58 protein-coding genes and 1 pseudogene (1 of these 59 only partly in view) are annotated in these 55,792 nt (G+C 68.0%); 28 read left to right on the top strand and 31 right to left on the bottom strand.

The features are described from left to right. Positions 1 to 32 precede the first annotated feature (32 nt). Positions 33 to 1,550: a precorrin-2 C(20)-methyltransferase gene (locus tag ABDC78_RS06110; RefSeq protein ID WP_178358840.1), complete on the top strand. Its 1,518-nt coding sequence runs from the start codon at positions 33 to 35 to the stop codon at positions 1,548 to 1,550. Here the strand turns inward: ABDC78_RS06110 and ABDC78_RS06105 are convergent. The 6 genes from ABDC78_RS06105 to ABDC78_RS06080 are packed head-to-tail and all read right to left on the bottom strand — an operon-like array spanning position 1,521 to position 6,963. Further along, the gene (locus ABDC78_RS06105; protein ID WP_178358839.1) at positions 1,521 to 1,991 is read right to left on the bottom strand and encodes a hypothetical protein; all 471 of its coding nucleotides are present in this window, start codon (positions 1,989 to 1,991) and stop codon (positions 1,521 to 1,523) included. The genes ABDC78_RS06110 and ABDC78_RS06105 overlap by 30 nt on opposite strands. Then, the gene (locus ABDC78_RS06100) at positions 1,988 to 2,350 is read right to left on the bottom strand and encodes a glycerol dehydratase reactivase beta/small subunit family protein (protein WP_178358838.1); all 363 of its coding nucleotides are present in this window, start codon (positions 2,348 to 2,350) and stop codon (positions 1,988 to 1,990) included. The genes ABDC78_RS06105 and ABDC78_RS06100 overlap by 4 nt, the downstream gene beginning before the upstream one ends. Next, on the bottom strand, positions 2,343 to 4,214 hold the full coding sequence (locus tag ABDC78_RS06095; protein WP_178358837.1) for a diol dehydratase reactivase subunit alpha: 1,872 nt from the start codon (positions 4,212 to 4,214) through the stop codon (positions 2,343 to 2,345). The genes ABDC78_RS06100 and ABDC78_RS06095 overlap by 8 nt, the downstream gene beginning before the upstream one ends. Further along, positions 4,214 to 4,813, bottom strand: coding sequence for a propanediol/glycerol family dehydratase medium subunit (locus tag ABDC78_RS06090; protein ID WP_178358836.1), 600 nt, complete (start codon positions 4,811 to 4,813; stop codon positions 4,214 to 4,216). The genes ABDC78_RS06095 and ABDC78_RS06090 overlap by 1 nt, the downstream gene beginning before the upstream one ends. Next, positions 4,810 to 6,525, bottom strand: a complete 1,716-nt coding sequence (locus tag ABDC78_RS06085; RefSeq protein WP_178358835.1) for a propanediol/glycerol family dehydratase large subunit — start codon at positions 6,523 to 6,525, stop codon at positions 4,810 to 4,812. The genes ABDC78_RS06090 and ABDC78_RS06085 overlap by 4 nt, the downstream gene beginning before the upstream one ends. 9 nt (positions 6,526 to 6,534) lie before the next feature. Beyond that, a complete protein-coding gene (locus ABDC78_RS06080; RefSeq protein WP_178358834.1) occupies positions 6,535 to 6,963 on the bottom strand; it encodes a diol dehydratase small subunit in 429 nt (142 codons plus the stop codon). Between the two features lie 174 nt (positions 6,964 to 7,137). Here ABDC78_RS06080 and ABDC78_RS06075 point away from each other — a divergent pair, with 174 nt between their 5' ends. The 4 genes from ABDC78_RS06075 to cobA are packed head-to-tail and all read left to right on the top strand — an operon-like array spanning position 7,138 to position 10,484. Then, positions 7,138 to 7,893 carry a (2Fe-2S)-binding protein gene (locus ABDC78_RS06075; RefSeq protein WP_178358833.1) on the top strand — a complete coding sequence of 252 codons (756 nt, stop codon included), beginning with the start codon at positions 7,138 to 7,140 and terminating at the stop codon, positions 7,891 to 7,893. 34 nt (positions 7,894 to 7,927) lie between these two features. Beyond that, positions 7,928 to 8,716 (top strand): response regulator transcription factor, encoded by a 789-nt coding sequence (locus tag ABDC78_RS06070; RefSeq protein ID WP_256736062.1) that lies wholly within the window; start codon positions 7,928 to 7,930, stop codon positions 8,714 to 8,716. Further along, positions 8,713 to 9,351 (top strand): 5,6-dimethylbenzimidazole synthase, encoded by a 639-nt coding sequence (gene bluB / locus ABDC78_RS06065; RefSeq protein WP_178358832.1) that lies wholly within the window; start codon positions 8,713 to 8,715, stop codon positions 9,349 to 9,351. Before ABDC78_RS06070 ends, bluB begins: the two co-directional genes overlap by 4 nt. Continuing rightward, positions 9,348 to 10,484, top strand: a complete 1,137-nt coding sequence (gene cobA, locus ABDC78_RS06060; protein ID WP_178358831.1) for a uroporphyrinogen-III C-methyltransferase — start codon at positions 9,348 to 9,350, stop codon at positions 10,482 to 10,484. The genes bluB and cobA overlap by 4 nt, the downstream gene beginning before the upstream one ends. An 11-nt stretch (positions 10,485 to 10,495) precedes the next feature. Here cobA and ABDC78_RS06055 read toward each other — a convergent pair whose 3' ends face one another. Genes ABDC78_RS06055 through ABDC78_RS06045 form a run of 3 tightly spaced genes read right to left on the bottom strand, consistent with a single transcriptional unit; the run spans position 10,496 to position 12,254 of the window. Beyond that, complete coding sequence (locus ABDC78_RS06055) at positions 10,496 to 10,930, bottom strand: OsmC family peroxiredoxin (RefSeq protein WP_178358830.1); 435 nt, start codon at positions 10,928 to 10,930, stop codon at positions 10,496 to 10,498. Continuing rightward, positions 10,931 to 11,527, bottom strand: a complete 597-nt coding sequence (locus tag ABDC78_RS06050) for a cob(I)yrinic acid a,c-diamide adenosyltransferase (protein ID WP_178358829.1) — start codon at positions 11,525 to 11,527, stop codon at positions 10,931 to 10,933. 13 nt (positions 11,528 to 11,540) lie between these two features. Then, entirely contained in the window at positions 11,541 to 12,254 is a 714-nt protein-coding gene (locus tag ABDC78_RS06045) for an MIP/aquaporin family protein (protein WP_178358828.1), read from the bottom strand. 251 nt (positions 12,255 to 12,505) lie between these two features. Here ABDC78_RS06045 and ABDC78_RS06040 point away from each other — a divergent pair, with 251 nt between their 5' ends. Next, positions 12,506 to 12,904 (top strand): heme-binding protein, encoded by a 399-nt coding sequence (locus ABDC78_RS06040; protein ID WP_178358827.1) that lies wholly within the window; start codon positions 12,506 to 12,508, stop codon positions 12,902 to 12,904. Positions 12,905 to 12,910: 6 nt separating this feature from the next. On the opposite strand, the gene glpK is transcribed toward ABDC78_RS06040, so the two are convergent. Both glpK and adh read right to left on the bottom strand, forming a co-directional pair. Continuing rightward, a complete protein-coding gene (gene glpK / locus ABDC78_RS06035) occupies positions 12,911 to 14,377 on the bottom strand; it encodes a glycerol kinase GlpK (protein ID WP_347133479.1) in 1,467 nt (488 codons plus the stop codon). A gap of 98 nt (positions 14,378 to 14,475) precedes the next feature. Then, positions 14,476 to 15,999 carry an aldehyde dehydrogenase gene (gene adh / locus ABDC78_RS06030; protein WP_178358825.1) on the bottom strand — a complete coding sequence of 508 codons (1,524 nt, stop codon included), beginning with the start codon at positions 15,997 to 15,999 and terminating at the stop codon, positions 14,476 to 14,478. 167 nt (positions 16,000 to 16,166) lie between these two features. Between adh and ABDC78_RS06025 the strand changes: the two genes are divergently transcribed. After that, entirely contained in the window at positions 16,167 to 16,709 is a 543-nt protein-coding gene (locus tag ABDC78_RS06025; protein WP_178358986.1) for a TetR/AcrR family transcriptional regulator, read from the top strand. Here the strand turns inward: ABDC78_RS06025 and ABDC78_RS06020 are convergent. From ABDC78_RS06020 to eccCa, 5 genes and pseudogenes are all read right to left on the bottom strand, one after another. Next, positions 16,681 to 17,598 (bottom strand): annotated as a pseudogene (locus ABDC78_RS06020) (alpha/beta hydrolase). The gene ABDC78_RS06025 and the pseudogene ABDC78_RS06020 overlap by 29 nt on opposite strands. A gap of 175 nt (positions 17,599 to 17,773) precedes the next feature. Continuing rightward, a complete protein-coding gene (locus ABDC78_RS06015) occupies positions 17,774 to 18,070 on the bottom strand; it encodes a WXG100 family type VII secretion target (protein ID WP_178358824.1) in 297 nt (98 codons plus the stop codon). A gap of 12 nt (positions 18,071 to 18,082) precedes the next feature. Further along, positions 18,083 to 18,406 carry a WXG100 family type VII secretion target gene (locus tag ABDC78_RS06010; RefSeq protein ID WP_178358985.1) on the bottom strand — a complete coding sequence of 108 codons (324 nt, stop codon included), beginning with the start codon at positions 18,404 to 18,406 and terminating at the stop codon, positions 18,083 to 18,085. Between the two features lie 80 nt (positions 18,407 to 18,486). Further along, positions 18,487 to 19,626, bottom strand: a complete 1,140-nt coding sequence (locus ABDC78_RS06005) for a type VII secretion-associated protein (RefSeq protein ID WP_178358823.1) — start codon at positions 19,624 to 19,626, stop codon at positions 18,487 to 18,489. Continuing rightward, positions 19,623 to 23,207 (bottom strand): type VII secretion protein EccCa, encoded by a 3,585-nt coding sequence (gene eccCa, locus ABDC78_RS06000; protein WP_178358822.1) that lies wholly within the window; start codon positions 23,205 to 23,207, stop codon positions 19,623 to 19,625. Before eccCa ends, ABDC78_RS06005 begins: the two co-directional genes overlap by 4 nt. Positions 23,208 to 23,303: 96 nt before the next feature. Here eccCa and eccD point away from each other — a divergent pair, with 96 nt between their 5' ends. Further along, on the top strand, positions 23,304 to 24,614 hold the full coding sequence (gene eccD / locus ABDC78_RS05995) for a type VII secretion integral membrane protein EccD (RefSeq protein WP_178358821.1): 1,311 nt from the start codon (positions 23,304 to 23,306) through the stop codon (positions 24,612 to 24,614). After that, positions 24,611 to 25,951, top strand: a complete 1,341-nt coding sequence (gene mycP, locus ABDC78_RS05990) for a type VII secretion-associated serine protease mycosin (RefSeq protein WP_178358820.1) — start codon at positions 24,611 to 24,613, stop codon at positions 25,949 to 25,951. The genes eccD and mycP overlap by 4 nt, the downstream gene beginning before the upstream one ends. Here the strand turns inward: mycP and eccB are convergent. Together eccB and ABDC78_RS05980 are read right to left on the bottom strand one after the other, a co-directional pair. Continuing rightward, positions 25,916 to 27,316: a type VII secretion protein EccB gene (gene eccB, locus ABDC78_RS05985; RefSeq protein ID WP_178358819.1), complete on the bottom strand. Its 1,401-nt coding sequence runs from the start codon at positions 27,314 to 27,316 to the stop codon at positions 25,916 to 25,918. The genes mycP and eccB overlap by 36 nt on opposite strands. Positions 27,317 to 27,365: 49 nt before the next feature. Beyond that, the gene (locus ABDC78_RS05980; RefSeq protein ID WP_178358818.1) at positions 27,366 to 27,917 is read right to left on the bottom strand and encodes a CGNR zinc finger domain-containing protein; all 552 of its coding nucleotides are present in this window, start codon (positions 27,915 to 27,917) and stop codon (positions 27,366 to 27,368) included. A 109-nt stretch (positions 27,918 to 28,026) separates the two neighbouring features. Here ABDC78_RS05980 and ABDC78_RS05975 point away from each other — a divergent pair, with 109 nt between their 5' ends. The 4 genes from ABDC78_RS05975 to ABDC78_RS05960 all read left to right on the top strand — a co-directional run bounded on the left by ABDC78_RS05975 (position 28,027) and on the right by ABDC78_RS05960 (position 31,165). Beyond that, entirely contained in the window at positions 28,027 to 29,013 is a 987-nt protein-coding gene (locus ABDC78_RS05975; RefSeq protein ID WP_178358984.1) for an EamA family transporter, read from the top strand. Positions 29,014 to 29,054: 41 nt separating this feature from the next. Continuing rightward, positions 29,055 to 29,723 carry a cutinase family protein gene (locus ABDC78_RS05970; protein ID WP_178358817.1) on the top strand — a complete coding sequence of 223 codons (669 nt, stop codon included), beginning with the start codon at positions 29,055 to 29,057 and terminating at the stop codon, positions 29,721 to 29,723. 86 nt (positions 29,724 to 29,809) lie between these two features. Then, on the top strand, positions 29,810 to 30,418 hold the full coding sequence (locus tag ABDC78_RS05965) for a cutinase family protein (RefSeq protein WP_178358983.1): 609 nt from the start codon (positions 29,810 to 29,812) through the stop codon (positions 30,416 to 30,418). A 63-nt stretch (positions 30,419 to 30,481) separates the two neighbouring features. Further along, complete coding sequence (locus ABDC78_RS05960; RefSeq protein WP_178358816.1) at positions 30,482 to 31,165, top strand: cutinase family protein; 684 nt, start codon at positions 30,482 to 30,484, stop codon at positions 31,163 to 31,165. Between the two features lie 13 nt (positions 31,166 to 31,178). On the opposite strand, the gene truA is transcribed toward ABDC78_RS05960, so the two are convergent. The 8 genes from truA to infA form a co-directional block, all read right to left on the bottom strand. Further along, positions 31,179 to 32,057: a tRNA pseudouridine(38-40) synthase TruA gene (gene truA, locus ABDC78_RS05955; RefSeq protein WP_347133478.1), complete on the bottom strand. Its 879-nt coding sequence runs from the start codon at positions 32,055 to 32,057 to the stop codon at positions 31,179 to 31,181. Between the two features lie 10 nt (positions 32,058 to 32,067). Then, entirely contained in the window at positions 32,068 to 32,664 is a 597-nt protein-coding gene (gene rplQ / locus ABDC78_RS05950) for a 50S ribosomal protein L17 (RefSeq protein WP_178358814.1), read from the bottom strand. A 58-nt stretch (positions 32,665 to 32,722) separates the two neighbouring features. After that, positions 32,723 to 33,775: a DNA-directed RNA polymerase subunit alpha gene (locus ABDC78_RS05945; protein ID WP_159230638.1), complete on the bottom strand. Its 1,053-nt coding sequence runs from the start codon at positions 33,773 to 33,775 to the stop codon at positions 32,723 to 32,725. 80 nt (positions 33,776 to 33,855) lie between these two features. Next, positions 33,856 to 34,461: a 30S ribosomal protein S4 gene (gene rpsD, locus ABDC78_RS05940; RefSeq protein ID WP_159230637.1), complete on the bottom strand. Its 606-nt coding sequence runs from the start codon at positions 34,459 to 34,461 to the stop codon at positions 33,856 to 33,858. A 16-nt stretch (positions 34,462 to 34,477) separates the two neighbouring features. Then, complete coding sequence (gene rpsK / locus ABDC78_RS05935; RefSeq protein ID WP_005140014.1) at positions 34,478 to 34,894, bottom strand: 30S ribosomal protein S11; 417 nt, start codon at positions 34,892 to 34,894, stop codon at positions 34,478 to 34,480. A gap of 6 nt (positions 34,895 to 34,900) precedes the next feature. Then, positions 34,901 to 35,275, bottom strand: a complete 375-nt coding sequence (gene rpsM, locus ABDC78_RS05930) for a 30S ribosomal protein S13 (RefSeq protein WP_178358813.1) — start codon at positions 35,273 to 35,275, stop codon at positions 34,901 to 34,903. Positions 35,276 to 35,439: 164 nt separating this feature from the next. After that, positions 35,440 to 35,553 carry a 50S ribosomal protein L36 gene (gene rpmJ, locus ABDC78_RS05925; RefSeq protein WP_003879483.1) on the bottom strand — a complete coding sequence of 38 codons (114 nt, stop codon included), beginning with the start codon at positions 35,551 to 35,553 and terminating at the stop codon, positions 35,440 to 35,442. A 43-nt stretch (positions 35,554 to 35,596) separates the two neighbouring features. After that, complete coding sequence (gene infA / locus ABDC78_RS05920) at positions 35,597 to 35,818, bottom strand: translation initiation factor IF-1 (protein WP_005140011.1); 222 nt, start codon at positions 35,816 to 35,818, stop codon at positions 35,597 to 35,599. Positions 35,819 to 36,008: 190 nt separating this feature from the next. Between infA and ABDC78_RS05915 the strand changes: the two genes are divergently transcribed. Genes ABDC78_RS05915 through mmsB form a run of 13 tightly spaced genes read left to right on the top strand, consistent with a single transcriptional unit; the run spans position 36,009 to position 50,450 of the window. Continuing rightward, a complete protein-coding gene (locus ABDC78_RS05915; RefSeq protein WP_178358812.1) occupies positions 36,009 to 36,551 on the top strand; it encodes a hypothetical protein in 543 nt (180 codons plus the stop codon). Positions 36,552 to 36,553: 2 nt separating this feature from the next. Beyond that, a complete protein-coding gene (locus ABDC78_RS05910; RefSeq protein ID WP_178358811.1) occupies positions 36,554 to 38,014 on the top strand; it encodes a flotillin family protein in 1,461 nt (486 codons plus the stop codon). Further along, entirely contained in the window at positions 38,011 to 38,883 is an 873-nt protein-coding gene (locus ABDC78_RS05905) for a universal stress protein (protein WP_178358810.1), read from the top strand. Before ABDC78_RS05910 ends, ABDC78_RS05905 begins: the two co-directional genes overlap by 4 nt. A 50-nt stretch (positions 38,884 to 38,933) precedes the next feature. After that, a complete protein-coding gene (locus ABDC78_RS05900; RefSeq protein ID WP_178358809.1) occupies positions 38,934 to 40,598 on the top strand; it encodes an FAD-dependent oxidoreductase in 1,665 nt (554 codons plus the stop codon). Positions 40,599 to 40,602: 4 nt separating this feature from the next. Next, positions 40,603 to 42,021, top strand: a complete 1,419-nt coding sequence (locus ABDC78_RS05895; RefSeq protein WP_178358808.1) for an ATP-binding protein — start codon at positions 40,603 to 40,605, stop codon at positions 42,019 to 42,021. 16 nt (positions 42,022 to 42,037) lie between these two features. Then, on the top strand, positions 42,038 to 43,513 hold the full coding sequence (locus ABDC78_RS05890; protein ID WP_178358807.1) for an ATP-binding protein: 1,476 nt from the start codon (positions 42,038 to 42,040) through the stop codon (positions 43,511 to 43,513). Then, on the top strand, positions 43,506 to 44,360 hold the full coding sequence (locus ABDC78_RS05885; protein ID WP_178358806.1) for an LLM class F420-dependent oxidoreductase: 855 nt from the start codon (positions 43,506 to 43,508) through the stop codon (positions 44,358 to 44,360). Before ABDC78_RS05890 ends, ABDC78_RS05885 begins: the two co-directional genes overlap by 8 nt. Further along, the gene (locus ABDC78_RS05880; RefSeq protein ID WP_178358805.1) at positions 44,357 to 45,214 is read left to right on the top strand and encodes an LLM class F420-dependent oxidoreductase; all 858 of its coding nucleotides are present in this window, start codon (positions 44,357 to 44,359) and stop codon (positions 45,212 to 45,214) included. The genes ABDC78_RS05885 and ABDC78_RS05880 overlap by 4 nt, the downstream gene beginning before the upstream one ends. A 9-nt stretch (positions 45,215 to 45,223) precedes the next feature. Next, positions 45,224 to 46,231 carry a dTDP-glucose 4,6-dehydratase gene (gene rfbB, locus ABDC78_RS05875; protein ID WP_178358804.1) on the top strand — a complete coding sequence of 336 codons (1,008 nt, stop codon included), beginning with the start codon at positions 45,224 to 45,226 and terminating at the stop codon, positions 46,229 to 46,231. Further along, a complete protein-coding gene (gene rfbC, locus ABDC78_RS05870; RefSeq protein ID WP_178358803.1) occupies positions 46,228 to 46,812 on the top strand; it encodes a dTDP-4-dehydrorhamnose 3,5-epimerase in 585 nt (194 codons plus the stop codon). Before rfbB ends, rfbC begins: the two co-directional genes overlap by 4 nt. 50 nt (positions 46,813 to 46,862) lie before the next feature. Then, positions 46,863 to 48,395, top strand: coding sequence for a CoA-acylating methylmalonate-semialdehyde dehydrogenase (locus ABDC78_RS05865; protein WP_178358802.1), 1,533 nt, complete (start codon positions 46,863 to 46,865; stop codon positions 48,393 to 48,395). Between the two features lie 12 nt (positions 48,396 to 48,407). Continuing rightward, positions 48,408 to 49,565 (top strand): acyl-CoA dehydrogenase family protein, encoded by a 1,158-nt coding sequence (locus ABDC78_RS05860; RefSeq protein ID WP_178358982.1) that lies wholly within the window; start codon positions 48,408 to 48,410, stop codon positions 49,563 to 49,565. Positions 49,566 to 49,577: 12 nt separating this feature from the next. Then, positions 49,578 to 50,450, top strand: a complete 873-nt coding sequence (mmsB, locus tag ABDC78_RS05855) for a 3-hydroxyisobutyrate dehydrogenase (RefSeq protein WP_178358801.1) — start codon at positions 49,578 to 49,580, stop codon at positions 50,448 to 50,450. 73 nt (positions 50,451 to 50,523) lie between these two features. Here the strand turns inward: mmsB and ABDC78_RS05850 are convergent, their stop codons facing one another. Then, complete coding sequence (locus ABDC78_RS05850) at positions 50,524 to 51,294, bottom strand: HAD family hydrolase (RefSeq protein WP_178358800.1); 771 nt, start codon at positions 51,292 to 51,294, stop codon at positions 50,524 to 50,526. 104 nt (positions 51,295 to 51,398) lie between these two features. On the opposite strand from ABDC78_RS05850, the gene ABDC78_RS05845 reads away from it, so the two are divergent. Both ABDC78_RS05845 and ABDC78_RS05840 read left to right on the top strand, forming a co-directional pair. Further along, positions 51,399 to 52,055: a response regulator transcription factor gene (locus ABDC78_RS05845; protein WP_178358799.1), complete on the top strand. Its 657-nt coding sequence runs from the start codon at positions 51,399 to 51,401 to the stop codon at positions 52,053 to 52,055. Continuing rightward, positions 52,052 to 53,263, top strand: a complete 1,212-nt coding sequence (locus tag ABDC78_RS05840) for a GAF domain-containing sensor histidine kinase (protein ID WP_178358798.1) — start codon at positions 52,052 to 52,054, stop codon at positions 53,261 to 53,263. The genes ABDC78_RS05845 and ABDC78_RS05840 overlap by 4 nt, the downstream gene beginning before the upstream one ends. Here ABDC78_RS05840 and ABDC78_RS05835 read toward each other — a convergent pair. The 4 genes in view from ABDC78_RS05835 to secY are tightly spaced (at most 5 nt apart) and all read right to left on the bottom strand, a layout consistent with a single transcriptional unit that may run on beyond the window. Next, positions 53,260 to 53,769: a MarR family transcriptional regulator gene (locus tag ABDC78_RS05835; protein WP_178358797.1), complete on the bottom strand. Its 510-nt coding sequence runs from the start codon at positions 53,767 to 53,769 to the stop codon at positions 53,260 to 53,262. The genes ABDC78_RS05840 and ABDC78_RS05835 overlap by 4 nt on opposite strands. A 3-nt stretch (positions 53,770 to 53,772) precedes the next feature. Further along, positions 53,773 to 54,573, bottom strand: a complete 801-nt coding sequence (gene map, locus ABDC78_RS05830; RefSeq protein ID WP_178358796.1) for a type I methionyl aminopeptidase — start codon at positions 54,571 to 54,573, stop codon at positions 53,773 to 53,775. 5 nt (positions 54,574 to 54,578) lie between these two features. After that, complete coding sequence (locus ABDC78_RS05825; protein ID WP_178358795.1) at positions 54,579 to 55,124, bottom strand: adenylate kinase; 546 nt, start codon at positions 55,122 to 55,124, stop codon at positions 54,579 to 54,581. Next, positions 55,121 to 55,792 carry the 3' portion of a preprotein translocase subunit SecY gene (gene secY, locus ABDC78_RS05820; RefSeq protein WP_178358794.1) on the bottom strand. The gene runs 666 nt beyond the window's last position, so the window shows 672 of its 1,338 coding nt (coding positions 667-1,338); its start codon lies off the right edge, out of view — the gene reads right to left on this strand; it ends in the stop codon at positions 55,121 to 55,123. The genes ABDC78_RS05825 and secY overlap by 4 nt, the downstream gene beginning before the upstream one ends.

Here is a 55,792-nt window from a genome sequence, read left to right as displayed (position 1 = left end):
GAGACGCGCGTTGCCCCGTCTACGGTGACCCAGTGGACAGCCAGCACAACCCCGCCGGAAAGCTCTGGGCGGTCGGTCTCGGCCCCGGCGACAGTGAGCTGGTCACGTTCAAGGCGGCCAGGGTCATCGGCGCAGCAGACGTCATCGCCTTCCACTGCGCCGGGCACGGCCGCAGTGTCGCGCTCGCGGTGGCAGAACCCTTTCTGCGCGACGGCCAGATCCACGAACGACTGATGTACCCGGTCACCACCGGAACCACAGCGCACCCCGCCGGCTACCGAGGCGCCCTCGACGAGTTCTATGCGGACGCGAGCGAGCGGTTGGCCCGACACCTTCGCGCGGGCCGCGGCGTCGCTCTTCTGGCGGAGGGTGATCCGCTGTTCTACAGCTCCTACATGCACATGCACAAACGACTCTGCGCCGAATTCGACACCGAGATCATCCCCGGGGTGACCTCGGTGAGTGCGTCGGCGACGGCGACGGGCATCCCGCTGGTCGAGGGCGAGGAGACCTTGACCGTCCTGGCCGCGACGATGCCCTCCGACGAACTGGTCCGTCGACTGCGCGACAGCGACGCGGTCGCGATCATGAAACTCGGCCGGACGTTCCCGAAGGTGCTGGCCGCCTTGGACGCTGCCGGGCTCGCCGACCGGGCCTGGTATGTGGAGCGCGCATCAACGCCGCAGCAAGTGGTCATGCCGGTGCGCGACGTCGAACCCGACTCGGTGCCCTACTTCTCGATGGTCATCGTCCCGGGCCCGCTCAACAACCCGGCCCCTGCGTCTGCTGAACCCGCCGTGGGTGAGGTGGTCGTCGTCGGACTGGGCCCCGGCACCGGGCGATGGACGACCCCGGAGGTGCGCAGCGAGCTGTCCCGCGCCACCGATCTTGTCGGCTACAAGACCTACCTGGCCCGAGTCCTGCCACGCCCGGGCCAACGGCTGCACGCCAGCGACAACCAGGTCGAATCCGAACGTGCCTGCATGGCATTGGATTTGGCCAAAAGAGGTGCCAGGGTCGCTGTGGTCAGTTCGGGAGACCCCGGCGTCTTCGCGATGGCGGCGGCCGTGGTGGAGGTCGCCGCCGAACCCGCGTTCAGCGATGTGCCTGTTCGGGTGGTGCCCGGGGTCACCGCCGCCAACGCCGTCGCCGCGGCCGTCGGCGCGCCGCTGGGGCACGACTACGCGGTGATCTCGCTGTCGGACCGCCTGAAGAGTTGGGACGTGATCGAGCGCAGGCTGCACGCCGCCATCGACGCCGACCTGGTGATCGCGATCTACAACCCGGGCTCGAAGAGCCGGGACTGGCAGGTCACGACACTCAGAGACATTCTGCTGCAACGCCTTCCCGCTGATCGCCCGGTGATCGTCGGGCGCGACGTCGGCGGACCCGAACAGCGTGTCACCGTGACGACGGCCGCGGGATTCGATCCCGCCACAGTGGACATGCGGACCCTGCTCATCATCGGATCGTCGACGACGACGGTGGTTCAACGCGCTGCCGGGCAGGCGGTCTTCACCTCACGCCGGTACGTCAGTCCGGCCCTCTGATCCGTCGCTGCCGGCACACGGTTCCTCCGCCTCGGATGCCAGATCGAGGTTGAGTTCGGCGAGTTCGATCATGCTGCGCCAGAACTCCGTGCGGTCGATCCGGGCACGGTTGATCACCACCGCCCGCCACCGCGCGATGAACGGTTCGAAATGCCGATGTTCGTCCAGCAGTTCGGTGGTCTCCGTGACCAGCGCGCACGGCACCGGTTCCTCGGGGTTCAGCGACCGCCACAGCCGGGCGGTCACCCGGATGCGGCGCCGATGCTCGATCAGCGCGGACAGCAGCCACCTGATCGCCCGACGTTCTTCATCGGTGATCCAGGCGGCTTCCCCGCAGCTGTTGAGCAGAGCCTGCTGGGCCTTGGCCGAGTCGTTGAGTTCGCCGAAGACCCGGACCGCGTCACCGCGCATCCGGGCACCGGCCTCCTGCTGGTGGCTCACGACAACTGGTTCGTTCGCAGCGGGATGCCGACCACGATGCGGGCGGCGTTGTGGCCCAGGGTGCGGGCGGCCACCGGGTCTGCGGGTTCGTCGGTGGACAATCCCTCCGGCGGCCGGGCCAGTTTCTGATGCTGGACCGACACCCGACCGTCGTCGTCGATGCCGACCCCTACGTTGAGCGTCGAACGGCCCGCGGCAAGTCGGCCCAGCGCGTTCGCGTCCCCGCCGGCAGTCGGCCGCTCCACGACGAACGGCACGCCCTCCTCCTCGATCCCGGCGAGCACCTCGTTCTCGACGGGACCCGCCGAGCAGCTGAGCACCAGAATGGCCGGCTTTTCCGGCTGGCCTCCGTCACGCATGGGCACCGACGCCGGTCACCGAGCGGGTAGCCGAGACATGGGCCGCGACAAGGCCGGAGGCCACCGCATTGCGGGGACCTTCGGTGCCGCGGACGTTTCCGGTGCCGCAGACGATCCCGAACGGCGCCACCGCGTCGGCGATGAGCTCGGGAATCTCGAAATCCAGGGCGCTGCCGCCGAGCAACACCACAAAACCGATCTGCCGCAGGTCACCGCCCGGGGCGATGGCGCGCAGCGCCCGAAGCGTGTTGACGACGAAGACCCGCTCCTTGGCGGTGCGACGAACCGTCCTGATCCGCTCCAGCGAGTGGCGGGTGGGTATCGGGTTCATCCCGAACTCGCCCAGGGCGACCACCCGCGCGAAGGCCGTCGACGGCAACGGCGTGTCGAAGAACTGCACCGTGCCGTTCTCGAGCCGGATGTGAAAGAAGCTCTCCGCCTTGCCCAGTGGGCAGCGCTTGATCTCTTCTGCCAGCTCCAGGTTGTCCAGGCCCAACTCGGCGTCGATCAGCTTGGTCACCAGGTCGCCCGCGCCGGCGAGGTGGGTGGCGTCGATGCGGTCGTCGACGCCGATCACCGCGGCGTCGGTGGAGCCGCCGCCGAGATCGAGAACGACCAGGGGCTTGTCGGTGCCCGGGGTGGTGAGTGCACCGAGCACCGCCATCTCCGCCTCGACACCTCCGACGACGACGTCGACCCGCGTCGCCCCGGCGTGGCGCAGCTCGGCGGCCACCGCATCGGCGACGGCCTGCATCCCGCTCTCCTTGGTGCGGACCATGGCCGCCAGCGCGACCGCGTTCTCCAGCGCGACCTCGCCCGCGACTCCACCCCGCACTGCTTGCGGCACCACCGTGTCGATCGCCAGCAGGTCCTGGATGTGGACATCGGCCAGCGCGTGTTCGGTCAGGTCGGCCATGCTCTGGCGCACGGTGGAGATCATGCCACCGGTGTTGGTGCCCGATTCGCCGACGACGTCGGTCAGTGGGCTGACCCGCTGCACCTCGGCCATGATGTCGGCAGCGCCGCGGGAGACGTCCACCGTGGCGCGCTTCTTCACACCGATCAACTCCAGCGAGCCTGCGGGAATGGCGCGGTCCTCGACGTCCCCGGACGGGGTCCGCACGACGACGGCGGATCGGTTGCCCGTCAACGCCCGCGCGACGGGTGAGACGACCTTGGTCTGGTCGGGGTCCAGACCGAAGATGGTCGCCAGGCCGTAGGCGTTCGACAGCGTGCGGATGGACTGACCGGGTCCGGCCACCTCGACGGCGGCCACCATGCCCACCGGGACCAGATCGATCTTCGACACCTCGTCGATGATAGGGATCTTCGTCGTCAGCCGGTTCGCCACCAGCACGGCGTCGTCGTTGCCCAGGATCGCCCCGGTGACGTCGATGCCGCGATCGACGGAGGTGTTGATGGTCTGGGCGGTGACGTCGAAGTCGATCCCTTCGGGCACCAGCACGATCACCGGCACCCCGGGTGCGTGCTGCGACAACGACTCGAACTCGACGATGGTGCCGACGCCCAGGCCCCGGCCGCCGGGGGTGCGCGGATCGTGACCGATCATGGTCGACTCGGTGATGATCGTCTCGGTGATGGTCTCCATCGCCAACCCGCTGATCACCGGCGTGGCCTCATTGAGCAGGATCAGGTCCAGATCCGCCAACGGGATGCCCGCGCCCTCCAGCGCCCACGTCACCGATTTCGCGACGCCGTCGACGTTCTTGACGGTGCCCTTGATCCCCGTGGTGCGGGTCAATGCCGCACCGACGTACTCGACCGTGCCGTCCGGACCGATCGTCGCGAGACTCGCCTCGGTGGTGGAGTTGCCGATGTCGACCCCGACAACCGTTCGATTCACTACTGACCGATCATCTCCGTGGAGAACTCCGGTGTCACCTCGACCGGGCGCGCCCCCTTGCGGACCAGTTCGGTCTCCTTGAGGTGCAGCAGCGCCGCCTTTGCCTGCCAGCGCGGCCGTGCCATCTGGTCGTTGAGCGTCGGAACCGGTTCCGGTGATTCACCTTTGGCGTACTGGGCGGCGTTCGAGCCGATATTGCGGTACGTCTCGAGCGTCAGAAGCGGACACTGCGGGAACAGTTCCAGACTGGAAAGCCGCGGCAGGTCACGCTGATGGATCATCGAGGTGCCCCGGGCCAGGATCCCGATCCCGATGCCCGATCCCGAGAGCTTCGCCGCGGTGTGGGCCATCAGCGCGAGGTCGGAACTGCTCTGGATCCGGATGATCCGGGCACTCACCTCCTGCTCCTCGATGCCGGCAAGGATCTGGCGAATGACCTCGGCGAGCGGCAGACCGATGATCGTCTGGCTGAACAGGCTGCCGAAAGCCGGCGATATCGCTATCACCACCTCGTCGGGCCGCTGGCCACGCTCGGCCGGACCGACCTCGCTGAACGAGATCGTGCGCTCCCCTGCCTGCAGGTCGGTCGCCACGGTCATTCCACCTCCAGTTCGGGGTTCGATGCGCTCGTCACGTGGCGCAGCTTCTTCATTTCTTCCCAACGTGCGCCCGTCGGCCGGTACCCGGTTCCGGGGCCGGCGTAGTCGTTGGCGTCGTTGACCGCCGACAGTGGCACCAGCGACGGTGTCATGATCGCCGAGGTCTGCAGCAGGTCTCCCGAAACCCGCTGCTGCAGAACCGCCAACAGGTTCTCCGCCATGTCCGTGAACCCGGTCCCCTCCAGGGCCTTCACCAGATCCAGGCCGGTGATGTTGCGATCCATCACCTGCTGCGCGCCCTTGAGATCCTCGAGGACGTCGCGCGGGATGAGCTCGCGACTGCCGTTGGCGTACACCGCGGCGTCGATCTCGGCGTCGCTGATCGGCGGCAGGTCCAGGTACCGGAACACCGCCTGCAGGGCCTTGGCGGCGCGGGTGCGGACCGCGAGGATGTCGGACTCCTTCACATGACGGAGCCCGCCGTCGATCTGCAGATCCCGCTGAATGGTGTTGAAGTCGTCGAAGTCGTCGCTGTCGACATTGGATCCGGCGAACATGTTGTCGTAGTTGGGAACCGCAGAGTATCCGGAACACACGAAATCGGTCCCGGGCATCATCTGCGGCATCAGCCTCGCGGTCCGCCGCATCGCCGAATGCGAGAACGACTGGTCGTTGCCCGAGGCGCACTCGAGGTCCACCGCCGAGGCGATGAGGTTCTCGGCGGCGACCGCCCGGATGCCCGCAGGCACCGCTCCCGGCACACCGATACACGAGATCGAACCGTTCTGCAGGCCCTGCACGCCGGCACCCTTGGCGATCAGGATGCATCGAATCTCCAGGTACAGCATGGATTTACCCTGCGCGTTACCCATCTGGACCTCTGAACCGGTGCCGGAGGTGAAGCGCATCTTGATGCCGCGCGACGCGTACGCCGCGGCCAGGAACGCCTTCGACCAGGGTGTGTCGTCACCGTCGACGAAGACCGGCTCGGTGCCGTACACCGAGATGGTCTCCGCGTAGCCGGTGATGCCGCGCATCCCGAGATCCAGCTCGGTCGCTTCCTCCAGCGCGCACTGTGTCATCGGACCACCGGGGTTGACCTGGCTGCCGATCTGCTGCGCCATCGCGACCAGCGGTGCGTAGCGCACCACACCCAAAGTCGTTTCCACCTCTGAGAATCCGCGGATCGCGGCTTCTGCGGCCTCGCAGGCCACCTGCAGCGGGTTGTCCCGTGCGCTGGTGCAGTGAGCCTGATTGGCCGGGGTGCGCCGGGCACGCATCTTCTGCATGCCCATCATGATCTCGACGATGTTCAGGTTCTTCGCCACCGCCAACAGCTTCGCCGGTGTCAGACCGTTGGTCACGGCGATGACCTCCTGGCGCGTCACGCCAGGGTCGACCAGCATGCGGGCGATCTCCTGCGCCGGCAGGGCCATCGACTCCTCGGTGGTCGCGGCGTCGATCGCCTTGTCGGCGATGAACTGGTCGATGAAATCGAAGTCGGCGCGCGCGACACCGTCCATCTCGACGACCACACCGTTCTCCACCCGGACACTCGGCTCGGGGTCGAACTCGCTGTCCATCGCGACCATGCCGACCTCGGGCCACTCCTCGACGAAACCGTCGAGATTGACCGGGCGGTCCTCGAGGACGTCGGTGCGAGCGGAGTGGCGTACGTCGGCGCCGGCCTTCTGAATTGCCTCAGCAGTCATCGTCGTCCCCTATTCGCTCGTCGCCAGGATGTCGCGGCGCTCGTACACATCGGCCGCCTCGCGCACCAGATCCGCCAGGAAGGTCGCGTTGTACCGGGTCTGCAACTCGTCGGCGATGGCGTCGAGTTCCGCCTTGGTCGACGCGTTGGGCCGCAGCGCGTTGTAGATCTCCAGCACCCGTTCATCGCTGATGGCGGTCATCTCGGCGGCGCGGTGCAGGTTGGCACCCAACTGCTTCCTGCCGTCCTTCTCGGCGATCTGCGCCTGCAGTCGAAGCGTGTCCGGCGTGATCCGCAGATCGGTGGGCTGAATCTCGCCGGAGACGACGGCTTCCATGGTGATGTCGTCGATGGACTTGCCTGACGGGGTGAACAGCAGATCCCTCCGACGGATGCTCAGCGGGTAATCCACCGCGGGATCGAGGGTCGGTTGCGTCATGCACTTCTCCGTAGGGTGAGAGCGACGGGTGGTCGTGGACCAATTGTGGCTCGTGTCACGTTGCAGCAACGTTGCAGCGATCCCCGGGGCCCCTTGGCCCCCCGAGCCCCACCCTTCGGCGAGGAATTGCCCCAGATCAGCCCGCTCGAATCCGCCGCGGTTAGCGTGAGAGCCATGGACACGGCGGACCGCGACGCGCTTGCGGCGAAGACCGCCGAAATCGGTGAGTACTTCGCGCTTCCGGATGCGGTGGGTGATGACTGGCGTGCCCTGCCGCGGTTGTTCGATGACGCGACCGTCAACGATTTTGTCGTCCGGACGCGCGCGGCCATCGCCGCGTCGACACAGTGTGCCCCCGGCGAGATCCCACTGAGGCTGGCGGCCTCGTCCTTTCAGCTGGGCGTGACGGCGCGACTGCTCTCCCCGGCGGTCGGTGCCGCAGCCTGTTTCGGTGCGGTCCCGGCACTGGACCGTCGGTCACTGCGGTGGCGGCCCACCTCGACACACGTTCCGCAGTTCGCCGTTGCCGATGCCGACTGGTTCGAGGCGCCGACACCCCGGCGCGCAGCCGATCTGATCGCCGGATCCCTGCTCACCGAGGTGCTCGCCCCGCTGAACGACACGCTGCACACTCTGACTTCGCTGTCGCCGCAGGTGACTTGGGGCAACGTGATCTCCGCCGCCAACGGTGCGGTGACGGTCCTGTCGATGTCGCGACCGCACCATGAGGGCGCCGGTCGCGCCCTGGTGAGAGCGCTCGCGGACACCGGACCACTGATCGGAACCGCCACCTTCACCGACGGCAGATTCGTCCGGCGGAGCTGCTGCCTGTTCTATCAGGCGCCGGGGTCCGGTCTCTGCGGGGACTGCGTGCTCGTGAAGGAGGATTCCGGCCACGTTGCAACGTTGGTGCAACGAAACCCGCGATAACATTCGCCCCGCTGACGGCAGGACGGAGTCACTCATGGGTTGGCCACAGACGCGGCCACAGACGCGCTACGCGCCGAGTCGCATCGGTCTACGTGGGGCGGACGCCGCCCTGCCACGCGGAATCGCCGATGGCGGAGGCACTTTCACCGAGACCGCGCGACTGCGCACGGTGTTCGTGATGAACGACGAGCTACTGTGCCACGGGCTGATGCACGTGGTGTCGCAGGCCCGCGGCGTCGAATTCGTCGGCGACCTGCGGCACGGGCCGGGGCTCGTCGACCGTCTCCGCGCGTTGCGACCGGAACTTCTTGTACTCGGCGTCGACGCCGGGTCGCCGCTTTCGACTCTGCTGGCAGAGCTGCACCCGGTGCCCAAGGTCGTCGTGATCGTCGACGGTGATGACGCCTCGAGTCATCCGCTGGAGCTGATCAAGGCGGGTGCGGACGCCCTGGTCAATCGCAGGTCACCGTCGAACGAACTGCTCAACACCGTTCTGCGGGTGATCAACGGCCAATCGGCGCTCGATGCGCACAGCGTCAATGCGCTTGTCGCGCAGATCCGTTCGCAGCGCACCGAGGCTTCGACCGACTATTCGCGGATATTGACGCGGCGCGAGCGGGAAGTGCTGAGCCTGCTGACCGAGGGACTGGACAACAGGGCGATCGCGACCAAGTTGTTCATCTCGGAGGCGACGGTGAAGTTCCACCTGCACAACATCATGGACAAGTTCGGCGTGCGCAGGCGCGCCGCACTGGTGGCCGCGGCGCTGCGCGGTGACGGCGCGGGATCGACTGGATATCTGTCGGCTGTCCGGCAGCGATGACCTCAGCCGGGTTGTACGACGTCATCGGCCGTCGGCGCGATGTGCGGGCCGAGTTCACGGGCGCTCCGATAGACCCGGAGGCACTCGACCGAATTCTGGGGGCGGCGCATACCGCGCCCAGCGTTGGCATGAGCCAACCATGGGACTTCGTGCTCGTCCGGGATCAACGGACCAGGAAGGCTTTTCACACCCATGTCCTCGGCGAGCGCAGGGTTTTCCAGGACTCGTTGGACGGCGAGCGTGCGCAGACCTTCACCACGATCAAGATCGAGGGCATCCTCGAATCTACGGTCGGCATCGTCGTGACCTACGACCCCACCCGAGCGGGACCGGCGGTACTGGGCAGGCACACCAATCCCGAAGCCGGCCTGTACTCCGTGTGCCTGGCGATCGAGAACCTGTGGCTCGCGGCCACCGCCGAAGGACTCGGTGTCGGCTGGGTGTCGTTCTTCAGAGAGCCGTTTCTGCGGGAACTGCTCGGGATTCCGGCGACCATCAGGCCGATCGCGTGGCTGTGCGTCGGTCCGGTGACCTCGTTGCAGGTGACTCCCGACCTCGAACGGCACGGCTGGCGCAGTCCGGCACCGCTCTCGAGCGTCGTGCACTACGAGCAGTACGACAGCGCGCGCGCATGACGGCCGAATCGACGATATCGGTGGATCTGCCGGTCGCGGGTCGACGGGTCACCGTGGTGGGCTCCTCCGGCCGGGCGATGACCGCGACCGGGTCCTTGATCAGCGCGGGCGCGGTGGTGACGGTGGTGTCCCCGGAACCGGGGGCCTACCTGTCGGACCTGGCCGACCGGGGATTGATCACGATCTGCCGCCGGGTGTTCACCCCGGCCGATATCGGTTCGGCTGCACTGGTATTCGCGTGCACCGGAAGTCCCGGCGGGGATGCCGCGATCACCGTCGCGGCAGGCGAACGCGGTGTGCTGTGCATCAGCGACAACCCGCCGAATGCGGCGCCGCCGCCGACACGCTTCGGCCGCGCGCATACCGGCGTGGGACGCGTGACCCTGGTCGGAGGCGGCCCCGGCCATCCGGGGTTGTTGACCATCGCCGGCCGGGACGCCATCGCCGCCGCCGACGTCATCGTCACCGACAGGCTCGCGCCGGTGGCCGCACTCACCGAGATCGCGCCGCGGGCCCAGATCATCGACGTCTCGAAGATCCCCGGGGGTCGTCGCACCGAGCAGTTCCAGATCAACGCCATGCTGATCGACCATGCGCTGGCGGGCGCAACGGTCGTGCGCCTCAAAGGCGGTGACGGGTTCGTCTTCGGCCGCGGCGGCGAGGAGGTCGACGAGTGTGTGCGTGCGGGTGTCCCCGTGGAGGTGATTCCCGGCGTGAGCTCGGCGATCGCGGCACCGGCCTCGGCGATGATCCCTGCCACCCACCGGGGCCTCACCCAGGGTTTCACGGTGATCTCCGGACACGTGCCGCCAGACCACCCGCAGTCGGCGGTGAACTACGAGGCGCTCGCGCAGGCCAACACGACGATCATCCTGATGATGGCCGTGGCCAACCTCGACGCGATCACCCGGGCGCTGATCAGCGGCGGAATGGATGCCGACACACCGGCTGCGGTGATCGCCGACGGCAGCCTACCCAGCCAGCGCGAAGTCCGGGGCAGGCTCGACACGATCGCCGGCGCCGCCCACAGGGCCGGCATCGGACCCCCGGCGACGACGGTGATCGGTGCGGTGGCGGGCTTCGTCCCCGGTTACGCCGCCCACCACGAAGCCACCCAGGTGAAGGTCGGCTGATCGAGCGTCGGTCAGATGCTCAGCGCCGCGTCGACGCTGACCGGCACGGTCGACAGCGCGCGGCCGATCGGGCACACCGACGATGCGGTGCGGGCGGTCTCGACGAACTCCTCGTCTGACCGACGTAGGCCGCGGGCGCGCACCAGCAGGTTGATCTCGGTGATCCCGAAATCCACCTCGGGTCCGCCCTGGGTGACGACCGCCTCCACATGGAGTGCGAGGTTCTCCTCCGGACCCGGGTCGAGCAGCGCCGAAAGTTGCATCGCGTAACACGATGCGTACGACGCCGCCAGCAGTTCCTCCGGTGATGTCGTGGTGGCCTGGTCGGCAGCACGGGTGGCCAGCGAATAGTCGAAGGTCCCCTGACCGGACGACGCCAGCACGATCGTGCCGGTGCCGGCCACCAGAGGGCCCTGCCAGTCAACGGTTGATACTCGGGTGCTCATTCACTGTCCCGTCTCTTCGTCCGCGGAGGTCCGCCGATCCCCGCCGGGCCGCCAGAGCACATCGCCGTCGGTGTTCTCGTGGCGCGCAAGGATGAACAGCAGATCCGACAGCCGGTTCAAGTATCGCAGTGCGCAGTCGTTCACAGCAGCCGTTTGCGCCAGACACCACGCGCTGCGTTCGGCCCGCCGCGCCACCGTGCGGGCGTGATGTAGATGAGCGGCGGCGGGGGTGCCGCCGGGCAGGATGAAGCTGGTGAGCTTGGGCAGCGTGGCATTGAACTCGTCACACCACGATTCGAGTTGCGCGACTTGCTTTTCCGTCACGCGCAGGGGTTCGTACTCGTTGACCTCGGCAACAGGCGTGCACAGATCGGCTCCCACGTCGAACAGGTCGTTCTGGATGATGCCGAGGACCTCGGCCACCCGACGGCGGAGGCCACCGGAGGAGATGGCGACACCGATCACGGCGTTGGTCTCGTCGCAGTCCGCGTAGGCGCCCACCCGGACGTCGGTTTTGGCCACCCGCGACATGTCGCCCAGGGCGGTGGTGCCCGCGTCCCCGGTACGGGTGTAGATCCGCGTCAGATGAACGGCCATGTGTCACCACCTCTCACAGCGGAAGCACCAGCGCCAACCCTGCGGCCAGGGCCGCACCGATCAGTGGACCGACGATCGGCACCCAGGAGTATCCCCAGTTCGGTCCCGCTTTGCCCCTGATCGGCAGCAGCGCATAGGCGATCCTCGGCCCGAGGTCGCGAGCCGGGTTGATGGCGTATCCGGTTGGCCCGCCGAGCGCGAAGCCGATCGTGATCACCACGAAGGCCACCGCGGCGAAGCCGAGTGCCGAGTTCTCCTCGGGGTTCGTCAGCACCCAGATCACCAGGACGAAGGTGGCGATCGCCTCGGTCACCAGATTCCACGGGGTGTTCGGGATCGCCGGGGAGGTGCAGAAGATCCCGCGGGTGCCCGAATTGTCGTCCATCTTGTCGAACTGCAGTTTGAACGCGGCCCAGGCCAGTGAGGCACCGACGAAGGCTCCGAGCAGCTGAGCTCCCCAGTACACCGGCACCGATGACCACGGAACGCCGTCGGAGATGGCCACCGCCAGCGTCACCGCCGGATTGATGTGCCCTCCGGACGGGGCGGCGATGCTCGCGCCGGCGAACACGCCGAAGCCCCACCCCAGCACGATGACCACCCAGTCGCCCCCGCCGCCGTGGGAGAACGAGTTCTTCAGGACAACCGAGGCCACCGAGCCGCTGCCGAGAAGGCACAGAACGGCCGTACCCAAGAACTCCCACACGAAGATGTCGACATTCGACACTGACCACAACCTCTCTTGATCCGGGCAGGACTCCACCTGATCTGCCCTACAAGTGTTTTCGCTTGTGAACCGGCCGTGGGCCGTTATCTGTACGTTCCGGCCGGTTACTGTCCAGAAGGCGAGCTTTTGGTTAGGGTCTGCGTGCCCCTGGCCCACAGCGGGCACTATCATCGTCCCCGGCAGAGCATCGCCGTCGAATCCGGCTCACGCAGCCAAACACACTGTCGGAAAACCTATTCGGAGGTTCTACCATGAGCGCCATCAGCCTGTCAGCCGCCTCGGCGGTCATCGACGCCGCGACCGCGAAGGCGGACGCGATCGGCCAACCGATGAACATCGCGGTGGTCGACGACGGTGGGCACCTGGTGGCATTCGTCCGCATGGATGGTGCGATCAAGGCCAGCATCGACATCTCGATTCGCAAGGCGCGCACGTCGATTCTGATGAACGCCCCGACCAGCGCACTCATGCCCCTCGTTCAACCCGGGGCCGAGCTGTACGGCCTGGAACAGACCTCGGGCGGAATGGTGATCTTCGGCGGCGGCATCCCGTTGACCGTGGACGGCGTCGTGATCGGCGCCATCGGGGTCAGCGCGGGCAGCGTCGAGCAAGATGTGTCGGTTGCCGAGGCCGGGGTCGCGGCGCTCTAGATCCGGCTACGAAACGTCGACCCAGTCCAGGGTGCGCTGCACTGCCTTCTGCCAGCCCGCATAGCCTTCGGCCCGCTGCTCTTCGGACCAGTTGGGCGTCCAGCGCTTGTCTTCCTGCCAGTTCGCCCGCAACTCGTCGGGGTCCGACCAGAAGCCGACGGCCAGCCCGGCCGCATAGGCCGCGCCGAGCGCGGTCGTCTCCGCCACAACGGGTTTGACCACGTCGACACCGACGACGTCAGCCTGGATCTGCATGCACAGATCATTGGCGGTGATGCCGCCGTCGACCTTGAGCACCTCCAAGTGCACGCCGGAGTCGGCTTCCATCGCGTCGACGACATCGCGACTCTGGTAGCAGATCGCCTCCAGCGTCGCCCGGGCCACGTGCGCGTTGGTGTTGAACCGGGACAACCCGACGATCGCGCCGCGGGCATCGGAGCGCCAGTACGGCGCGAACAGGCCGGAGAACGCCGGGACGAAGTACACCCCGCCGTTGTCCTCGACCTGCCGGGCCAGCGCCTCGCTCTGCGCAGCCCCGCTGATGATGCCCAGTTGATCGCGGAGCCACTGCACCGCCGATCCGGTGACGGCAATCGAACCCTCAAGGGCGTACACGGGTTTCGCGTCACCGAACTGGTAACAGACCGTGGTCAGCAGCCCGTTCTCCGACCGGACGATCTTCTCGCCGGTGTTCAGCAGCAGGAAGTTGCCGGTGCCGTAGGTGTTCTTGGCCTCGCCGGGCGACAGACAGACCTGCCCGACCATGGCCGCCTGCTGGTCACCGAGGATGCCCGTCACCGCGACCTCGCCGCCGAGCGGTCCGGTCGCCAACGTCATTCCATAAGGTTCAGGCGAGGACGACGGCGCGATGCGCGGCAGCATCTGGCGGGGAATGTTGAAGAACGACAACAGTTCATCGTCCCAGTCCAGCGTCTCGAGATCCATCAGCATGGTGCGGCTGGCGTTGGTGACATCGGTGACGTGCACACCACCGCGCGGGCCGCCGGTCAGATTCCACACCACCCACGAGTCACTGTTGCCGAAGATCGCGTCGCCCTTCTCGGCAGCCTCCCGGACACCGTCGACGTTCTCCAGGATCCACTGCACCTTGCCGCCGGAGAAGTAGGTGGCCGGCGGCAGGCCGGCTTTCCGACGGATGACATCGCCTCTGCCGTCACGGTCCAGCGCCGAGGCGATCCGGTCGGTGCGGGTGTCCTGCCAAACGATGGCGTTGTAGTACGGCCGTCCGGTGCGCTTGTTCCACACCAGTGCCGTCTCGCGCTGGTTGGTGATGCCCAGTGCCGCAAGGTCACTCGGCTGCAGATTGGTGCTGTTGAGCACTGAGGTCAGCACCGAGGAGGTGCGCTCCCAGATCTCGACCGGACTGTGCTCGACCCACCCCGCCTGGGGAAGGATCTGTTCGTGCTCGAGTTGATGTCGGCCGACCTCCGCACCCGCGTGGTCGAAGACCATCGCGCGAGTGCTGGTGGTGCCCTGATCGATGGAAACGACAAAATCAGCCACGCTGCTCCTTCATCTGAGTTCCTGGGTGCCCGGGGTTGGAGCGCTCGTCAGAAGAACCCCTGGGCCTTGTCGCTGTAGCTCACCAGCAGGTTCTTCGTCTGCTGGTAGTGGTCGAGCATCATCTTGTGGTTCTCCCTACCGATACCGGACTGCTTGTATCCACCGAACGCGGCGTGCGCGGGGTACTGGTGGTAGCAGTTCGTCCACACCCGACCGGCCTTGATGTCGCGGCCCGCCCGGTAGGCGGTGTTGCCGTCGCGGCTCCACACGCCGGCACCCAGTCCGTAGAGGGTGTCGTTGGCGATATCCATTGCGTTGTCGTAATCGGTGAACGACGTGACGGCGACGACCGGGCCGAAGATCTCCTCCTGGAAGACCCGCATCTTGTTGTTGCCCGTGAAAATCGTTGGGGCGACGTAGTATCCGCCGTTGAGGTCCCCACCGAGTTGGGCACGCTCACCGCCGGTCACCACTTTGGCGCCCTCGCTCTTGCCGATCTCGATGTAGGACAGGATCTTCTCGAGCTGATCGTTGGACGCCTGCGCACCGATCATGGTCTCGGTGTCCAGCGGATCACCCTGGCGAACCGCCTTCGTGCGGATCGCGGCCAGGGCCAGGAACTCGTCGTAGATATCGGCCTGGATCAGTGAGCGCGACGGGCAGGTGCACACCTCGCCCTGGTTGAGGGCGAACATCGTGAAGCCCTCGAGCGCCTTGTCCTGATAGTTGTCGGCCGCGGCCATCACGTCGTTGAAGAAGATGTTCGGGCTCTTGCCACCCAGTTCCAGTGTCACCGGGATCAGGTTCTGCGACGCGTACTGCATGATCAGCCGGCCGGTGGTGGTCTCGCCGGTGAACGCGATCTTGGCGATGCGGTTGCTCGATGCCAGCGGCTTACCGGCCTCGACGCCGAACCCGTTCACCACGTTGAGCACACCCTCGGGCAGCAGGTCGCCGATGACCTCGAGCAGATACAGGATGGAGGCGGGGGTCTGCTCGGCGGGCTTGAGCACGATCGCGTTGCCTGCGGCCAGCGCCGGGGCCAGCTTCCAGACGGCCATCAGAATCGGGAAGTTCCACGGGATGATCTGGCCGACCACACCGAGCGGCTCGTGGAAGTGGTAGGCCACGGTGTCGTCGTCGATCTCCGACAACGACCCCTCCTGCGCGCGGATCGCCCCGGCGAAGTAGCGGAAGTGGTCGACGGCCAGCGGGATGTCGGCGTTGAGGGTTTCGCGGATCGGCTTGCCGTTGTCCCACGACTCGGCCAGCGCGATCGACTCGAGGTTCTCCGCGATGCGGTCGGCGATCTTGTTGAGCACCAACGCGCGCTCGGCCACCGAAGTCTTGCCCCATGCGGGAGCCGCGGCGTGGGCGGCATCGAGCGCCTTCTCGACGTCGGACTCGTCGGACCGGGGGATCTCGCAGAACGTCTGGCCGGTGATCGGAGTCGGGTTCTCGAAGTAGCGACCGGCCGTCGGCGGCACCCACTGGCCACCGATGAAGTTCTCGTAGCGGGGCTTGAACGACATCAACGAGCCGTCGGCGCCGGGGCGTGCGTACACAGTCATGGTCAGTCTCCTGGTCTTCGTCAGCGTCTCTGCTCGGCACACACCTGTGTGTCGTGTGTCACCGAACCTACGCGGGCAACCGTTGCACCACGGTTGCATTGTTGGGCAGACTTGACCGGATCGAACCGAATCGGCGAAAACCCCGCCAGCAGCGGTCCCGGGAGACCGTGAACACGCTGGTGGAAGCCGCCGCGCAGATCTTCTCGCGCGAGGGTCTCACCGCCACCACCAACCGCATCGCCGAGCGCGCCGGATTGTCGATCGGCACGCTCTACCAGTACTTCCCCGACAAGGCCGCGCTGCTGCACGCGGTGGCCGAGCGACACCTGCGTGAGGCGGAGCGCCGGCTGACAGCGGTCTTCGCCCAGCTGCGCCACGACGCCGCCCCGTTCGAGCCGACGATGCGCATGATGCTCGAGGCGATCGTCGGGCTGCACAGCGACCGGCCCACGCTGCACGCCCTGCTGCACCGGGTCGTGCCGCTGGACTCCGCCGAACTCGACGAGATGCGCGCCTTCGAGGCCCGGATCTGCGACGAGGTCGCGTTCCATCTGAAGCGGTGTGACCGCGGTGGCGACGACGTCGAGTTGACGGCCCAGATGCTGGTTCACACGATCGATGCGCAACTGCACCGCGTCATGACCCGCCACGGGTTCGACGTCGAAGCGCTGATGGTCACCGTCAACCGGCTTGCGCCGCCACCCGGGTGAGCAGCGTCCGCATCGCGTCACGGCACTGCGCCAGACCGGGCTCCTCGATCGGGAAATGACCGCAGTTCTCCAGCATGACGAGGTCGGTCGGTGCTGAAATACGCTGCAGGAAGCGGATGCTGAGCTCCGGCGGGGTCCATTTGTCGGCCGCGGGGGCGACGAGCGTGACCGGCGCGGCGTCGAACGACTCCGGCGCGGTGTGGCGGTAGTCCATCCAGCTGGACAGGAAGCCCAGTGGAACGCTGACACCGCCGCCGCGTGGGTCCGAGGCACACAGCGTGGACAGCCGCGGGTCGGAGCTCATGTTCATCATGTCGGCCATCCAGCGGATCGGCAGTCGTAACCCACCGAGGACGGGACCGGTCACCCGGAGCAGTGCAGGCGCGGGCCTGCCCATCCACGCGTACCGGGTGGCGGCGGCGCGGGCTTGCGGATCGGACAGGTCGAGCAGACACGTCGCCACCACCGCGGCGATCTGCCCGGTACGGGCCGCGACCTCATAGGCGAGCATGCCGCCCAGGCTGGCACCGAACAGGATCAGCGGCCGCGGATCGGTGGCACGTTCGGTGCGCACCAGGTCGCACAGCAGGTCCACCCAGTCGTCGTAGCGGACGCGGGACGGGTGGTGTTCGACCGTGTCACCGTAGAGCGGCATGTCAGGCGCGAGCACCTCCACACCCTCGCCTGCCACGACGGCCGCCGCGGGCCAGAGCGCGCCGCTGTAGCCACCGCCGCCGTGGATCACCATGACACGAACGGCGGCATCCGGGACGACAGCACGGGCGATGTGCACGTTCCGGCCCCGCCAGGGTCACCACGTGCTGGTCGGCGGGATCATGTCCGTGGTGTAGGTGGCGGGCAGGAACGCCGCATAGGTCCGGAAGTCCATCGCTACATCCTCAAACCGCGGCCAAGCCTTGACAACTCGCATTTCGGCGCGCGTCTGCGCAGTTCAGCCCGGTCGGATCGGGTCCTGCTCAGGTTTTCGTTCCGGGTTGCACTGTGCGGCCCCCGATCGGCTCTCCTCCTTTCGGGGGCCGCACAGAACTCGGGCCGGGGCGTCCTCAGACGCCCCAGGCGTTGGCGGCACTGCGGTCGGTGGCGGCCACATCCTCGGCGCCGTCACGGACTGCGTTGCCCAGGCTGAACAGGATGTCGTTGAGCGCCGCGGCCGCCTGTTCCCAGCGGGCCTGCTCGAGGCGGTACGCCTCGGACGCCTCCCGGGTCCAGGTCGCCTGCAGCGGGGCGATCTGGGCGCGGAGGTCGTCGAGGGCCGCGTTGAGCCGGGTCGACGTCGAGTGGATCTCCTGCCGGACGGTGTACTCGATCTCGCCGAAGTCATAGGAAAGCGTCGGGTTCATCGCTGGTTCTCCTCAGAGGCTGCCGGCGACGGAGCCGATGCGCTGCGAGTGGCTGTCGGTCGCCTCCCGCAGCAGGCGTTCGTTGGCCCGGATGGTCTCGGCGATGCGTTGCAGCGCCGCGTGCAGTCTGAGCGATTCACCGTTCCAGCGTTCCACGACGTCGCGGAAGCGCGCCGCGGCCGCGCCACCCCACACCGAGGGCGGCACGCTGCTCATCCGGCCGATGAACGACTGCAGCATCGCCCGGATCTCCTCGTTGCGGGCGTCGGTCTTTCCGGCCACCGCGACCATCAGGTCGAAGTCGGTGGTGAGCGCGGAACCCGAGGGTCCAGGCATCGTCATCGCGATCCTTTCGTGTCGTGGAAAAGCATGTACAGAGTTGGACGCGGCGGGAAGCCGTTCGGTTCCATCGGGTTTCAGCGCACCACATGTGCCGACCGGACGGCGTGCGCACAGGCGTCGTCGATGGTTTCGACGCGTGACGGGCGTTGACAACCGACGGCGATGCGGACCGCACCGTCGATCACCACGGCCCAGGTGGTCTCGCTGCCCGCGCGCAGTTCGCGATAGCTCACCGCGGGTCTGCCTCCGATGCGGGCAGCGGGGTCGAAGTCGGTGAACACCCCCGCCGGTTCGGCTTCGAGGGCGCGTCGCAGTGATTCGGCGACCTCGACGAGCGTCTCCGGCGACGCACCGGTGGACTGAGTGACGTGAATCGCGGTCGCGTCGCCGGTGGGCGCCGACACCCGAAGACGCGCCGACCCCGGACCCGACGTGATGCGCTCGACCGCCCAGTCCGCGGGCACCCGGACCCCGACCCGACCTTCCACCAGCAGCGCGCTCGACGGATCCGCGGCAGGCTGACCGGACAGCACCTGCGCCGCCCAGCCACCGACAACCGCCGCGACCGACACCGCGGCGCCGGCGAGCACGGCGGTCACGCGGCGACGGGTGCGGGATCGGGGACCGCCCGGCCGCGGCGCCGGTGGACCCGGCAGCGCGGCACCCGCGGCGCGCAGCAGGCGGCGTCGGTCACTGAAGGTCACCGCAGCGCCCCCGGCCTGCAGTCGCGCACCAAAAGTCGGTGCCGGCGGCCGCACGCCGGCGGGGACGTCGATGACGATCTCGGTCGCCCCGGCAAGGCAGGCCGTGATGTCGCGCTCGCCTCGGGGCAGCACCACGACCTCAGCGGACGGTGACACGATCACCACGAACTCGTCGCCGAACTCGACCACTGTGGCTGCGCTGTCCGCGCTCAAGACCGGGCCTCTGCGCAGCACGACGACGTCGGCCGCGGTGTTGGGGGCGGCGCCGCTGAGGAGTTCGACGCGCGCTGCCGACCACCAGGTCGGGACGAGCAGCATCAGTGTCCCGTCACACTCACCTGCGGCCGCTGCCAGCAGGTCGCTCCACAGCCGGCGCACCTCCACGAGCTGCTCGTCGAGCAGGGCGAGGTCATCGTCGATGCATTCGAGAGCCACCGAGACCGATTCCGGAGCAACACGATTGGGTCCGCGGATGGCCTGCGGGCCCACCTCGACGACGACGGGGCTCACGGCGGATCGACCCAACCGACCTGCAGTAGTTCGTCGGGCCGGCCCCGGACGATCAGGGTGCCACGCCCGGCGGGCAGCGGAGTGGGTCGGGTGGTACCGAGCAGCACACCCTCGTCGGGGGTGGCGCTCATCATCAGCCCGGAGCAGCCCATGTCGCGCAGCCGGGCCAGGACGGGATCGAACATCGCCCGCGCGGCCCCACCGGAACGCCGGGCGAGCACCACGTGCAACCCCAGATCCTTGGCGTGCGGCAGGAAGTCGGCCAGCGGTGTCAACGGGTTGCCGGTCGCACCCGCGACCAGATCGTAGTCGTCGACGATGACGAAGATGGCCGGCCCGTCCCACCAGGAGCGGTCCCTGAGCTGCTGCTGGGTGACATGCTCGTCGGGCATCCGGGCGTGCAGTCGCTCGGACAGCGCCGCCATCCGCGAGCTCAATGCGGTGCTCGACACCGAGTAGCCGGTGAGGTGGTCCGACTCGATGACACCCAGCATGGTTCGGCGGTAGTCGACGATCTCCAACTCCGCCTCGCGCGGACTGCGGGTCCGGATGATCTCGGTGCAGAGAAGACGCAGCAGCGCCGTCTTCCCGCATTCACCCTCACCCAGCACCAACAGATGCGGATTCTCGGCGAAATCCACTGTCACCGGGGTCAGGTCGCGTTCACCGAGTCCTACCATCACCTGTTCGGAGTGACACGGCGCCACGGTCTCCGCGAGCGTGCCGAGGGTGACGCGGGTGGGCAGCAGCTCGACAGAAGGCGCCACACCGCCATCGCTGTGATTCGGCGGCTCCACCGGAGGAAGGGCGATCGCCATCTCGCGTCCATGGCGGGTGATCCCCCGGCCCGGCGGACAGTCTGCGAGTCCGCGGGCCCGCCTGCGATCCATCTCCGAATCGGCAGGATCACCGAGCCGGAGCTCTATCCGGGTGGCGATCTGATCCTTCAGAGCGGGCCGTAGGTCGGCCCACCGGGCGGCACCGATCATCACATGGATCCCCAAGGACAGTCCCTGCGCCGCAAGGGCACTGATCGGCGCCTCCAAGCCCTCGAACTCCTGGCGCAGCGTCGCCCACCCGTCGATCACCAGGAACACCTCGCCGTACGGATCGTCAGCGCTGTCGCCGATCCCGCGGTACGCGCGGTACGAGTCGACGCCGAGGCGCCGGAAAGCGGCCTCGCGGCGGCGCAGCACCGATTCCACCTGGGCCACCGTGCGCCGGCACAGATCGGGGTTCTGGCGGCCGGCAACAGATCCGACGTGGGGTAGGACGGCGAGTGCGGCCAGACCACCTCCGCCGAAGTCCAGGCAGTAGAACTGCGCGGTACCGGCGTCGTGGGTGGCGGCCAGTGCGCAGATCACGGTCCTCAGGGTCGTCGACTTGCCGGACCGGGGTGCACCGACAACCGCGACATTGCCTGCTGCCCCGTCGAGTTCGACGACGTAGGGCTCGTGACGCTGTTCGAACGGGCAGTCCACTAGTCCGATCGGCACCCGGAGGTGGCCCGGGGTGTGGGCCTGCAGCAGCGCGTCGAGCCGGGGAGGCTTATCCAGCGGCGGCAGCCACACGCGGTGTGCCGCGGGACCGCATCCTGCCAGCGCGTGCAGCACCGTGTCCAGCAGCGACTGCTTCCGGACTGTCGTATCCGGTTCCGACACCGGGGTTTCCCGGCGCACGACACTTGCCGCGGTGAACAGCTGAGCAACGGGACGCTCGACAGGACGCGGTGATCGCGGGCGCGGTGTGTATCCGCCGGAGACGAACGCCGTCTGGAACCGGACCATCGCGCCGGAGGAGGTCTTGAGGTAGGCCGCGCCCGGCTGCGTCGGCAGGTGGTAGGCGTCCGCCACCCCCAGGACCGCGCGAGATTCGCTCGCCGAGAACGTCTTCAGGCACACCCGGTAGGACAGGTGGGTCTCCAGCCCACGCAGCCTGCCTTCGTCGAGGCGCTGGCTGGCCAACAGCAGATGCATGCCCAGCGACCGGCCCAACCGGCCGATCGCCACGAACAACTCGGCGAAGTCGGGATGGCGGCTGAGCAGTTCGGAGAACTCGTCGACGACGATGAACAGCGCAGGCAGCGGCGGCAGGCTCCGGTCCCGCTCGCGGGCGCGACCGTAGTCGCCGATGTTGCCGACGTTGCCCGCGGCCCTGAGTATCTCCTGCCTGCGGTGCACCTCACCGGAGAGGGCTTCGGCCATTCTCGCCACCAGATGTGCCTCGTCGGCGAGGTTGGTGATGACGGCCGACACGTGCCGGACCTTCTCCAGCCCGAGGAAGGTCGCGCCGCCTTTGAAGTCGACCAGGACCAGGTTGAGCACCTCGGGGGAATGCGTGGCGATCATGCCCAGGATGAGTGTGCGCAGGAACTCCGACTTGCCCGAACCCGTTGCACCCACGCACAACCCGTGCGGGCCCATGCCGCCCGCGGCGGCCTCCCTGATATTTAGGTCGACGACCGTGCCGTCCTCGCCGATACCGATGGGCACGCGTAACCGGTCCCGAACACTCGCGCCGCCCCACAACCGGTCCACGTCGATCACCTCGGGATCTGCGATCGACAGCAACGCCGGCCAGTCCGCCACCGGGCCCGCTCGAGACGCTGCGCCCGACGCAGGCAGGTGCCGCGCCAGGCGCCTGGCACACGCCAGCGCATCGGGAACCGACAGTTCGTCGTACTCGGCTGTCACCGACCCGGACCCGACGCAGACCGTGACGGGCGACCCCGGTTCCCCGGCGCGGATGACCACCGTGGCCGCTCCGTCGTCGGGGGGCACCTGACCGGATCCCTCGACGATCACCACCCGCTGCCGTTCCAAGCGCCGATCAGGCTGGTGCGGAAGCCATTTCGCCCATTCCCAGGCCTCGTCGGCCGGCGAGGTGATGCTGAGCAGCGCAGGGTGGTGGAACGTCGCGAGCTGACACACCATCGCGCGTACGATCGCCCGGCACACCTCGAGGTCACCGGTGACGGTGACGACCGGTGCCGCGCGCACCGGTACGGTGACCGGCACCGCACCCACCGCCTGCCGACGGCGCACCAGGTCGCGGACCGCCGCGGTAGTCACAGGGTCGGCAGCGTCGTCGTCGTCCAGTTCGGGTGGCACCACTGTGACGGCCGAGGGCTGCTCCCCCAGTCCGAGTCGCACCCGACAGAAGTCGAGGTGCTCGGCGGTGCGCTCCCACATCCGGTCTCCGCCGGCCAGCGACCACAGCGTCGCGGGATCGGGATGCGTCCGATGCAGCGCCAGATGTTGTTCATCGGAGGCAGTCACCAGCGTGTCGTCGAGGGTGTCCAGGTACCGCAGATACCTGGCACGCTGCGCGTTGATCTCGGCGACGCGGCCACTGCCGCGGGATCCGTAGGCCAGTGTGCCGACCACCGAGACCAGCATCATGGCGGGAAAGAACAGGAACATCGGATTGCGGGCCGAGGCGGCCCCGGAGGTCAGGTACAGCGCGCTCATCCCCGCCACCGCGGCGATCATCACGATCGGCATCAGACGCGCCAGCGGGTTCACCGCGGCCGGGGTGGGGGGATCCGGCGGTTTCTCGACGACGATCCGGCGCACTTCCATCGATGAGTAGGACGCACCGTACCCAGATCGGGTTCCATCCACAGCCGGGTGAAGTCCTGCGGAAGCACTGCCCGCGGGCGACGCTACGTTCATCGGGTGCCGAACCCGTTGTGCAGGTTGACAGTCCACGCTCCCGGTGCTGGACCGTCCGTCGATCTGATGCTGCCCGCCGACTGCCCGCTGGGGGTGTTGCTGCCCTCGATGGTGGACCTCGCCCTGCCCGGTTCGCACCCGGTGAGCGACCCGCAGCGCTGGCACCTCAACCGTCTCGACGGGCAGCGACTCGACACCTCGATGACATTGCAGGAGAGCGCTGTCGACGATGGCGAGCTGCTCCTGCTCACCACTGCCCCGTCACCGGTACCCCACCACCGGCCACGCGACCCCAGCGGCGTTGTTGCCGGGGCCGCTCATCCCGGTCCGGCCGTCGTGGTGCGCGCCGCCGCGGGCCCCGTCGTCGTGATCGTCAGCGCGGCGACGCTGGCATGGTCCGGGAGCACGGCTGACACCTCGGCGCAGCTGTGGACCGCCGCCGCGCTGGCGGCGGCCTCCGCCACGGGGGCGGTCGCGTTCGGGAGAACCGCGCGCGAGCTGTCGGTCGTGCTGGGCCTGGCCGCAGTCCTCTTCGCTGCGGCCACCGGATTCCTCACGGTGGCGGGGGCGCCCTGGGCGGCCGCCGCTCTGCTCAGCGCATCCTGCGGCTTCGCGGTCGCGATCCTGCTGCTGCGCACGACAACCACAGGAACCGCGACCTTGACCGCTCTCGCGGCGGTCACCGGTGCGATCGCCGCGACGGGAGTGATCGGCATGACCGCGTCCGTGCCTCTCGCCGCGGCCGGTGCCATCCTGTCCGTGCTGTCGCTGGCTGCTCTGTCCGCGGCACCGAAGCTGGTAGTGGCGGTCGCAGGCCTCGGCCCGTCATACCCCGAGATCGGTGACAGGCGGGCGGCTGTGGCCCACACGATCCTCACGGGCCTGGTCGTGGGTTGGTCGTCGTCGGCGACCCTCGGCGTCACCGTGGTATCGGCCGTCGCCCTGGCCGCGGCCGTGTCGCCGGTGGTCGCAACACTTCTCGCCGCCGATGTCGGCCTGCTGCTGCTCCTGCGCCAGCGCAGCCACATCGACGGGCGGCGCCGCATCGTGTCGGGCGCCGCCGGACTCTGCGCGCTGATCGCCGCCCACATCGTCGCGGTCGGCGTCACCCCGCAGCACGCGCCCTGGCTCTGCGCAGCCACGGTCATCGCCGGTGTGTCCGCCCTCCACCCGGCAGCGAGCACCGCGGCACCCACGCCGGTGATCCGCCAGGGTGTGCAGGTCCTCGAGTACCTCGCTCTCGCAGCGGTGATCCCGCTGGCCGCCTGGGTGACCGGGGTGTTCGGGCTGGTCCGGAACCTGAGCCTGTCGTGAGGACCACCCGCGTCGTCGCCGTCATCGTGCTCGCTCTCGCACCCGTCCAGACCGCGGCGACCGCCGCCGCGGTCACCCCTCCACCGCTCGACGACTCCCGACTGCCCGTTGCCGGGCCGCCTGCGCCACCGCGTCCCACCGTCCGGTACGACGACTGCGCCACCGCACCGGCGGCGCCACCTTCCGGGCAGGAACCCGGCCAACTGGCCGGCATCGATCTGTCCACGATCTGGGAGTTGACCCGTGGGGCCGGGCAGACCGTCGCCGTGATCGACACCGGCGTCGCCCGCCATCGACGGCTGCCACATCTGGTCCCCGGCGGGGACTACGTGTCGACCCAGGACGGCGCTTCCGACTGCGACGGCCACGGCACCCTCATCGCGGGAATCATCGGCGCTTCCCCGGATTCCGCGGCACCCGAAGCCTTCACCGGGATCGCACCCGATGCCACGATCCTCTCGATCCGGCAGTCCAGCAACAAGTTCCGCGCTGCTGACGATCCGGCCGGATCGGGCTTCGGCGACGTCGAGACACTCGCTGCGGCGGTGCGCACGGCCGCCGACCTCGGCGCCACCGTCATCAACATCTCGTCGGTGGCATGCCTGCCCGCGACAGCAGGGCTCGACGACCGGGCCCTGGGGGCGGCGCTGGCCTACGCCGTGGATCTCAAGAACGTCGTTGTGGTGAGCGCGGCGGGAAACGTCGGCGGACCCGGCCAGTGCCCGGGCCACAATCCCCGGGAGGACTCCGAATCGGACGACGTCGCGGTGGTGGTCAGTCCGGCGTGGTACGACGACCACGTGCTCACCGTCGGCTCGATCGGGCCGGACGGAGCGCCCTCGGAGTTCAGCCTCGCCGGTCCGTGGGTCGACGTCGCGGCACCGGGCGAGGGCATCGTGTCACTCGCACCGGCAGCGGACGGGCTGGTCCAATCCATGTCCGACGGGTCACCACTGTCGGGAACCAGTTACGCCGCACCGGTGGTGAGCGCGATCGCCGCCCTGGTCCGCGCTCGCTCCCCCGAACTGACGGCCCGGCAGGTCATGGCGCGCATCGAGGCGACCGCACACCGCCCGACCGGCGGCCGGGATTCGACGGTGGGCCACGGTGCGGTCGACGCGCTCGCGGCGGTGAGCGATCCGGGTTCAGTTGCCCCGCAACCGGTTTCCGCCAGTCCTCTCGAGGACGCCGGCAGCGCAACGGAGGTCGTGCAGGCCCCCGCGAGGACGGCGCTTCGGGGAGCGGTCCTCTGCTCGGGCGTCATCGCCGGGATCATCGTGATCTCCGCTGCGATCGAGCGGCTACGGCGACGCGATGGCGCGGTCGTGCGGGACTGACGCCCCGCTGCGACTCAGTTCCGGTCCCTGGGGAAGCACCGCAAGCAACGGCCACGGCGCCGGCGCGGCCGCGGAATCCAGGCCGAGGCTGCCTGCGGCGTCGTCGTCCCGGATTCCGTATCGCACTCCGGAGTCGTCAACCAGGAAAAGCGATCCCGTGCCCTGTCCGGCACCGGTGAGACCGACCGAGTACACGAACGCGCTACGTCCGGCGGGCACGAGCACGGAATCGACCGCGGGACCGTCCGCATCGGCCTGCGCCAGCGCAACCGGACGCCCGGGCGCCGGCGTCACCTCACCGACCAGAACTGTGGTTTCGGACCGCTCCCCGGCAGGATCCGAATGCCAGCGGGAACAGATCACCGCGGCGTCGGTCACCCCGCCGCGATCCGGGAAGGTCGCGACGGGCAGTTCCTCGACGACCGGCACGGTGCCGACCAGGCCTGCCCCCACCGTGGGGATCTCTTCGCCGACGCGGGCATCGGTGTAACGGATCAGATCGGCAACGACGTGCCCGATACGCTGCACACCGTCGGCGAGAACCACAAAATAGTCTGTGTCACTTGATGATTCCGCGTCAACGCGCGGCACCTTCAGCACGGATCCGACCGGGTGGTCACGAAGCGTGGAGGGGCCCGGAGAGCCGGCGGCGGTGATCGTCGGCGGGACGATCGCCGGCGCTTCGGGGATCGCCGACAGCACCGCCTCCGACACCGGTCGCGGGACGATCCCGTCGAGTTGCAGTGCGCGCACCACGGCGTGGTGACGCAGGTCCACCCGGGCCCGCCGACCGTCGTAGAGCAGGTACGTGGTGGCGGCGCCACCGCCCCGCGGTGTCACCAGCACCGCGGGCCCGTGCGCGACGGCACCGTCGGCGATCGGACCGGCGATGACAGTGGTCTCGCCACGCGCGTCGTCGCACACAGTCCAGACAGATTCCTCGGCGGTCAGCGGTGTCGAGATCTTCTCCGGCGCAGCGGGTATGCCGATCAGCGATCCCCGGTGGGCGCTCTCGACCGCCCGGCGGCCGACAAGGCGCGGGTCTGCCGGTGTACCTGCCACCAGCCGTGCCGAAGCGAGGTTGAACACCGGATGCACGGTGTCGCCGACCCTGACGTACATCGCGCCGGTCTCACGTTCGACGACGATGAGGGAGTCGCCGAGTTCGCCGGCCGGCCGCACCAGCGCGAGGACGGCACAGACTGCCGCGGCGACGGCGGCCAGCACCGCTCCCGCGGCCAGTGAAATCGATTGTGCACGAATCGGATCGTCCAGCATTCGGGTGTCACCGCGGACCAGCGCGTGCTCCATCCGACGCACCAGGAACCGGTATCCGCTGACGTGCAGGCGTGTCGTAGGTTGCAACGGCTCTCTCCCCCTACGCCAGCGTAACGGCGTTGCGGGAGAGGTCTGTTCACTTGTTCGAGCGGCGCTCGCGATAGGCCGCCACGTGCTGACGGTTGCCGCAGTTACCGGTGTCGCAGAACTTCCCCGACCGGTTGCGGGACAGGTCGACCAGCACGGCCTCACAGTCGGGCGCGGCGCAGACCTTGAGCCGCCGCAACTCGCCTGAGCGGATCAGGTCGGCCAGCGCCATCGCCATCTCCGCACCCATCCGCTGCCACAGCGGGTCGTGGATCGAAGCGAGGTGCAGATGCCATTCGGGCATCTCGGCATGGCGCGTCAGCCAGGGTGCCGCGCGGGTGTCACTGAGCAGGGCGTTGACCTGCCCGACCACACGTTCCTCGTCATCGGCGATCTCCCACAGCCGACCGAGCCGCGCCCGGAGTTGTCGCACCGACTCCAACTCGGCCTCGTCGTGATCACGCCGACCGGTCCAACCGAACGTGGCCAGGTAGTCATCGAGGGCGGCGAGGTCTGCGAGCTGCTCGCCGTCGACCCGGTCGGTGTTGATCAGCACACACACCGCCCGCAAGGTGAGCTCAGTGTCATGATTAAAAAGCATTTGACTCGTGACTCCCTTCCGCGATAGCGTCACGACCGTAACTCATTTTACTCATTACATTCCTTGGCGACATCTTTCTGGAGGTGAACCGGTGGCTTCGAATTTCCGTATGGGCCTACTCTTCGCGATCGGCTCGGCCTTCGCGTTCGGATCGTCGGGACCCTTCGCGAAGTCGCTGATGGAGGCCGGCTGGAGCCCGACCGCCGCGGTCACGGCCCGGCTGCTCGGCGGCGCCCTGGCGATGGCCGCTTTCGCCTCGGTGGTGCGCCCCGGCTGGTGGGGCGAGGCGCGCACCCACGCCCGCACGGTGGTTCTGTACGGGCTCGTGCCGATCGCAGGCGCCCAACTCTTCTACTACAACGCGGTCGCCCACCTGTCGGTCGGCGTCGCGTTGCTGCTCGAGTACACCGCCCCCATCATCGTGGTGGGCTGGCTCTGGGCCACCACCCGACGGCGACCCACAAACCTGACGCTCGCGGGCGTGGCGCTGGCCGTCGCGGGCATCATGCTGGTCCTCGGGGTGTTCGGACCGGGCGGGCTGGCCGGCGCCGACATCAACGCCGTCGGGGTCGCATTCGGCCTGGCCGCCGCCGTCTGCGCGGCCTGCTACTTCCTGATGTCGGACAAGGTCGGCGGGTCGGGACCTGACGGCGAGGCCGGGTTGCACCCGATCACACTGGCCGCCGGTGGGCTCATCGTCGGCGCCGCGACAGTCGGACTGATCGGCGTCGCCGGGGTCATGCCGCTGACCTTCACCGCCGACGACACCGTGATCGCGGGCTTCACCACATCGTGGCTCGTACCCGTCATCGCGCTGGCTCTGGTCCCGACGGCGATCGCCTACACGCTCGGCATCATCGGCATCGCCCAGCTCCGGCCCCGGTTCGCATCGTTGGTCGGCCTGTCCGAGGTGATGTTCGCGGTGCTGGCGGCATGGGTGCTGCTCGGCGAGGCGATCTCCGTGACCCAGGGGATCGGCGGCGCAGTCGTGCTGATCGGTCTCGCGCTGGCCCGCCAGGGGGACCGAAGCGAGGAACTCGACGACGTGACGTGGCCCGATGCGCCCGTTGTCGACTCCCCACAACTGGCGAAGTGATCAGGTGGGCATCAGCTAGATCCACTAGCTAACATCGTCTGATGAAGATCGATCTTGATGCTCGCCCGACCGGCCGGATCGCGTCGTTCGCCGCGGCCGTCCTCACCGCCGCCACGATGCTCATCGCACCGGCCGTCGCCGCCCCCGTCGCTCACGCCCAGGGCTGCCCGGACATCGAGGTGGTGTTCGCCCGCGGCACCGACGAACCTGCCGGCCTGGGCCGGGTCGGGTCGGCGTTCGTCGACTCGCTGCGCGGTCAGGTCGGCGGCCGCTCGGTCGGCGCCTACGCCGTCAACTACCCGGCCACCTTCGACTTCCTCCAAGTCGCCGCCGGAGCCAACGACGCCAGCGGTCACATCCAGTACATGATCAACAACTGCCCGAACACCCGACTGGTACTCGGCGGGTACTCTCAGGGCGCCGCGGTGATCGACGTCATCGCCGCCATCCCGGTCCCCGGCGCCGGGTTCACCAACCCGCTACCGCCCAACACCCCGGACTTCGTCGCAGCGATCGCGGTGTTCGGCAATCCTTCGACAAAAGTCGGTCTCCCGCTGACCACCAGCCCGGTCTGGGGAGCACGCTCCATCGACCTGTGCAACGCCGGTGACCCGGTGTGCGGACCCGGCGACAACATCCCCGCGCACAGCAATTACGTCTCGACGGGCCTGACCAACCAGGCCGCCGGCTTCGTGGCGGGACGGCTGTAGCCCCTAGTGAGATACGGTGACTTGTGACTTTTGACCGCGTGAGCCGCCGAATCCTGGCGGCCGTCTCTGCCGCGGCGGCAATTCCGATGGCCGCCACCCTCGTGCTGCCCCTGCCGAGTGCAGCGGCCCAGCCCTGCCCCGACGTCGAGGTCGTCTTCGCCCGCGGCACCAGCGAGCCCGCGGGCGTCGGCCGCGTGGGCCAGGCCCTCGCCGACGCACTGCGACCGCAGCTCGGCGGCCGCACGGTCGGCACCTACGGCGTCAACTATCCCGCCAGCTACGACTTCCTCAACACCGCGGTCGGCGCCACCGACGCCACCAACCGAATCGCCTTCATGGCCCAGCAGTGCCCCGGCACCCGGATCGTGCTCGGCGGCTACTCCCAAGGCGCGGCGGTCATCGACATGCTGGCCGGCGTTCCGCCTCTGGGCAACAGGGTGGGCAACATCGGATCGGCCCCGCCGCTGCCCGGCGGCCTCAACGGCAACGTCGCCGCGGTCGCGGTATTCGGTAATCCCGCAACGAAGTTCGGCAACCCGGTTTCCGGTGCCGGCTCGTTCGCGGGCAAGGCGATCGATCTGTGCGCAAACGGTGATCCGATTTGCTCGGACGGGCGGAACCCGTTCGCCCACACCAGCTACGAGTCCTCTCCGTACATCGCCCAAGCAGCGGGTTTCGCCGCCGGACGGATCTGAGCGACGGACACCTCACCTTTTGCGGCCGCAGTTTTTCCACAGCGGGCACCCAGCTTGGTCGCTATGATCGGCGGGGTGATTCGGAAATTGACGGTTGCGGTCGTTCTCGCTGTTTCAGGACTGATCGCCCCGGCGGCGATCCCCGGTGGTGCGACGTCGGCGATCCCCGTCGCCTCCGCGCAATCCTGTCCTCAGGCTGAGCTGATCTTCGCCCGCGGCCGCATCGAGTCCCCCGGGGCCGGACAGATCGGCAACGCGCTGGCCAGCGCGTTACGTGAGAAGAGCGGCAGGGACATCGACCTGTACGCGGTGAAGTACCCCGCCGACACCGAGGTCGACATCGGCGCCAACGACATGAGCCAGCGCATCGCCTACATGACGGCCAACTGCCCCGACACCCGCCTGGTGCTCGGCGGCTACTCGCTGGGCGCCGCGGTCACCGATGTCGTGATCGCAGTGCCGATCGCCGCGTTCGGCTTCAAGAATCCGATGCCGGACGGCGCCGACCGGCACATCGCCGCGGTCGCGTTGTTCGGCAACGGCAGCAGCTGGGTCGGCCCGATCGCCAACTTCACCAACCCGGCGCTGCGCGACCGGATCATCGAGTTGTGCCACGGCGACGACCCGATCTGCAATCCCACCGCGCCGGAGAACTGGCAGGACTACTGGCCCGCGCATCTGGCGTCCGCCTATATCGGCGCCGGCATGATCAACCAGGCCGCCGACTTCATCGTCGGTCGGCTATGAGTTCAGCCAGGCTCTAACCGATCTCGTCGGCGGTGCGCACATCCCGGGTGATCAGGTTGCGTGCAGTGAGCTCACCGTCGGGCGGGTAGTCCACCCCGACCAGTGTCAACCCCCGGGCCGGCGCCGCCGCGAAGTCACTCGAGCGCCGCGTGGCGGTGAGCAGCGCGGCACACCACGCCGGGTCACGACGCCGCTCTCCCACCGCGAGCAGCGCCCCGACCAGTGATCGCACCATGTTCCAGCAGAAGGCGTCGGCGCTCACGTGTACCTCGATCCGGTGCCCGTCGCGCGTGAACTCCAGCCGCTGCAGCTCCCGGATGGTCGTCGCGCCGTCGCGGTGACGACAGAAGGCCGCGAAGTCGTGCAGCCCCAGCAGTTCCCGCGCCCCCGCAGCCATGGCGTCGAGATCCAGTCCGCGCGGCCACGCCGTCACGAACCGCGCCTCGTGTGGTTCGGCGCCGTACGGAGCCGTCGTCAAGCGGTACACGTAGTGGCGGCGCAGCGCGGAGAATCGAGCGTCGAAACCAGGTGCGGCACGCGTGATCGCGACCACCCGGACGTCCTCGGTCAGCAGCTTGGCAAGCCGGTGCACCAGCGGACCGAACTCGCTGTCTCCCGGACGGGGAGTGCGCGGGTAGGCGTGCGGAAGTGCATCAACCGGCACGTCCACGTGGGCGACCTGCCCGCTGGCATGCACGCCGGCATCGGTCCGCCCTGCCGCGCGCACCAGCACCGGGACCCGGAACACCGTCGACAGGGCGTCCTCGATGACGCCGGCCACCGTTCGCTGTCCGCTCTGCGACGCCCAGCCGGCGAATCCGGTTCCGTCGTAGGCGACATCGAGACGCAGACGAACATGCCCGCCACCGAAATCGATGGCGGGCATGTTCACAGCGTTGTCGCTAGGACTTCTTGTCATCCTCCGCCGGAGTCTCCTCGGCCGGAGTCTCCTCGGTGCCCGGGGTCTCGACCTCGGCCTCCTCGGCGATCGGCGTCTCGTCGACCGCTTCGACCTCATCGGCCGTGGGCCCTTCCGCGGCCTCCGGCTCGACAGCGGCCTGCGGCGCCGCCGCGGCGGCAACCGGCTGCTCGGTCTTCGACGAAGACACCCGGCGGGCCCGGTCCGCCTCCGACGTCACGGTCTTCTCGCGCACCAGCTCGATGACCGCCATCGGCGCGTTGTCACCCTTGCGGGCCTCGACCTTGATGATCCGGGTGTAGCCACCGCTGCGATCGGAGAAGAACGGCCCGATCTCGGCGAACAGGATGTGCACGACGTCCTTGTCGCGGATCTTCTTCATCACCTCACGCCGGTTGTGCAGCGTGCCCTTCTTGGCATGGGTGATGAGCTTCTCCGCGTACGGACGCAACGCCCGTGCCTTCGGCTCGGTCGTCTTGATGCGGCCATGCTCGAAGAGCGACGTGGCCAGGTTGGCCAGCAGCGCCTTCTGGTGCGAGGACGACCCGCCGAGGCGAGGACCCTTGGTGGGCTTGGGCATTGCGACTGTCTCCTAAATGGGGCCGGTCCCCGTATCAGGTAGGACCGGGACGGATTGGTTAGAGCTGTTCGGTTTCGGCGAAGTCCTGGTCGGCGTCCAGGTCGTAACCTGCATCGCTGTTCCAGGTGCCGGTGGCCACGTCGTAGCCGGCGACCTCGGACGGATCGAAGCTGGCCGGGCTGTCCTTGAGCGACAGACCCAGCTGGTGCAGCTTGATCTTCACCTCGTCGATGGACTTCTGGCCGAAGTTGCGGATGTCCAGCAGATCGGACTCCGTGCGGGCCACGAGCTCGCCCACCGTGTGCACACCCTCGCGCTTGAGGCAGTTGTACGAACGGACGGTCAGATCGAGGTCATCGATCGGCAGCGCGAACGACGCGATGTGATCGGCCTCGGCCGGTGACGGGCCGATCTCGATGCCCTCGGCTTCGACGTTGAGTTCCCGTGCCAGACCGAACAATTCGACCAGCGTCTTGCCGGCGGACGCCAGCGCGTCGCGGGCACCGATCGAGCTCTTGGTCTCCACGTCGAGGATCAGCTTGTCGAAGTCGGTGCGCTGCTCGACGCGGGTGGCCTCCACCTTGTAGGTGACCTTGAGGACCGGCGAGTAGATGGAATCGACCGGGATACGGCCGATTTCGGCACCGGAGGCCTTGTTCTGCACGGCCGGGACGTAGCCGCGACCACGCTCGACGACGAGCTCGACCTCGAGCTTGCCCTTGTCGTTGAGGGTGGCGATGCGCATGTCCGGGTTGTGCACGGTGACACCGGCCGGCGGGACGATGTCGCCCGCGGTGACCTCACCGGGGCCCTGCTTGCGCAGGTACATCGTGACCGGCTCGTCCTCCTCGGAGGACACGACCAGACCCTTGAGGTTCAGGATGATGTCGGTGACGTCTTCCTTCACCCCGGGGACGGTGGTGAATTCGTGCAGCACACCGTCGATGCGGATGCTCGTGACCGCCGCGCCGGGGATCGACGACAGCAGCGTGCGACGCAGCGAATTGCCCAGGGTGTAACCGAATCCGGGCTCCAGCGGCTCGATGACGAACTGGGACCGGTTCTCGGCGATGACCTCTTCGCTGAGTGTGGGGCGCTGAGAAATCAGCATATTTTTCTTGTTCTCCTTCTCGGCAACCGCTATTTGATGCCGTTCAGTGATCCGCGACCCGACCGGGCCGCGAACATGTGTTACTTCGAGTAGAGCTCGACGATCAGCTGCTCGGTGAGCGGGATGTCGATCTGCGCGCGCTCGGGCAACTGGTGCACGAGGATGCGCTGACGCTCGCCGACGACCTGCAGCCAGCCGGGGATCGGCCGATCGCCCGCGTTGGCCCGAGCGAGCTCGAACGGCAGCGTGTTGATCGACTTGTCCTTGATGTCGATGATGTCGTATTGCGACACCCGGTAGCTGGGGATGTCGACCTTCACGCCGTTGACGGTGAAGTGGCCGTGGCTGACCAGCTGACGTGCCATCCGACGGGTCCGGGCGAGCCCGGCGCGGTAGACGACGTTGTCGAGCCGGCTCTCGAGGATGCGCAGCAGGTTGTCACCGGTCTTGCCGGGCTGACGGTTGGCTTCCTCGTAGTAGCGACGGAACTGCTTCTCCATCACGCCGTAGGAGAAGCGGGCCTTCTGCTTCTCCTGCAGCTGCTGGCGGTACTCGCTCTCCTTGATCCGCGCGCGACCGTGCTGGCCGGGCGGGTAGGGGCGCTTCTCGAAGGACTGATCTCCACCGACGAGGTCGACGCCGAGGCGGCGCGACTTGCGGGTGACGGGTCCGGTGTAACGAGCCATGTCTCTCTGATCTCCTCTAGACCCGGCGCCGCTTGGGCGGACGGCAACCGTTGTGCGGCTGCGGCGTGACATCGGAAATGGCGCCGACCTCCAGACCGGCGGCCTGCAACGAACGGATCGCGGTCTCACGTCCCGAGCCGGGGCCCTTGACGAAGACGTCGACCTTCTTCACACCGTGCTCCTGGGCCTTGCGCGCCGCATTCTCGGCGGCGAGCTGCGCGGCGAACGGGGTCGACTTACGCGAGCCCTTGAAGCCGACGTGACCCGAGGATGCCCAGGCGATGACGTTGCCCTGGGGATCGGTGATCGACACGATGGTGTTGTTGAACGTGCTCTTGATGTGCGCGGCGCCGTGCGGGACGTTCTTCTTTTCCCTGCGACGGGTCTTCTGCCCCTTCTTGGGAGCAGCGCCACCCTTCTTTGCTTGTGCCATCCGGGGTTACCTGGCCTTCTTCTTGCCGGCGATGGTGCGCTTCGGGCCCTTGCGGGTGCGCGCGTTGGTCTTGGTCCGCTGGCCACGCACCGGCAGGCCGCGGCGGTGCCGCAGACCCTGGTAGCAGCCGATCTCGATCTTGCGTCGGATGTCGGCCTGCACCTCGCGGCGCAGATCACCCTCCACCTTGAGGTTGCCCTCGATGTAGTCGCGCAACTGGGTGACCTGATCGTCGGTCAGGTCCTTCGTGCGCAGGTCCCGGCTGACGCCGGTGGCGTCCAGGATCTCCTGGGAGCGGGTACGGCCGACGCCGTAGATGTAGGTCAGTGCGATCTCCATGCGCTTGTCGCGCGGGAGGTCGACGCCCATAAGACGTGCCATCAGGCAGTGTTCCTTCTTCTCTGCGGAGGTCTGATCCCAGTCCGTTCCCGGATCGCTTGCCGGGGTCCGGCCTCCGTGCCGGACGTGGGCGAGGGCCCTATGCCCTCAGTGGTGCTGGGAGTTCGTCATTCAGTTGTGGGTACTGCTCGCGGCTGTGTTCAGCCCTAGCCCTGCCGCTGCTTGTGGCGCGGATCGGAGCAGATCACCATGACCCGCCCATGCCGGCGGATCACCCTGCACTTGTCGCAGATGGGCTTGACGCTCGGGTTCACCTTCACGGCTCGTTCGATCCTTCTGTGCTTCTTGAGTGTGGGATGTCTGTTACTTGTAGCGGTACACGATGCGGCCGCGGGTCAGGTCGTAGGGAGAGAGCTCCACCACGACACGATCCTCGGGGAGGATGCGGATGTAGTGCTGCCGCATCTTGCCGCTGATGTGGGCGAGCACCTTGTGTCCGTTCTCCAGCTCAATGCGGAACATCGCATTGGGCAGGGGCTCGACCACGCGACCCTCGACCTCGATGGCACCGTCTTTCTTGGCCATACTGTGTAGCGATCCTTGCTTTCGTTTCGTATCTTGGCCTGAACTGCGCAGCCTTCGTCCGACTTGAGAACGTGAGCCGGTTCCTGACAGGGCACGCAAGAAGTCGGCGCGGAAGCCGCACCGTTGATCCATGTTACTCGCAGACAGGCCACGCCCAAAATCTGCGCAGGATAGGTGCGAAGATCATCTCGTGACCGCGGTCTATCTCGCAGCTTTCGGCGTCGGCGGTGTCGCGGTGCTGACCGCGCTGCTGCTCACCGACGTCGAGGTCGGGTCCGGGATCGGCCACGACGGTCTGCCGTTCCTGAGCCTGACGAGTCTGTCCGCCGGCCTGCTGGGTGCGGGCACCGGAGGTCTGATCAGTACCTGGTCGGGGTTGGGTGCGGTCGGCGCAGCGATCGTGGCGGTGGTCAGCGGCGTCGCCCTGATCGCCGCACTGCAGGGACTGCTCGTTCCGTACCTGCGTCGTCAGCAGTCCAACTCGCAGCGGGGGCGGATGTCCTACATCGGTCTGCTCGGCACCGTCACGCTCGACGTCCCGACCGACAGCTGGGGTGAGGTGGCGTTCGTCGACGGCGAGGGCAACCGGGTCCGCGCGCGGGCCGTCACCGCCGAGCCGCAGACTCTGCCCAAGTCCACCCCGGTGTACATCGCCGATGTGGACGACGACTACGTCCACGTCGTGACCATTCCCGGGGCAGGAACAGACCCGCCCACCCTCGAGAGGAACTGAACGTGTCCGTTCTGATGATCATCATCGTCGCGGCGATCGCGGCATTTCTGCTGTTCGTCGTGTTGCCGATCGTCTACGTCAGGAACTACATCAAGGTGCCGCCCAACGAGGTCGCGGTGTTCACCGGCCGCGGCACCCCGAAGGTGGTCCGCGGCGGCGCGAGGTTCCGGGTGCCCGGCATCGAACGGGTCGACATCATGAGCCTGGAGCCGTTCAACGTCAGCATCAACCTGCAGAACGCGTTGTCCAACAACGGTGTTCCGGTCAATGTCGAGGCCGTCGGACTGGTGCGCATTGGCTCGTCCGAGGAGGCCGTGCAGACGGCGGTGCAGCGCTTCCTCACCTCCGACCTCAACGAGTTGCAGCGCCAGATCAACGAGATCCTGGCCGGCAGCCTGCGCGGGATCACCGCCACCATGACCGTCGAGGACCTCAACTCCAACCGCGACACCCTGGCCCGCAGCGTGGTGGAGGAGGCCGGCGCCGACCTGGCCCGCATCGGCATGGAGGTCGACGTCCTCAAGATCGCGGGCATCTCCGACGCCAACGACTACCTCAAGTCGCTCGGCCAGCGGCGCATCGCCGAGGTGAAGCGCGACGCGGCCGTCGGCACGGCCGAAGCCGAACGCGACGCCCAGATCCAGTCGGCCAAGGCCCGGCAGGCGGGTTCGGTCGCCCAGGCCGAGGCCGACACCGCGATCGCGACCGCCAACCAGCGCCGCGACGTCGAACTGGCCCGCCTGCGTGCTCAGACCGAGGCCGAGAACGCCGAGGCCGACCAGGCCGGTCCGCTGGCCAATGCCCGCGCCCAGAAGGACGTCGGCATCGCCACCGAGCAGGCCGAGGCCGCCCGTGTCGAGGCCCGGATCGAGGTCGAGCAGCGACGCAGCGAACAGGCCGCCGCCGCACTGCAGGCCGACGTCATCGCACCGGCCGAAGCCCAGCGGCAGGCCGACATCGCCCGCGCCGAAGGCGAGCGGCGCTCGGCGATCCTGGCCGCCGAGGCCAAGGCGGAGGCAGCCCGCCAGGCAGGCCAGGCCGAGGCCGACGCGCGCAAGGCGGCCGCCGATGCGCTGCGCGTCGAGCGCCAGGCCGAGGCAGACGGCATGAAGGCCAAGTTGGTCGCCGAGGCGGCCGGTAAGACGGAGATCGCGGTCGCACTGAACAGTTACTCCCCCGAGGCCGCACACCTGCTGATGCTGCCCGACGTGCTCGCCTCGATGGTCAAGGCCACCGAGGCCGCCGCGATGCCGCTGGCGGAGATCGAGCGGCTGTCCATCATCGGCGGTGCGTCCGACGCCCAGGATGCCGTCGGCGGCCTGCTCGGTGTCGGACCGCTCGCGGTGGCCAGGATCGTCGAGGCCCTGAAGGCCTCCGGCGTCGACCTGGCGGAGATGCTGAACCGCTCGCCGCAACCGCAGTACGTCGCGGACCCGAACCTGGATCCAGCGGACCCGTCATGACCGACGCGACAGCCACCGACATCGTCGTCGGCGTGGATGATTCGCCGCAATCCCATCCGGCCCTGCGGTGGGCCGCCGCCGAGGCGGCGCTGCGCGACAGCCCGCTGGTGATCGTGTACGCCGCCGCGCCCGGCGCGGGCACCTGGTCAGCCGTCCCGGCGCCCGCCGGGCTGCTGAACTGGCAGCAGCAGACCGGACTGCGGATCCTCCGGGACGCCGAGCAGATCGCGACCGACATCGTCGCGGGGCGGGTCCGGGTCTCCACCGAATTCGTCGTCGAGGCGCCCACCCCGACCCTGGTCGAGAGGTCCCGACGAGCGCAGCTGGTCGTCGTGGGCAGCCGTGGCCGCGGGGCCGTCGCGCGCGCCGTGCTCGGATCGGTGGCGACCGGGTTGGTGCACCGTGCCCACTGTCCGGTAGCCGTGGTGCACGACGAGAACACGACCGAGCCGGCACCCGATGCCCCCGTCGTGGTGGGGGCCGACGGGTCAGCCGCCGCCGAACCGGCGATCGAGATCGCCTTCGGCGAGGCTGCCCGGCGGGGGGTGGAGCTCGTCGCCGTGCGCGCGTGGTGGTCACCCGGCGCGTTCGAGCTGCCCGGGATCGACTGGGACGAGGTGCGTCCCGACGTCGAACGTGAGCTGGCCGGGCAACTGGCCGGATGGCAGCAGCGCTACCCGGAGGTGCCGGTGCGCGCCGTGGTGGTGCTCGATCAGCCCGCGCGTCGACTGATCGAGCACTCCGAATCCGCACAGCTGCTGGTTGTCGGCAGCCACGGCTACGGAGCCGTCGCGAGCGTGCTGCTGGGCTCGGTCAGCTCCGCGGTGATCCAGGCCGCCCGGGTGCCTGTCATCGTCGCCCGGCACTGACCGTCGCCACGGCCGATACCCGCTGGACAATGCGCGCATAATTGTTTGCGATGACTGGCCCTGCCGCTGTTGCCCGTAAACCCGTGATCCTCACCGTCGACGACGACCCCGCGGTCTCTCGTGCGGTCGCTCGCGATCTGCGCCGCCACTACGGCGAGAAGTACCGCATCGTGCGCGCCGAGTCCGGCCCCGACGCCCTGGAGACGCTCAACGAACTGAAGCTGCGCGGTGAGACGGTCGCGGTGTTCGTCGCCGACTACCGGATGCCGCAGATGAGCGGCATCGAGTTCCTCGAAGCGGCGATGGACATCTTCCCGATGGCCCGCCGGGTGCTGCTCACCGCCTACGCCGACACCCATGCCGCCATCGACGCGATCAACGTCGTCGACCTCGACCACTACCTGCTCAAGCCGTGGGATCCGCCGGAGGAGAAGCTCTACCCGGTGATCGACGGGCTGATCGATGCGTGGCGGGCAACCGGTGAGCGCGCGATCCCGCACACCAAGGTCATCGGCCACCCGTGGAATGCGCGGTCCTCGGAGGTGCGCGAGTTCCTGGCCCGAAATCGGTTGTACTACACCTGGTTCCGCGCCGACGAGCCGAAGGGCAGGCAGCTGCTGGACGCGGCCGGGCTCGACGAGATGACGCTTCCGGTGGTGATCACCGAGCAGGGCGAGACGCTGGTGGCCCCCACCGACGCGGAGCTCGCGGCGACGCTGGGGCTGACCACCACCCCGGCGGACGATTTCTACGATCTGGTGGTCATCGGCGGCGGCCCGGCCGGCCTGGCAGCGGCGGTCTACGGCGCATCCGAGGGCCTCAAGACGGTCCTGATCGAGCGCACCGCGACCGGCGGTCAAGCCGGCCAGAGCTCCCGCATCGAGAACTACCTCGGGTTCCCGGACGGCCTGTCCGGGTCTCAGCTCGCCGAGCGGGCCCGCAGGCAGGCCGAGAAGTTCGAAGCCGAGTTGATCACCGCGGCCGAGGTCACCGCGCTGGAGATCGACGGCGTCGCCCGCACGGTGCACCTGTCCGACGGCAGGTCGATCGGCGCCCGCGCGGTGATCCTGGCCATGGGTGTGGAATACCGGCAATTGGCCGCGGAGGGCTGCGAGAGTCTCACCGGCGCCGGCGTCTACTACGGCGCGGCCACCACGGTGGCCGCCGAATGTGAGGACGACGAGGTCTACGTCATCGGCGGGGCCAACTCGGCCGGTCAGGCCGCGATGTTCCTGGCCCGGACCGCGAAGTCGGTGACGATCGTCTGCAGGCGGACTCTCGAGGACTCGATGTCGCACTACCTGATCCAGCAGATCAGGGCGCAGGACAACATCACGGAGAAGCCGCACACCGTCGTGCACGCGGCCAAGGGCGACGGTCACCTCGAGCGCATCTGCCTGGAGAACACCGAGACCGGGGCACGGGAGGATTTCACCTGCGGCCGGATGTTCATCTTCATCGGCGCCGAACCCCGCACCGAGTGGCTCGACGGTGTGGTGGTGCGCGACGACCACGGCTTCATCCTGTCCGGCCCGGATCTGCGCGACGTCAGCGGCTGGACCCTGGAGCGGCCGCCACACCACCTCGAATCAAGCGTGCCCGGGGTCTTCGTCGCCGGGGATGTGCGCGCCGAGTCGGCCAAACGGGTCGCCGCCGCCGTCGGCGAAGGGTCGATGGCCGTCATGCTGGTACACCGCTACCTCGCCGAGACATAACCCCATGCCCGAGTGCGACACCACCGAACTGCGCTCGCTGTTCCTGTTCGAGTCGCTGGAGCAGGCACAGCTGGACCGGTTGTGCCGCGGCGGCCGGATCGCCACGTTCGACCCCGCGATGCTGTTCACCGAAGGTGAACTGGCGACGTGTTTCTACGTCCTGCTCGACGGCGAGATCGCGTTGACCAAGCGTTCCGGCGGCGTCGACATCGAGACGATCCGGACCACGCAGCGCGGCGCCTATTTCGGCGCCTGGTCGGCCTTCCTCGACGACGAGCAGACCTACGAGACGTCGGCACGGGCGACGGCACCGTCCCGCCTGTTCATCATCGACGCGGCAAGCCTCGGGGATTTCCTGCGCTCGGAGTTCCCGATGGCGTGCCACTTCCTGGTCGGCGCGACGCTGGGCAGGTTCAGTCAGAACCGGATCGTGGGTCCCCATGACCGGCTGATCCAGCTCTCCCAGCTCACCGCGGGCCTCACCCACGAGCTCAACAACCCGGCAGCCGCCGCGGCCAGGGCCACCTCCGAGCTGCGCACCAGGGTCGCCGGGCTGCGCAACAAACTCGCGCTGCTGGCCGACGGCTCGATGAGCCTGGACTCGATGCAGGCGCTGGTGGACATCAGCAACACGGCCGCAGAGGGACTGACCGAGGGACCCGGCCTGGGCCCGCTGCAGAAATCCGATCGCGAAGAGGTCATCGGCGAGTGGCTCGACGCGCGCGGTGTCGCCGACGCGTGGGACATCGCCCCGGTGTTCGCCGAAGGCGCCCTCGACACCGATTGGCTGGATCGGGTGGCCGCGGCGATGACGGACACCGGCGGCTCGCTCGATCACGCCGTGCGCTGGCTGAGCTACACCGTCGAGACCGAGCTGCTGATGAACGAGATCACCGGGGCCACCGCGCGGGTGTCGGCTCTGGTGTTGCAGGCCAAGCAGTACTCCCAGCTCGACCGGGCCCCCTACGACATCGCCGACCTGCGCACCCTGCTGACCGACACCTTGGCGATGCTGTCCCACAAGCTCGGGCCGCAGATCACCGTCGTCGAGGACTTCGACGACACGGTGCCCGCGATCCCCTGCTGGCCCGCCGAGCTGAACCAGGTCTGGACCAACCTCATCGACAACGCGGTCACGGCGATGCGATCGAGGGGCACCTTGACGGTGCGTACCTGCCGCCAGGGTGACTGCGCACGCGTCGAGGTGTGTGATGACGGGCCGGGTGTGCCTGAGCAGCTCAAGGCCCGCGTCTTCGACCCGTTCTTCACCACCAAACCGATCGGCGAGGGCACCGGACTCGGGCTCGACTTCGCCGCCCGCACCGTCGACAAGCACGGCGGAAGCCTCTGGGTGGAATCCTCACCCGGTGATACGCGTTTCATCTCGTTACTGCCGTTGGAAGCGCCAGAAGCCAGAACCTGATGCTGGAAGGATCCCCATGGGCGAGAAGTGCCTGCCCGACGAGTTGCGCACGCTGTTCCTCTTCGAGGCGCTGAGCGACGAGCAACTGCAGAAGTTGTGCGAAAACGGCCACATCGCCACCTTCGACACCGGCCCGATCCACATCGAGGGTGAGCCGGCGACCTGCTTCTACGTGCTCATCGACGGCGAGCTCGTGATGTCGAAACGCTCGGGCGGCGTCGACATCGAAACCAATCGGACATCGCAGCGCGGGGTGTACTGCGGGGCCTGGTCGGCCTACATCCCCGGCGAGGAGCACGTGTACCAGGCGTCGGTCCGGGTGACCCGCCCTTCGCGGTTCTTCGTGCTGGACGCGAACGCCTTCGCCGAGTTCATGCAGAAGGAGTTCCCGATGGCGGTACACCTGCTGGAGGGACACATGGTCGGTGGCCTGCGGCAGCGACAGATCCTCGACCAGCGCGAGAAGCTGCTGGCCCTGGGCCAGCTGTCGGCGGGGCTGACCCATCAGCTCAACAACCCGGCGGGAGCCACCGCCCGCGCGGTCGCCGACCTGCGTGAGGGTGTGGGCAAGATGCGCCACAAGCTCGCGATGCTGGCCGATGGAAAATTCACCCCGGCGGCGCTGAAGGTGCTGGTCAGCATTCAGGACGAGGTCGCCGAGCAGGTGTCCAAGTCGAAATCCCACGAGCTGTCCTCGATGGAAACCTCGGACCGGGAGGACCAGATAGGCGACTGGCTCGAGAACCACGGCATCGGCGCGGCGTGGGACTACGCACCGACCTTCGTGGAGGCCGGACTCGACGTCGACTGGCTGGAGCGGGTGGAGGCCTCCATCGCCGACGTGGACTGTTCCGCGACGCTGCCCGGGGCGATCGGCTGGCTGAAGTACACCATCGACAACGAGCTGCTGATGAATCAGATCGCCGAGGCGAGCAAACGGATCTCCGCGCTGCTCGCCGCCGCCAAGCAGTACTCGCAGATGGACCGTGCGGAGTACCAGAGCGCCGACGTCCACGAACTGCTGTACGCCACACTGATGATGTTCGGCGACAAGATCGGCAAGGAAAAGCCCATCCGGCTGGCCAAGGAATGGGACAAGTCGCTGCCCGAATTGCAGTGTTATCCAGGCGATCTCAACCAGGTGTGGACGAACATCATCGACAACGCGATCCAGGCGATGAACGGCCAGGGCACGCTGACGATCCGCACCATGCGGGAGAACGAGGACATGGTTCGGATCGAGATTTGTGATGACGGTCCCGGCATCCCCGAGGAGAACGTCGACCGGATCTTCAGACCTTTCTTCACCACCAAGCCGTTCGGTGAGGGCACCGGCCTGGGTCTGGACCTGGCCTGGCGCATCGTGATCGAAAAGCACCACGGCAACCTGTCGGTGGAATCTCGGCCCGGGGACACCCGGTTCATCGTGTGCCTCCCGCTGCAGGCGCCCGCGCCCGAACCCATGGCCACCGAGGCGGCGGTCGGTGCCTGACCTCGGCCGCTTCGGCGTATTCGCGCACTACGCCCAGTGGCAGCAACTGAGTCCGGAACAGCTCCGCGACATCGAGGCGCTGGGTTACGGCGCCATCTGGGCAGGCGGTTCACCGGCGGCTGAGCTGCCGTGGGTGGAAACCCTGCTCGGGGCGACCGACACGCTGCAGGTCGCGACCGGCATCGTCAACATCTGGACGGCGGAGGCAGGCCCGGTCGCGGAATCCTTCCATCGCATCGACGAGGCCTACCCGGGCCGATTCCTGCTCGGCATCGGCGTCGGCCATCCCGAGGCGCACACCGAGTACAAGAAGCCCTACGACGCGCTGACCGAGTACCTCGACGAACTCGACGGGCACGGCGTTCCGCAGGATCGACGCGTCGTGGCCGCGCTGGGTCCACGGGTGCTGCGCCTGTCGGCGCGCCGCAGCGCGGGCGCGCATCCGTATCTGACCACGCCCGAACACACCGCACACGCCCGCGAGCTGATCGGCCCGGAGGCATTCCTGGCGCCGGAACACAAGGTGGTGCTCTCAACAGATTCCGAGAAGGCTCGCGCCGTCGGGCGCAAGGCCCTGGACGTCTACCTGAATCTGACCAACTACCTGAACAGCTGGAAGAGGCTGGGTTTCAGCGACGAGGATGTGGCGAGACCCGGCAGCGACCGGCTCGTCGACGCCCTCGTCGCCCACGGCTCCGCCGACGAGATCGCGGTCCGACTGATCGAACACCTCGAGGCCGGCGCAGACCACGTGCCCGTCCAGGTTCTGACGTCACCTGACAAGCTGGTACCCGCGCTCGCCGAACTGGCCGGGCCATTGGGACTGACTGAAGGGGGCACCGCATGACCGAAACAGAAGGCGTATCGCTCAAGCCGGCCCTGGGCCGCTACGGGGTGTGGACCGGCGCGCCCGTCACACCCGAACAGGCCGTCGAGATCGAGAAGCTGGGCTACGGAGCGGTGTGGGTGGGCGCCTCTCCCGCCGCCGACCTGGCCTTCGTCGAGCCGATCCTGGAGAAGACACAGAACCTGCAGGTGGCCACCGGGATCGTGAACATCTGGACGGCCGAGGCCAAAGAGGTCGCAGAGTCGTATCACCGCATCGAAAAGGCATTCCCCGGCAGGTTCCTGCTCGGCGTCGGCGTCGGACATCCCGAACACACCCAGGAATACACCAAGCCCTACACGGCGCTGGTCGACTACCTCGACGCGCTGGATTCGGCCAAGGTGCCGACCAGCCGGATGGTCATCGCCGCACTCGGGCCGAAGGTCCTCCAGCTCGCCGCCCAGCGCAGCGCGGGCGCGCACCCGTACCTGACCACACCGGCGCATACCGGTCGGTCTCACGAATTGCTGGGCCCGACAGTGTTTCTGGCCCCTGAACACAAGGTCGTCCTGACCGACGACGCCGACAAGGCCCGGGAGATCGGTCGCGAGACCGTCGACTTCTACCTCGGTCTGTCGAACTATGTGAACAACTGGAAGCGGCTCGGTTTCACCGACGAGGATCTGACCAGCCCCGGCACCGACCGGTTCATCGACGCGGTCGTCGCCTACGGCTCTCCCGATCAGATCGCCGCCCGACTGTCCGAACACCATGCGGCCGGCGCCGACCACGTCGCAATCCAGGTGCTCGGCGGGCCCGACGAACTGCTGTCGACGCTCGAGGAGTTGTCAGGACCGCTGGGTTTGACTCGCTAGGGTCTGAGCATGCGGTTGCTGGTCACCGGCGGCGCCGGATTCATCGGCGCGAACTTCGTGCACCGCTCGGTTCGTGACCATCCCGAGGTCGCGGTGACCGTTCTCGACTCCATGACCTACGCGGGAAGCCGTGAGTCGCTGGCGGCGGTCGACGGTGAGATCCGGTTGGTGCAGGGTGATATCACCGATGCGCCGCTGGTGGGCAAGCTCGTCGCCGAGTCCGATGCGGTGGTGCACTTCGCCGCGGAGACCCACGTCGACAACGCACTGGCCGATCCCGAGCCGTTCGTGCGGTCGAATGTCCTCGGTACGTTCTCGGTACTGGAAGCGGTGCGCCACAGAGGTTCTGAGGCGGGCATCCGGTTGCACCATGTGTCCACCGACGAGGTGTACGGCGATCTGACGCTCGACGATCCGCGACGATTCACCGAGTCGACTGCGTACAACCCGTCCAGCCCGTACTCGTCGACCAAGGCGGCGGCCGACATGCTGGTCCGGGCGTGGGTGCGCTCCTACGGGGTGGCGGCGACGATCTCGAACTGCTCCAACAACTACGGCCCCTACCAGCATGTCGAGAAGTTCATTCCGCGCCAGATCACCAATGTGCTGACCGGCCGGCGCCCCAAGCTGTACGGCAGCGGTGCCAATGTGCGCGACTGGATCCATGTCGACGACCACAACAGTGCGGTGTGGCGGATCCTCGCAGACGGCGAGATCGGGCGCACGTATCTGATCGGAGCCGACGGCGAACACGACAATCTGTCCGTGATGCGCACGATCCTGACGCTGATGGACCGACCCACCGACGAGTTCGACCACGTCACCGACCGGGTGGGCCACGATCTGCGGTACGCGATCGATCCGTCACCGCTGCGTGACGAGCTGGGCTGGAAGCCGGCGCACACCGACTTCGAGGCCGGCCTGCGCGACACCATCACCTGGTACCGCGACAACGAAGCGTGGTGGGGTCCCATGAAGGCCGCCGTCGAGCAGACGTATGCGGAGCGGGCCCGGTGAACGTTCGCGAACTGGCCGTCCCGGGCGCCTGGGAGGTGACACCCGTCGTGCACACCGACACGCGCGGTGCCTTCTTCGAATGGTTCACCGACCCGGGGTTCACCGCGTTCGCGGGGCACCGGTTCGACCTTCGGCAGGCCAACTGCTCGGTGTCGCAGGCCGGGGTGCTGCGGGGGCTGCATTTTGCCGATGTGCCGCCGGGCCAGGCCAAGTACGTGACGTGCGTGCGGGGGGCGGTATTCGATGTGGCGGTCGACCTGCGTGTCGGGTCACCGACGTTCGGCCGCTGGGATGCGGTGACGCTCGACGACAGCTCGCGCCGGTCGGTCTACCTGAGCGAAGGTCTCGGGCACGCGTTCCTGGCACTCGAAGACGATTCGACGGTGATGTACCTGTGCTCGACGGGATACGACCCGGCCCGGGAGCACACCGTCAACCCGCTGGACCCCGCACTCGACATCGCCTGGCCACTGGCCGACAGCGACCTCATCCTGTCCGAACGTGACCGCGCAGCACCAACTTTCGCGCAGGCACTGGCCGACGGACTGCTGCCGACATGGTCGCCCTTGCCAAGGCCCTGACGACATTACTAGGATATGCAAGTATCTAGTGTCGCGAGAGGACTTACCCCATGACCACAACGGCGAACGCCCGGATCCCCCACTTCATCGACGGCAAGCGCACCGAGCTGCAATCCAGCCGGACCGCTGATGTGATGAACCCCAGCACCGGCGAAGTCCAGTCGCAGGTCGTCCTGGCCAGCGCGGCCGACGTCGACACCGCGGTCGCGACCGCGGTGAAGGCGCAGCAGGAGTGGGCCGCGTGGAACCCGCAGCGCCGCGCCCGGGTGATGATGAAGTTCATCGACCTGGTCAACCAGAACGTCGACGAACTGGCCGAACTCCTCAGCGTGGAGCACGGCAAAACCGTCCCGGACTCCAAGGGCGACATCCAGCGCGGCATCGAGGTCATCGAGTTCGCGATCGGCATCCCGCACCTGCTCAAGGGTGAGTTCACCGAAGGCGCCGGCGGCGGCATCGACGTCTACTCGATCCGCCAGCCGCTCGGCGTCGTCGCCGGCATCACGCCGTTCAACTTCCCGGCCATGATCCCGCTGTGGAAGGCCGGCCCGGCCCTGGCGTGCGGAAACGCCTTCATCCTCAAGCCATCCGAGCGCGACCCCTCGGTCCCGCTGCGGCTGGCCGAACTCTTCCTCGAAGCCGGACTGCCCGCCGGGGTCTTCCAGGTCGTCCACGGCGACAAGGAAGCCGTCGACGCGATCCTGACCCACCCCGACATCCAGGCCGTCGGGTTCGTCGGATCCTCCGACATCGCGCAGTACATCTACTCCACCGCCGCCGCCCACGGGAAACGCTCCCAGTGCTTCGGCGGGGCGAAGAACCACATGATCGTGATGCCCGACGCCGACCTCGACCAGGCCGTCGACGCCCTCATCGGCGCCGGCTACGGCAGCGCCGGCGAGCGCTGCATGGCGATCAGCGTCGCGGTCCCGGTCGGCGAAGAAACGGCCAACCGGCTGCGCGCCAGGCTCGTCGAGCGGGTCAACCAGCTCCGGGTCGGCCACAGCCTGGACCCGAAAGCCGACTACGGGCCGCTGGTCACCGAGGCTGCGCTGCACCGGGTCCGCGACTACATCGGCCAGGGCGTCGACGCCGGCGCCGAACTCGTCGTCGACGGTCGTGAGCGTGCCACCGATGAACTGACCTTCGACGACCACGACCTTTCGAAGGGCTACTTCATCGGACCCACTCTGTTCGACCATGTCACCACCGACATGTCGATCTACACCGACGAGATCTTCGGCCCGGTGCTGTGCATCGTGCGCGCCGAGGACTACGAAGCCGCTCTGGCACTGCCGTCCCAGCACGAGTACGGCAACGGCGTGGCGATCTTCACCCGCGACGGCGACGCCGCCCGCGACTTCGTCTCCCGCGTCCAGGTCGGCATGGTGGGCGTCAACGTGCCGATCCCGGTTCCGGTGGCCTACCACACCTTCGGCGGCTGGAAGCGGTCCGGATTCGGCGACCTCAACCAGCACGGTCCCGCGTCGATCCAGTTCTACACCAAGGTCAAGACCGTCACCGAACGCTGGCCCTCAGGCATCAAGGATGGGGCCGAGTTCTCCATCCCCACCATGAAGTAGCGCCGGATGTCCTTGTTCGAGATGGACGGTGACGAACGTGTCATCGTCGAGACCGCGGCGGCGTTCGCCACCAAACGCCTTGCGCCCCATGCCCTGGACTGGGACGCGGACAAACACTTCCCCGTCGAAGTGCTGCGTGAGTCCGCAGAACTCGGGATCGCGGCGATCTACTGCTCCGAAGAGGTCGGTGGCAGCGGACTGCGGCGCCTGGACGCCGTGCGGATCTTCGAGGAACTCGCCGCGGCCGATCCGACCATCGCGTCGTTCATCTCGATCCACAACATGTGCGCCTGGATGATCGACAGCTACGGCACCCCGGAACAGCGCAAGACATGGATGCCACGGCTGGCCACGATGGAGTCCATCGCCAGCTACTGCCTGACCGAACCGGGAGCGGGTTCGGACGCGTCCGCACTACGGACCCGCGCCGTGCGGGACGGGACGGACTGGGTGCTCGACGGGGTCAAACAGTTCATCTCGGGCGCGGGGGTCTCCGACGTGTACGTGGTGATGGCCCGCACCGGCGGAGAAGGCCCCCGCGGGATATCGGCGTTTGTGGTCGAAAAGGGCACGCCGGGGCTGAGTTTCGGGGTCAACGAGGCCAAGATGGGGTGGAACGCCCAACCGACCGCCCAGGTGGTCTTCGACAAGGTCCGAGTGCCCGCCGACGCGATGCTCGGCGGCGCCGAGGGCGAAGGCACCGGGTTCGGCATCGCGATGAACGGGCTCAACGGCGGTCGCGTCAACATCGCCGCCTGCTCCCTCGGCGGCGCCAGGACGGCCTACAGGAAAGCTGCGGAGTACCTGCGCGACCGGGAGGCGTTCGGCGGCGCACTGCTCGACGAGCCGACCATCCGCTTCACCCTCGCCGACATGGCCACCTCACTGGAGACATCTCGAATCCTGCTGTGGCGGGCCGCCTCTGCGCTCGACGCAGGCGACGCCGACAAAGTCGAACTCTGCGCGATGGCCAAGCGCTACGTCACCGACGCCTGCTACGACGTCGCCGACCAGGCCCTCCAGTTGCACGGCGGCTACGGCTACCTCAAGGAGTACGGCCTCGAGAAGATCGTCCGGGATCTGCGGGTGCACCGAATCCTGGAGGGCACCAACGAAATCATGCGCGTGGTGATCGGACGGGCCGCAGCGGCCCGGGCCCGCGCGTCCTGACGGGAGAGATACATGACCACAATCGCGTTCCTGGGCCTGGGAAACATGGGCGGGCCGATGGCCGCCAACCTTGTCTCGGCCGGACACTCCGTGCACGGGTTCGATCCGGTGGCCGCACTCAAGGAGACGGCAACCAGCAAGGGCGCCAAGGTGTTCGACACCGGCGCCGAAGCGGTGGCCGACGCCGACGTGGTCATCACTTCGCTGCCCAACGGTGCGGTGGTCAAAGCCTGTTACGCCGAGATCCTGCCCGCCGTCAAGAAGGGCGCCCTGCTGATCGACACGTCGACGATCTCGGTCGACGACGCCCGCGAGATCCACCAACAGGCGGTCGCCGCCGGACTGGCCCAACTCGACGCCCCGGTGTCGGGCGGCATCAAGGGCGCCACGGCCGGCACCCTGGCCTTCATGGTCGGCGGCGAGGACAGCGACGTCGAACGTGCCCGACCCGTACTGGAACCGATGGCGGGCAAGGTCATTCACTGCGGCGCATCCGGAGCCGGACAGGCGGCCAAGCTGTGCAACAACATGGTGTTGGCGGTGCAGCAGATCGCGATCGGCGAAGCCTTCGTGCTGGCCGAGAAGCTCGGCCTGCCCGCCCAGTCGCTGTTCGACGTGATCACCGGTGCCACCGGCAACTGCTGGGCGGTACACACGAATTGTCCGGTGCCGGGACCTGTTCCGGCGTCACCGGCCAACAACGACTTCAAGCCCGGGTTCGCGACGGCGTTGATGAACAAGGATCTCGGGTTGGCGATGGCCGCCGTGGACTCGACAGGGTCGTCCGCCCCACTGGGCACCCATGCCGCCGAGATCTACGCGGAGTTCGCCGCCGACCACTCCGACAAGGATTTCAGCGCGATCATCACCATGCTCCGCGGCTAGGGAACGTTCAGACTGCAACCACGGCGGGTCTCTTTCAGAGTTCCTCGCCGTGAGCGCAGCGTCAACGTACGGGTTAAGCAGCCGACGGCCTGCTGGTCTCCAACCACTTGTCGTGCACCCGCTGGCAATCCGCGACCCGTAACGGCGCCCCGTGAGTGTCGTCGTCGTCGACCAGGACCGATGCGAGTCCGGCGGCGGTGGCGAGTCGCTGATTCGCCGGCGACCCCGCGAACGCGAGCGAATCCTGTGCCGGGGCGCCCAGATCGGCCAGCGCCGCCTGGTACAGGTTCGTCCCGGGCGTCGCGGCCACATCGGAGGCGGTGACGACCGTGTTCACGATGCCCTCCCCGACCAGTTGCCGGACCAGCGGTTCGACCCACTCGTGCCTGCCGCTGCTGACGACGCCGATCCCGATACCCGCACCGAAGGCCTCGGTGATGAGGTCGACCAGGCCGGGGCGCGGCGTGATGTCGGCGTCGAGAATCGTCTCGTCGAGGATCATCGCCTTCGCCGCGCAGATCTCGTCGACCAGTAGTTCGGCAAGCACGTCGCACTCCGAACTGACACCGCGCTTACGCAGTTCGGCGGCGACCCGCCGACGTTCGTCACGCAGCGCCTGCAGTTGCCGGTAGCGCGTCGGCGTCCACTCGATGTCCAGGCCGAGTTCGGCGAACGCGGCGTTGAACGCGAGGCGGTGGCCCGAGGACTCGATGTCGGCGAGCGCGTCGAGGTCGAAGATCACTGCGCCCAGCGTCTTCAGAGGCTGGGCCTGGGCATCGATGGGCCGGGGCCAATCCCACCAGAATCGGCCGGCACGCCATGTGGTCTCTCGTGTGGGCTGCACACGATCATGGTGTCCCAGGTCACACTTGCGGCGCCTCCCCCACTTGGGGGATTCCTCGCGCCAAGTTGGACGGGTCGGGTGTCCACCGGCCCTAAGGTGGGGCAATGGCCCAACCGGTGCGCATCGTCCTGGTTGATGACCACGAGATGGTCATCGAGGGACTCAAGGCGATGCTCGCCGCCTTCGACAGCAGGGTCACGGTCGTCGGCCAGGCCGTCGGGCCGGACCACGTGCTCAGCGTGGTCGGCGATCTGGACCCCGACATCGTGCTGTGTGATGTGCGGATGCAGGGGTCCAGCGGCCTGGACGTGTGCCAGCAGCTGCGGGCCCGCGACCCCGACCGCAAGGTCGTGATGCTCTCGGTCTACGACGACGAGCAGTACCTGTTCCAGGCCTTCCGCGTCGGCGCCGCGGGATACCTGCTCAAGAGCATCAGCAGCGAGGAGCTGGTCCGCCAGCTGGAGTTCGTGCACAGCGGCGAGACCGCGATCGACCCGCGGATGGCGGCCAGGGCGGTGGACACCGCGGCGCGACTGCAGCGCGACGAGTTCTGGCCCGGGGTCCGTCAGGGCCTCACCCAGCGGGAGAGCGAGATCCTGTCGTTCGTGGTCAACGGTCTGTCGAACCGCGCCATCGCCGCCAAGCTGGTGATCGGCGACGAGACGGTCAAGACGCACCTGAGCTCGATCTACCGCAAGCTCGGTGTCAGCGACCGCACCGGCGCGGTGGCGACCGCGTTGCGCGAGGGCATCTACCAGTGAGCACCTCGTCGCGGCCGTTGCTGGCAGCCGACCGTGAGCTCGCCCTGCTGCGCGAGCTCATCCGGGCCGCCTCCAGCGGTCCCGGCGTGGAACCGCTGGCCGCCGCCGCGGCTCGGATCATCACCGCAGCCACCGACAGCGACGTGTGCTTCGTCCACGTGCTCGACGACACCGAGCGATCGTTGACGCTGGCCGGTGCCACGCCACCGTTCGACTCCGAGGTCGGCAAGATCAGGCTGCCGCTGGGGCAGGGGATTTCCGGCTGGGTGGCCAGCCATCACGAACCCGTGGTGATCAGCAACGACAAGGAGTCCGACCCGCGGTATCTGCCGTTCGAGTCGCTGCGCGGCCGGGACTTCACGTCGATGGTGTCGGTGCCGATGGAGACCGACCCCGGTGGCCTGGTCGGGGTGCTCAACGTGCACACGGTGGCCCAGCGCGAATTCGACGATCGCGACGTGGAGCTACTGCTCGTCATCGGCCGGCTGATCGCCGGGGCGATGCACCAGGCACGGCTGCACCGCCAGCTGGTGGCCCGCGAGCGCGCCCACGAGAACTTCGTCGAGCAGGTCATCGACGCCCAGGAGCTCGAGCGGCGGCGGCTGGCGGGCGACATCCACGACGGCATCTCGCAGCGGTTGGTGACGCTGGCCTACCGTCTGGACGCGGCCGCCCAGGCGGTCGACAATCGTGTCGCGCTCATCGAGCAGCTCGACCGGGCGCGCGAACTCGCCCAGCTGACGCTGGGGGAAGCCCGCGCCGCCATCAGCGGTCTGCGGCCGCCGGTGCTCGACGATCTCGGGTTGTCCGGCGGGCTCGCGAGCCTGGCGCGATCGATCCCCCAGGTCCGGATCGACACAGATCTCGACGATGTCCGGCTGCCCGATCACATCGAGCTGGCGCTGTACCGGATTGCGCAGGAGTGTCTGCAGAACGTCGTCAAACACGCCGGGGCGTCCCGGGCGAAGCTGACGTTCGCCGTCGATCGTGGTGATCACGCAGAGACCGCCCGGCTCGAAATCGTCGACGACGGAATCGGTTTCGACACCCTGGAACATCCCCTGGGCAGCGACGAGATGGGCGGCTACGGCCTGTTGTCGATGGCCGAGCGGGCCGAGATCGTCGGCGGCAGGCTCAACATCCGGTCCCGTCCGGGCACCGGCACCGCGGTGACTGCGACGATCCCGGTGCCCTCGGCCACCCGCTAGAAGTCGCCTGCGCTGCGGCGCAGGGTCCGGATCGACTCGGCAAGCGTGCGGGAGTCGTCGTCAGGCATGCCGATGTCGGCGAAGACATCGCCGTTCAACGTCGCCGTCGCATCCTCGACCGTCGAACGGCCCAGCTCGGTGATCTGAACCAGAGTGGTGCGGCCGTCCGTCGGATGCGGCAGTCGCTCGACCAGGCCATCGGATTCCAGCCGTCTGATCGCGTGCGTGACGCTGGTGACATGCACCTGCAGGCGGTCGGAGGCTTTGGTGATGGGCAGCGCGCCGGTGCGGCTGAACGCCAGCAGCCGCAGCAGCTCGTAGCGGGAGAAGCTCAGGCCGTAGGGGCGCAACGCGGTCTCGACGCGGGCGAGCAGGATCTGGTGTGCACGCATCACCGAGGTCACCGCGACCATGCCGTCGGCCACCTCACCCCAGCCGGAGCGTTCCCAGTTGGCGCGCGCCTCCGCGATCGGGTCGCGCTTCGCCGACGGCTGATCCGGGGCCACGCCTCACCCGGCGGTCAGGATCCGGGGTCCGTCGTCGGTGACGGCGACGGTGTGCTCCCAGTGTGCGGCGCGCGATCCGTCGGCGGTCACGACCGTCCACTCGTCGGAGAGCACGACGGTCTTGGTCGTCCCGAGCGTGAGCATCGGCTCGATCGCCAGTACCGAACCCGCGGCCAGGTAGGGTCCGCGACCGGGTGCGCCCTCGTTGGGCAGGAACGGATCCATGTGCATCTCCCGGCCGATGCCGTGCCCTCCGTAGCCCGAGACGATGCCGAACTTGCGGTCGTAGCGCTTCTCGGCGGCGCGGGTGCCGAGTTCGATGGCGTGGGAGATGTCGGTCAGCCGGTTACCGGGAACCATGGCGGCGATACCGGCCTCCATCGACTCCTTGGTGGCGGCCGAGAGCGCCTCGTCGACGGGGATGACATCCCCGACCCCGAAGGTGACCGCCGAGTCGCCGTGCCAGCCGTCGAGGATGGCTCCGCAGTCGATCGAGACCAGGTCACCGGCGGCGAGTTTCTCCGACGCCGACGGGATGCCGTGCACCACGCGGTCGTTGACCGACGAGCAGATGCTGCCGGGGAACCCGTGATAGCCGAGGAACGACGGGATGGCTCCTGCGCCGCGGATGACCGCCTCGGCGACAGCGTCGAGTTCGAGCGTGGACACGCCGGGGGCGGCAGCCTGGCGCACCGCGGAGAGCGCGGCGGCGACCAGCGCGCCGGCGGCGGCCATCGCGTCGAGTTCACCGGCGCTGCGCTGGGCGACGACCTTGCGGCCGCGGAGGCCGGGCAGAGAGACCATGGGTACTAGCGGCCGAGCGCCTTCAGCGCGCGGGTGAAGACCTCGTCGAGTTCACCGACGGCGTCGACGGTGACCAGGGTGTCGCTGTAGTAGTCCAGCAGCGGGGCTGTTTCGTCGCGGTACACCTTGAAGCGGTTGCGGATGACGTCCTCGGTGTCATCGGCGCGGCCGCGGCCCTTGAGCCGGGACACCAGCTCCTCTTCGGGGACCCGGAACTCCAGCACGGCGTCGAGGGCGAGGTTGCGCTTCTCGAGCATCTCGTCGAGCGCCTTGGCCTGCTCGACCGAGCGCGGGAAACCGTCGAGGATGAAACCGCCGGCCGCATCCTCGTGATCGAGCCGGTCGTCGACCAGAGCGTTGGTGAGCGTGGCCGGAACCAGGTCACCGGCGTCGAGGTACTTCTTGGCTTCGAGCCCGAGCTCGGTGCCGTTGCTGATGTTGAAGCGGAACAGGTCACCGGTGGAGATCTGCGGGACCCCGAGCTTGTCCGCCAGCTTCTGGGCCTGCGTTCCCTTGCCCGCCCCGGGCGGCCCCAACAGCACGATTCTCACTTGAGGAACCCTTCGTAGTTGCGCTGCATGAGCTGGCTTTCGATCTGTTTGACGGTGTCGAGTCCGACGCCGACGGCGATCAGCACAGCGGTGCCGCCGAACGGCAGGTTCTGCACGGCGCCGGTGTTGCCGATCTCGAGGAACAGGTTTGGTAGAACCGCGATCGTACCCAGGTAGATCGAGCCGGGCAGGGTGATCCTGGACAACACGAACCGCAGGTAGTCGGCGGTCGGCTTACCCGGGCGGATGCCCGGGATGAAGCCGCCGTACTTCTTCATCTCGTCGGCGCGCTCGTCGGGGTTGAACGTGATCGACACATAGAAGTACGTGAAGAAGATGATCAGGCCGAAGTAGATCGCGATGTAGACCGGGCTGCTCGGGTCGGTCAGGTACTCCGCGACGAACGTCTGCCACCACCCGGTGCTCTGGGTCGCGCTGCCGCTGGTGATCAGCTGGGTGATCAGGTGCGGGATGTAGATCAGCGACGACGCGAAGATGACCGGGATGACGCCTGCCTGGTTGACCTTCAGCGGCAGGTAGGTCGACGTCCCGCCGTACATCCGCCGGCCGACCATCCGCTTGGCGTACTGGACGGGGATGCGGCGCTGGCCCTGCTCGACGAACACCACGCCGACGACGATGATCAGCGCCGCGATGCAGACGAAGGT

This window comes from Mycobacterium sp. DL (genome assembly GCF_039729195.1).
GTDB lineage: Bacteria > Actinomycetota > Actinomycetes > Mycobacteriales > Mycobacteriaceae > Mycobacterium > Mycobacterium hippocampi_A.
Note: the sequence above shows the minus strand (reverse complement) of the source record. Positions and strands in the feature narration are given on the sequence as shown.

Bases quoted from the DNA above. Each gene is read 5' to 3' on its own strand.
- ABDC78_RS05960 (WP_178358816.1), top strand. From the start codon at position 30,482: ATGATCGGCGGGGTGATTCGGAAATTGACGGTTGCGGTCGTTCTCGCT.
- ABDC78_RS06055 (WP_178358830.1), bottom strand. From the start codon at position 10,930: ATGAGCACCCGAGTATCAACCGTTGACTGGCAGGGCCCTCTGGTGGCC.
- glpK (WP_347133479.1), bottom strand. From the start codon at position 14,377: ATGGTCTTCGACCACGCGGGTGCGGAGGTCGGCCGACATCAACTCGAG.
- adh (WP_178358825.1), bottom strand. From the start codon at position 15,999: ATGACTGTGTACGCACGCCCCGGCGCCGACGGCTCGTTGATGTCGTTC.
- ABDC78_RS06085 (WP_178358835.1), bottom strand. From the start codon at position 6,525: ATGACTGCTGAGGCAATTCAGAAGGCCGGCGCCGACGTACGCCACTCC.
- mmsB (WP_178358801.1), top strand. From the start codon at position 49,578: ATGACCACAATCGCGTTCCTGGGCCTGGGAAACATGGGCGGGCCGATG.
- ABDC78_RS05980 (WP_178358818.1), bottom strand. From the start codon at position 27,917: ATGCTTTTTAATCATGACACTGAGCTCACCTTGCGGGCGGTGTGTGTG.
- rpsK (WP_005140014.1), bottom strand. From the start codon at position 34,894: ATGGCACAAGCAAAGAAGGGTGGCGCTGCTCCCAAGAAGGGGCAGAAG.
- ABDC78_RS06075 (WP_178358833.1), top strand. From the start codon at position 7,138: ATGGACACGGCGGACCGCGACGCGCTTGCGGCGAAGACCGCCGAAATC.
- ABDC78_RS05845 (WP_178358799.1), top strand. From the start codon at position 51,399: ATGGCCCAACCGGTGCGCATCGTCCTGGTTGATGACCACGAGATGGTC.
- rpsM (WP_178358813.1), bottom strand. From the start codon at position 35,275: ATGGCACGTCTTATGGGCGTCGACCTCCCGCGCGACAAGCGCATGGAG.
- ABDC78_RS05895 (WP_178358808.1), top strand. From the start codon at position 40,603: ATGCCCGAGTGCGACACCACCGAACTGCGCTCGCTGTTCCTGTTCGAG.
- ABDC78_RS05965 (WP_178358983.1), top strand. From the start codon at position 29,810: ATGGCCGCCACCCTCGTGCTGCCCCTGCCGAGTGCAGCGGCCCAGCCC.
- eccCa (WP_178358822.1), bottom strand. From the start codon at position 23,207: ATGGAAGTGCGCCGGATCGTCGTCGAGAAACCGCCGGATCCCCCCACC.
- ABDC78_RS06090 (WP_178358836.1), bottom strand. From the start codon at position 4,813: ATGACCGTGGCGACCGACCTGCAGGCAGGGGAGCGCACGATCTCGTTC.
- infA (WP_005140011.1), bottom strand. From the start codon at position 35,818: ATGGCCAAGAAAGACGGTGCCATCGAGGTCGAGGGTCGCGTGGTCGAG.
- ABDC78_RS06100 (WP_178358838.1), bottom strand. From the start codon at position 2,350: ATGCGTGACGGAGGCCAGCCGGAAAAGCCGGCCATTCTGGTGCTCAGC.
- ABDC78_RS06040 (WP_178358827.1), top strand. From the start codon at position 12,506: ATGAGCGCCATCAGCCTGTCAGCCGCCTCGGCGGTCATCGACGCCGCG.
- ABDC78_RS05890 (WP_178358807.1), top strand. From the start codon at position 42,038: ATGGGCGAGAAGTGCCTGCCCGACGAGTTGCGCACGCTGTTCCTCTTC.
- ABDC78_RS05975 (WP_178358984.1), top strand. From the start codon at position 28,027: ATGGGCCTACTCTTCGCGATCGGCTCGGCCTTCGCGTTCGGATCGTCG.
- rpsD (WP_159230637.1), bottom strand. From the start codon at position 34,461: ATGGCTCGTTACACCGGACCCGTCACCCGCAAGTCGCGCCGCCTCGGC.
- ABDC78_RS06050 (WP_178358829.1), bottom strand. From the start codon at position 11,527: ATGGCCGTTCATCTGACGCGGATCTACACCCGTACCGGGGACGCGGGC.
- ABDC78_RS06080 (WP_178358834.1), bottom strand. From the start codon at position 6,963: ATGACGCAACCGACCCTCGATCCCGCGGTGGATTACCCGCTGAGCATC.
- ABDC78_RS06015 (WP_178358824.1), bottom strand. From the start codon at position 18,070: ATGAACCCGACGCTTTCCTATGACTTCGGCGAGATCGAGTACACCGTC.
- rplQ (WP_178358814.1), bottom strand. From the start codon at position 32,664: ATGCCCAAGCCCACCAAGGGTCCTCGCCTCGGCGGGTCGTCCTCGCAC.
- ABDC78_RS06010 (WP_178358985.1), bottom strand. From the start codon at position 18,406: ATGCCTGGACCCTCGGGTTCCGCGCTCACCACCGACTTCGACCTGATG.
- ABDC78_RS06070 (WP_256736062.1), top strand. From the start codon at position 7,928: ATGGGTTGGCCACAGACGCGGCCACAGACGCGCTACGCGCCGAGTCGC.
- ABDC78_RS05905 (WP_178358810.1), top strand. From the start codon at position 38,011: ATGACCGACGCGACAGCCACCGACATCGTCGTCGGCGTGGATGATTCG.
- ABDC78_RS05970 (WP_178358817.1), top strand. From the start codon at position 29,055: ATGAAGATCGATCTTGATGCTCGCCCGACCGGCCGGATCGCGTCGTTC.
- ABDC78_RS05945 (WP_159230638.1), bottom strand. From the start codon at position 33,775: ATGCTGATTTCTCAGCGCCCCACACTCAGCGAAGAGGTCATCGCCGAG.
- map (WP_178358796.1), bottom strand. From the start codon at position 54,573: ATGGTCTCTCTGCCCGGCCTCCGCGGCCGCAAGGTCGTCGCCCAGCGC.
- ABDC78_RS05880 (WP_178358805.1), top strand. From the start codon at position 44,357: ATGACCGAAACAGAAGGCGTATCGCTCAAGCCGGCCCTGGGCCGCTAC.
- ABDC78_RS05900 (WP_178358809.1), top strand. From the start codon at position 38,934: ATGACTGGCCCTGCCGCTGTTGCCCGTAAACCCGTGATCCTCACCGTC.
- bluB (WP_178358832.1), top strand. From the start codon at position 8,713: ATGACCTCAGCCGGGTTGTACGACGTCATCGGCCGTCGGCGCGATGTG.
- rfbB (WP_178358804.1), top strand. From the start codon at position 45,224: ATGCGGTTGCTGGTCACCGGCGGCGCCGGATTCATCGGCGCGAACTTC.
- ABDC78_RS05865 (WP_178358802.1), top strand. From the start codon at position 46,863: ATGACCACAACGGCGAACGCCCGGATCCCCCACTTCATCGACGGCAAG.
- cobA (WP_178358831.1), top strand. From the start codon at position 9,348: ATGACGGCCGAATCGACGATATCGGTGGATCTGCCGGTCGCGGGTCGA.